The following is a 56,705-nucleotide window of genomic DNA, read 5'->3' on the forward strand; positions in this document are numbered from 1 at the left end:
TAATTGATAACTTGATTCTCATTGCCGGTCATCTCACTGTTCACGCTCGTAAGCTCCGTCTTGCTCTTGGAAGATGCAATGCTTGGATTCAGACCTTCTTAAGACTTTCGGCAGCGTTTTGAGTTTTGCGGAATCAGGATTATATATACGCAGAACCATACCTGCTGATACCAGCCACTCAATAGCCTCTTCAAACTCCCTTGCTCTTGCCCCCTCACGAACACAGCCGTAAACGAATTTTTCATTATCCTTGGCAAGCTGGGTCACAAGGCTGCGGAAAACCATCAGAATACGTCCGCTGTTGACTTTTCCATTGTGCTTGGAGAAGTCATTTTCATATAATTCAATCAATTCCTGCTGAATACGGGAGATCTCGGCAGGGTCTTTGTGTGTGATCCAGGACTGCACACATTCAGGCATACCGCCTATTATCAGATAAAAATTATATGAATCAAGCAGCTTTTGGTGAAAAATTTCCTCGATCTGCTGTCCTTTCTCAATACTGTTATAGTAAGAATACAGTCCCTTGTCCGTTGCGGCAAGAAACTCATCAAAAGTCATTGGGTCAATGTTCAGAAGATTTACTTTGCCCACAGGGTATGATTTAGGTTTTGCAAGCAGAGTACCAAGCAGACTTCCCGCTGAAATTATGTGATATTCATTTGCCTTTTCGCAGAAATATTTAAGAGAGTTCAGAGCCTCGGAGCATTCCTGCACTTCATCAAATATGATCAAATGCTTTCCGGGAATAATCTTTTTGCCCTTGATAAGTCCCAGCAACTCAATAATTCGATGAGGATTTTTGTTCGTTTCAAAGATAGACTTTAATTCGTCTTCTTCATCGAAGTTGAAATAAAATGTATCCTCATAATACAGCCTGCCGAATTCCTCCATAAGCCATGTTTTCCCTACCTGTCTCGCACCTTTAAGCACGAGCGGCTTGCGGTCAGCACTGTTTTTCCAGACTAAAAGCTGTTCTATTGCATTACGCTTCACATAATCACACTCCTTACAAATAGTATTATACCACTTTTTAAGATATATATCAATAGTATTTTACACGTTTTAAAAAGATTTTTCGAGTGAGATTTACACATTTTCTTAAAAACATTGTTGTTTTGCAGATATTATTTTAAATGATAGAACGGAGATTCTCAGATATATGTACTTAAAAATGAAAGCCTGAATTTTGAGTGCAGGCTTTTGGGCGTTTGTTTAGATTAGCAAGACATATAAATCTCTGTCGGTATTTCTTTCAAATACTTCTATACTTTGTATGTTATATTGTTGGGTCATTGACTGCGCCCGAAAGAATTATACCAACTTATTCCATTTGATCTGCAGTTTTTTCTATCAATAAATTACCCTCAAAATCAAGTTCATAATAATTATCATAAAAATCGTACAGCTTGATTCGATCTGAGCATATTTCAAATGGGTTTTTATCGGTGCAGGAACACCATATATCTCTTCCGCTGAATGACCATAATTTATTAAATTTATCATCTAAACAGATAATGTCTATTTCGCCGTGTATTACATATTTTGCTGACACTTTGTAAATTGCAAAGTTTGTGCCTAAAGTAGGTATATGTACTCGTTGTATTATCGAGCCATCTTTTACCCTTAATTGAGTGATATCTTCATTGTGAAGCACGGTTAATATATCTCCTTCAAGGATAGCGCTGTTCGTATCGTCATAATAGTAATCACCTATCAAAAGTATGGTTTGCTCTTTTGCAAATGTATCAATATGAATTTTTAGTGCTTTAAAATAATCCCCGTTTTCATAATTATCGGGGTTATATACAATGTCATAATTTTTTTTGTCAGCCGAATTGAAAGTATATGTTTCGTCCACAGAGATTGTTATAGAACAGACATCATTTTTTATTTTCATTCGTAATCCCCCCGTCTTTATCACATAATTTATATTCAAACATAGCCACTTCTTCAGCTGTCATTTGCTCTGTGGATATGTTTTTATTTTTACAGTATTCTATTGCTCCTCTGAAATCAAACCAAGTTCTTATTTCTTCAATACTATCTTCTGAAATAATATCAAATGCTGCACTCATAAACATAGTTTCTATATTTTCATCATTCTTGATTTTATACCAAGAATTTTTAAATAGGAGAACCTCATATTCCTTCCCATTTGACAATCCATCAGCACTTGCGGATTCCCTTAATTTGACCTTCATATGATCTTACCTCTATTCAAATTTGTTCTGCTTATCAAAAGACTTTCTGCTCCAATAAAACAGGAAAAGATCATTTCTGCTGTTAGTCTTTTTTGTTTTATTTTCCCTTAATTACAATTATACTCACAATCTGTGTAAAAATCAACACAGCAACCGTGATCCAACCGGTATATTATATTTTTTATGCTTGATACACTGCCGTATATCAGTAATCCTTTTATGAAAGAAAGAAAAATATCATATTTAGCAAACGAAATACCACTCTCAAGCGGCAAATAAATATCTGAAACTCAGATTTATAGCGGCTTCACAGCTGTTTTTCAATGTGCTTTTTTTGAAGAAATAAATCCCTTCAAAAAAGCACATCTTTTTTTGAATCGGCTTCGCATACGGAGATGTTCTTCTTTAAGCAATGAAATATAGCGTAGTTAACCTGACAGATCCTTAAAGAATGCGCATTTTGAGAAAACAATTATTTGCGGTATAAAAAGAATTTGAAACTTTTGTTAACACTTTGTTAATCAGTATGCACATTTTAAATTATGAGAAAAACATTCTCTTTTAAATGATGTATGATAGCGAAATTTGAAAAATCGCTAACATACATCATTTTTTATGTCATTTTCTGATGTTTTGAACGATAGCTAAGTCATAAAAATTCACCCCGAAAGAATGCGCATTTTGAGAAACAATTAGTTACTGCGTCAAGCGATTTTATGGTTATTGTTAACAGTTTGTTAATCATTATGCGCATTTTTATAAAATTTCAAAATGTGGTTTTAAAAATTTTTTCTCAATAGCATAATCAGAGAAATAAGCTATTTGGTTGAGTTCATAAAATAAAGTACATTTATTTAAATTAAGTTTACAGAAAAAGGGCGTTTTTATTTGGTAACGGAAAAATTATTTGGTATCATTACGTCACACAAGAAATTAAAAGTACTTTTATTAAAAATCCTGAGCAAAACTCGGGAAATCAATTTTGTGAAAAAACTAAGAAAGGAGAAGCGATCATCTGAATATCAAAACAAAATACAGTCTAAACTAAAATCAGGAGGCGTGATAAAATGACACTTACCATCGTAAAAAGATTCAACGGCATGGGTAAGGAGATAGATGAAACCTATCAGCCTGTTATTCCCGAGCTGGTTGAGCTGCTCTCTGAGGTCTATCACAAGCTGAATGCTGCGAGCAATGCAGAAAAGAGCAGCGATATTTCCGCATAATATCAGTTCAAAGCTTATTATTAAACATTGCGCTATTAAAAATTTCAGAGATATCCTTTTGTTATCTCTGAAACATTTACATATTTTTTAGTCAACAAAAAAATTACCACACCAATGATGTTCCCACATAGTATTGGTACAAATTATATCTTGAAATAATAAGCAAAAAAGATTATAATAGAGATAGCCTTCACGGTTATCTCTATATTATTATAGTGGAGGCGGGATAAATGGAAAATACTTTACTCAAATCATTAAAAGGAAGAAAAGCAGCGTTATATATCCGAGTATCCACCGATGCCCAGTATGAGGAAGGATATTCGGTAGATGCCCAGAAGCTGAAGCTGGAGCAGTACTGTGCATTAAATGACGTCACCGACTATGAATTTTACATAGACGGCGGCTGGTCGGGAAGCAATATTGACCGTCCCGAAATAAAGCGTATGATAGCCGAGATAAAGGACGGCAAGGTGGGAGCGGTGATCGTATATAAGCTTGACAGACTTTCCCGTTCTCAGAAGGACACGATTTTACTGCTGGAAGAGGTGTTCAATCCTAATGACTGCAGCTTTATCAGTCTGAATGAGAATTTTGACACTACCACTCCTTACGGCAAGGCTATGATCGGAATACTTTCTGTTTTTGCACAGCTTGAGCGTGAGAATATAAGGGAGCGTACCCGAATGGGAATGCACGAAAGAGTGAGATCAGGCTGCTGGATGGGCGGCGGCAGAGTTCCTTTTGGTTATGATTATGACGCAAACAAGGACATTCTCGTTCCCAATGAACACGCCGAGGACGTAAGGCAGATATTTGACCTGTATCTCCAAGGTTATTCCACAACTCAGCTTGCCAAAATGTTTGACGTTGCGGGTGACAGGCATATAACTAATATCCTCGACCGAGTGACATATCTTGGAAAAATAAACTTCAACGGCGAAATTATCGACGGACTCCACCAGCCAATCATTGACGAGCAGACGTGGAATGCGGTCCGGGAAGAACGCCGAAAACGTTCCACAAAGGGTATGGTCACATCATCGTATCTGCTGACAGGTTTTGTCTACTGCGGAAAATGCGGTGCAAGAATGAGATATCAGAAGTGGGGAAAAAACGGGCTGAAAATTTACTGCTGTTCACAGCAGCACAGCCGTCCCGAATTTGTGGTCGACCCCGACTGTGATAACTTAAAGCTTGACGCCTGCGATGTGGAAGATGCAGTGATAAAGGACCTTTTCAACTACACAAGGCAGAACAAGCGCATTGATAGGTCGCTAGGTGTCAAGGCTTCGGCTTTGCAGACCCTGAAACAGAAATACGATGTGGTATCGGGACGAATAAAGCGGTTATATAATCTCTATGCCGCAGGCGGGGACGATATCCTGCTTGATACAATAAACGAGAACAAAAACGAGCTTGCCGAGATATCCCGACAGATAGAAAATGAAAAGAAGCTGAGCGCTGTGGTCAATGACCTCAACGAGAAAAACAAAACCATTGCCACCATTGAGGACAGCTGGAACAGTATGAGCATAAAGGACAAACGGAAGGCTATCGGAATTTGTATTGAAAGGATAGAAATTACCGACACAAAGATATCCATTAAGTACGCATTTTAATTTTTTCAACCGCTGTATGTCATTCCAATGATATCCGGTGAGCTAAAGCGTTACCTCCGTGACAACACTCCCATACGCATATCACGAAGCCTGCGTGACCTTGCATATCGGGCGATGCAGGCAAAGGAGGAGCTTACCGCAAGGCTATGCCGAGAACCGGATATAACCGAGATAGCCAAGGAACTGGGCGTTCCCAAAGCTGATGTGGTAACGGCACTCGAGAGCATTTCCGACCCCGTATCTCTTTACGAGCCTGTTTATTCCGACGCAGGGGACACACTTTATGTCCTTGACCAGATAGGTGACGGAAACGACTCGGACGGCTGGATCGACGAGCTTTCATTCAGAGAAGCACTTGTTTCTCTTAACGAGCGTGAGAAAAAGATACTTTATCTGCGCTTTCTCAGAGGACACACACAAATGGAAGTAGCACGTGAGATAGGCATTTCGCAGGCGCAGGTCTCAAGGCTTGAGAAGAACACTCTGGACAAGATAAAGGGAAATTAAATGTAAAAGGCTCTGCCAAAACAAGCGGCAGAGCCTTAAAATATTATTCGTAAAACTTTCCCTTGAAGAAATTTTCATTTCCAAGCTTTTTTGCCTTTAGCCTGAACATCACACAGCCGTCGGGACATACGATATCCTTGCAGTCGGAAGAACTGCCACCGATGTTTTCCAGGTCTCCCCCGCTTCTTACCGCTTCCATTATGGGGTAAAGCATCATCATTGTTTTTGAGCATATGCCCTGCCCCTGTGCATTTACGGGACAGCCGTAGGTGCAGGTGTATTTGTCCCCTATCTCCTCGCCGTTGCGGCAGTAATGCTCGGGCTTGTCTCCTCTCAGATATCCCGTGACTTCTATCTCAAATTCGTATTCCTCGTCAAACCATTTTTTCATTTTTATGACATTCCTTTCGTTTCAGATATAGCGTCATTATTATTGTAGCATATCAAAGAGCCGCCGTACAGACCAAAATGATCTGTACGGCGGAAAATTTATCATCCAAAATTACTTAACAATAAGAGATTTGCCCGTCATCTCGGCAGGCTGGGGGAGACCCATTATCTCAAGAAGGGTAGGAGCGATATCTGCAAGGCAGCCGCCCTCTCTGAGCTTTACGCCGTCCTCATAGTTAACGAGAATAAAGGGAACGGGATTTGTGGTGTGAGCGGTGTGGGGATTGCCTGTCTCGTAGTCTATCATCTTCTCGGCATTGCCGTGGTCGGCACATATAAACATTACGCCGCCTGTTTCCTTAACAGCGTCAACAGCCTTGCCAACAAGCTCGTCTATCCTCTCAACAGCGGCAACAGCGGCGGAGATAACGCCTGTGTGACCTACCATATCGGGGTTTGCAAAGTTGATGATGATAACATCGTACTTGTCGGACTTGATAGCCTCAACAAGATCCATTCCTACCTCGGGAGCGCTCATTTCGGGCTGGAGATCGTAGGTTGCGACCTTGGGGGAATTTACAAGGATACGTGCCTCGTCAACGTTGGGAGTTTCAATACCGCCGTTGAAGAAGAAGGTTACGTGAGCATACTTCTCTGTCTCGGCAAGACGGAGCTGCTTCTTGCCGTTCTTTGCAAGATACTCGCCGAAGGTGTTGGTGATCTCCTCTTTCTTGAAGGCAACAAGCTTGTTGGGGATAGACTCGTCATAATCCTTGAAGCATACATATGTGAGAGGGAGGAAGCCGCCCTTTCTTTCAAAGCCTGTGAACTTGTCGTCGCAGAATGCACGGGTGATCTCTCTTGCTCTGTCGGGACGGAAGTTGAAGAAGATAACGGAGTCGCCGGGCTTTACAAGGGAAAGGGGCTTGCCGTTTTCGGTGATAACGGTGGGAAGAACGAACTCGTCCGTAACGCCGTTTGCATAGGAATCCTCCATTGCCTTGACAGCGCTTTCGGCTGTAACGCCCTCGCCTGTAACGAGAGAATCATATGCTTTCTGAACTCTGTCCCAGTTGTTGTCACGGTCCATTGCGTAGTAGCGTCCGCTGAGAGATGCGATCTTTCCTACGCCGATCTCAGCCATTTTCTCCTCGAGAGCGGCAACGTAATCCTTGCCCGAAGCGGGGGGAGTGTCTCTGCCGTCAAGGAATGCGTGAACATAAACATTGGAAACGCCCTCACGCTTTGCCATTTCAAGGAGACCGTAAAGGTGAGTGTTGTGACTGTGAACACCGCCGTCGGAGAGAAGTCCCCAGAGGTGGAGATCGGAATTATTCTTCTTGCAGTTAGCCATTGCCTCAAGAAGAACCTCATTCTTAAAGAATGTGCCGTCCTCAATGTCCTTTGTAATTCTTGTAAGATCCTGATAAATAATTCTGCCTGCGCCGATGTTCATATGACCGACCTCGGAGTTGCCCATCTGACCGTCGGGAAGACCTACAGCAAGACCCGAAGCGTTGCCCTTAACAAAGGGGCATTCCTTCATCAGCCTGTCCATAACGGGGGTGTTTGCCATTGCAATGGCATTGCCGTCGGTCCTTTCGTTAAGACCGTAGCCGTCGAGTACCATTAAAACAACAGGTTTTCTGCTCATAATTTTTAACTATCCTTTCTATATCCTTTCGGGGTATCACGAAAAGCTGCGGCAGAACTCACATCCTGTCGCAGCAGATAAGCTTTATCAGCCGTTTACAGCAGCCTGAACGATGGTGTTGAAGTCCTCAGCCTTGAGGGAAGCGCCGCCGATAAGTCCGCCGTCAACGTTGGGCTTTGCAAGAAGCTCAGCGCAGTTCTTAGCGTTCATAGAGCCGCCGTACTGAATTGTAACAGCGTCAGCGGTAGCAGCGTCATAAAGCTTTGCAAGAACGCCTCTGATGAAGCCGCAAACTTCCTCAGCCTGATCTGCTGTAGCGGTCTTGCCTGTGCCGATAGCCCATACAGGCTCGTAAGCGATAACGGTCTTCTTAACGTCCTCTGCGGAAACATCGTAAAGATCAAGCTTGATCTGACGTGCGATAACTTCCTCTGTAATGCCGCACTCTCTCTCCCAGAGAAGCTCGCCTACGCATACGATAGGCTTAAGACCTGCAGCAAGAGCAGCCTTTGTTCTCTTGTTAACGGTCTCGTCTGTCTCGCCGAAGTACTGACGTCTCTCGGAGTGACCGATAACAACGTACTCAACGCCAAGCTCTGTGAGCATATCAGCGGAGATCTCTCCTGTGAATGCGCCGCTCTTTTCAAAGTGAACGTTCTCTGCGCCAACCTTTACATTGGAGCCTGCGGTGGTGTTTACGGCAGTCTCAAGGTTTGTGAAAGGAACGCAGGCAATGACCTCGACCTTGCCCTCAGCATTTGCAACGAGGGGCTTGATTGCTTCGAGAAGCTCCTTAGCCTCGGGGCGGGTCTTGTTCATCTTCCAGTTTCCTGCGATGATAGCTTTTCTGAGATTCTTGTTCATAGTGATTAACTCCTTATATTTTATATTAGTATATTAAACAATACCAGACCATTTATTATTGTATCACGATTTGCGGATTTTGTCAATATCGGCGGAAAATATTTGTGGCGGATAAAGTTATTTTCTGAGATTGTCAAGCTCTGCATTCACGCTTGCCGCAACCGCAGGGTCGGGGAGGAACAGGGAATCATATCTGAAAAAGGCATAGCCTGCATTGTAGATGTCCGTCAGATCACGCTGTCTTGCAAGGATATCGGTCGAATTTATCCATTCCGAGCTGCCTGAGCCCGCATATTTGTCCTCGGTGCCCGATTTGTATGCGGCGAGGCCGATAACAAGCTTTACATCGGGGCTTGTGACCAGCTTGTCCCATTTGTCCACCGTTTCCGCATAGGGCAGGGCAGAGTTGTCAAAGCCGAAATATATCTGAGGACAGATGTAGTCGCAGCAGCCCGAGGTGCTGCCCCAGGTGTAAATGTCCGCATAAAGCTCATTGTAATTGTTGTCCGTATTGCCCTGGGGGGATATGCCGAAAAGAGCCTTGGGATTTGCTGAATGAACTGCCTCGTACATCTTTCTGACCATTTTGGTAACGTTGTCCCTGCGCCAGTCCGCAAGGCTCAGAGAGTTGCCGCTGGCTGCATAGGCGGCGCTGTCAAATGAAGCGTCGGTGGTGGGGTAGAAATAATCGTCTATCTGTATTCCGTCCACGTTGTAGGCGGTGACTATCTCGCTTATGCCGTCGCAGATAAGGGAAACGGTTTCGGCATATGCAGGGTTCAAGTACCATCTTCCCGAGGAGTTGACGATGTATTTGCCGTTCTTTGAGGGGTCGTTGTACCACTCACCGATCTTATAGCTTTCGGGATAGCTTTTCATCTGAGTATCGGTCATAAGGCGCATTGGATTTATCCAGGCGTGAATGGAAAGTCCTCTGTCGTGGGCGGATTTTACAGCTATCTCAAGTGGGTCATAATCTCCCGTGAGCCTGTCTCCTTTTGGGAAAAGGGAGGAGTTATAATATGCGTCTCCATAGACACGGACCTGAAAATATACGGTGTTGCAGCCTAAAGCGGCAATGTTGTCAAAGCAGGCGTTAAGAGCCTTTGTAAACTCAGCCTCGTCTGCCCCACGCATAATGCGGTCGTATTCGAGGTAGGACACCCACACAGCCTTCTGACGGTCAAAGTTCAGAGGGTAATATCCGCTTTGAGGATAGTAGCTTTCTGTTACGGGCGAAACGCTTTCTGCCGATGTGCTTTCCGTGCTTTCGGGGAGGGGGGGTATGGTAACTACTGTAATTGAGGGAGCGGTGGCGGCGGGTGCTGCCGATGTGGTCTCGGGGGGGAGCGTGCCGGGAATAAACACCGTTTCCGAAACCGTTTCGGAAGATTTTTTGGTTTCCGTTTCGGTCTCGGTGGGTATTGCTGTGACTGCTTCGGAAACGGGAGCGGCTGTCTCGCTTTCGGCTGATGTTACGGAAAGATCTGAGGTCTCAGCCTTGGATATGACTGTTTCGGAGGTGATAACAGATGGGGTCTCCGAAGCTGTGGTAATGCTTTGCTCCGTAAAAGCAGTTATGGGTAAGCTTTCCGTTTCGGCAATAACGTCCGTTTCATAGTAGCTGTCGGGCAGCTCGTCCGTTACCTGCGAACAGCCGCATATCAGAGCGGCAGTTATCATTACTATTGATATTGGTCTCAGAATTTTTTTCATAACACAAGAGTCCTTTCGGGAATTGCCATTAGATCTGTATAAATTATAACTCATTTTCCATATTCTTGTCAATGGTATTACGGATCGGAAAATAATGTAAATGAGTAATTTATGTCGATATTGGTTTACAAAAAATTTACATTTAGATTTGCATACACCTTTAAATTAGCCTTGACAAAAGGCTTGACGGGTGGTATAATATTATACGTTATCCTCGTCCACACAATGAAAGTGCGGGCGTAATCCAAGAGGAGGTGCTTATAAATGGCAAAAGTAAACGAAACCTATGAAGCAATGGTAGTTTTCAGCCTGAAACAGGGTGAGGACGGCATCAAGGCTCTCACAGAGAAGTTCAAGGGTATGATGGCAGAGGCAGGTACTGTTGAGTCCGTTGACGAGTGGGGCAAGAAGAAGCTTGCTTACGAGATCGACGACCAGACAGAGGGCTACTATGTTCTCTATTCCTTCACATCTGCTCCTGATTTCCCCGCTGAGCTTGACCGTGTGCTCAAGATCACAGAGGGCGTTATGCGTTCACTGATCACTGTTAAGTGATCCAACTAAGGAGGCTGATTTGTTATGTTAGGCGCTTGTTCAATCAATAAAGTAATCCTTATGGGCAGACTTACGTCAGACCCCGAACTCCGTCAGACCCCGAACGGCGTTTCTACCTGTCAGTTTACTGTGGCGATCACAAGAAATTATCAGGGTCAGAACGGCGAACGTCAGTCTGATTTTATTACCGTTGTCGCTTGGCGACAGACGGCTGAATTTGTCTGCCGCTATTTTACCAAGGGCAGGCTTATCCTCGTTGAGGGCGAGTTAAGGACCAGAACCTACGACGACAAGCGTTATCCTGAGGTGCGTCACTATGTTACCGAGGTTTATGCGGATAATGTTTCCTTCGGTGAAACAAAAGCATCAGCCGGCGGACAGGGCGGCGGATATCAGCAGGGCGGCTATAACAATAATTATCAGCAGAACAACTACGGCAGTCAGGGAGGCTATTCACAGCCTGCTCAGGGACAGCCCGCATATCAGCAGTCTGCTCCCGCTCCTTCGGTCTCTGTTGGAGATCTGAGCGATTTTGAGGAGGTAATCAGCGACAGCGATCTGCCGTTCTGATAACCCTGACAGATTACCATTATTCTATAATAAGGAGGTTTCATTATGGAAAAGGATAGAGAAAGAGCTCCCCGCGGCGCAAAGAGAACCCGTAAGAAGGTTTGTATGTTCTGCGCTGACAGAGTGGAGAAGATAGATTACAAGGATACCGCAAAGCTCAAGAAATGTATGACCGAGCGTTCCAAGATTCTTCCCAGAAGAGTTACAGGCACTTGTGCTTACCACCAGAGAGAGCTTACTGTAGCTATCAAGAGAGCAAGACATATCGCTCTTCTTCCTTACGTTTCCGACTGATCAGAAACGTTTTTCAAAGCCCGGCTCATATGACAGGCTGAGATATTTATGTGTTATCAAACCGCTTTTGAAGTATTCAAAAGCGGTTTTTGCTTTTAAAATTCTTAACTTTCCCCAAAATCAACCGCCCAATGTTGAAAAAACCACGCAGGCAAGGGAAAAACAGGCTTAAATATTTTGAAAAAAGGTCAAAAAAATAGTGCAATATCATCTCCGATATGTTATAATGTTAATAACCACAAAAACATCAGCAAAAGGAGTGTATTGCACTATGATTAATTATACCACACTTAACAGCAATTTGAAAAGGGGGATTTTGAATTTTTCAGAAAAAATTTCAAAAAAGTTCAGCCGTCCTGTTATGAAATTTATCTGTAATATGATTTTCGGTATACTTGCTTCAAAAAGCTGTCTGTTATCGAAAATAGGCAGAAATCTCAACGAGAAAATTCCTCTCCAAAAAACAGTTACTCGTCTGTCAAGAAATCTGAATGAATTTGACGGCGGTGAAGAACTATTTCAAGCATATCTGAAATCAATAAAAAATTGTTTCGATGAAAAAAGTGTGCTGATAATTGACGGCTCTGATATTACCAAGCCCGCCAGCAAAGAGCTTGAAGGCTTATGCGAGATAAGGGACGGCAGCACAGGCGAGATAGGCATTGGATATCACACATTAGGAGCAGCAGTATTATCGGACAGGAAGCTGCCTTACGGAGTATACAGCAGAATATATTCATCAACAGAAAAAGGTTTTGTCAGCGAGGATAATGAGGTTTTAAAGTGCTTTGAATATCTTAGCAATCATTTTTCCAAATCCAATATCCGCACTATGGACAGAGGATATGACTGCAACAGGTATTACGAATATTTCATAAATCATAATGAAAAGTTTATCATCAGAGCAAAGAAAAACCGCAATGTTATCTACAAGGGTAAAACAGTAAATATTCTTGAACTCACAAATCGGTTTAAGGGCAAATACAAGCTTGAATAAAAAGATAAAAGCGGAAGGAAAAGCAGTGTAAAGGTCAGCATTATTCCCATAAGACTGTGCGAGTTTAGAAATACCGAGCTTAATCTTGTAATGGTTTATGGTTTCGATAAAATACCGATGATGCTGATTACAAATCTGAAAAGCGATGACAAGCGTATCTGTACAACGATCTGCAAGGTATATCTGATGAGATGGAGGATAGAAGAATATTTCAAATTCAAGAAGCAGAACTTTGATTTTGAAAATATCAGGGTTCAATCCTTGAAATCAATCAGAAATCTTGATCTACTGCTTACGATCGCTATCGGATATATCGCAGAAATATCGGGAAAGCCTGAAAACATCAAACTGCGTGCGGAAATTATTGAGGTTTCCAAGCGCTTATTTGGTGTGCCCAATTTTTTATATTACGCCGTTGCAGACGGCATCTTTGAGATTTTAAAGACTGTTAAATCGGGTATTCATAGGTTCTTTTCCTTGCCGGAAAGCAGCGGACAATTATCATTATTTTCCAGTTATGAGGTGTCAAGACTGAATTTTGGGGAAACTTAAGTTTTAAAATTATGTTGACTTTTTTGACGGTTTATGATATAATTTATTTAGCTGAAGTGACAATAAATTACCATATGGAGATTTGCCAATTATGGTGACCATATATTATTCCGCAGCTCTTGCGCTGTCGGTGATCTTCTTTATGATACTTTGGTCTATCGGGCATAATCAGAACATCTCGTCTCTGCTTATGTCCTTTGTCTGCGTTATCCTGCATAACGGCGGCTGTCTTGCGCTGTCATTCTCCCAAAATGTTGAGGAGGCAATGCTTGCAAACAGGATAATTTATCTTGCCGCCACCTTTCTTCCCTTTTTTCTGCTGCTGAATATCTGTCATCTTCTGAGGGCCCATATAGGCGGACGAACGATGCTGATAATGGCTCTGATAAATTTTGTGGTACTGTGCTTAACGTTTACAGCAGGCTATAACGACTGGTATTATAAAAGCGTTTCTATAGACAGGTCGGGAGGATATACTGTACTTGTTAAGGAATACGGTCCGCTGCACAGTGTTTTTATCATTATGCTGGCAGGATATGTTCTGGCAATGATGGCAATTATGATAGTCGCATTGTTCAGACAGCAGAGATGTTCCTATAAGTATGCTTCTGTGCTGTTGGTTTCGGTGCTTATCACCTTTGCTTCATATTTTGGTCAGAGGCGTATAGGTATAAAAGTGGAGGCTACTGCGTATGTTTACCTCATTGAGGAAGTGGTCATTCTGCTGATCTTCAGGCGTATGGTTATGTACGATGTTTCAAAGGTTGTGTCGGATAATCTGGAGCAGTCGGAAAACAGCGGTTATATCATCTTCAACAGGAAAAAGCAGTTTATGGGCTGCAACAATGCTGCAAAGCGGTTCCTTCCCGAGCTGAGAAGCCTGCTCATTGACCACACCATTCCCGAGGAGAATGCTTATCTTTATGAAAATATCGGCTCAAATCTCAAAGACGAGAGCAGATATGTTTATTATCTGAAGCGTGGGGACAGAGAATTCAAGATACAGATCAGCCCTGCTTACCGTGACAACAAAACCGAATGGACAGGCTATGTTGTGGAGATCACCGATGATACGGGTCAGAGGGATTATATCCATCTGCTTAATAATTATAACGACGAGCTTTCTAAGTCAGTTAAGGAGCAGACTGCTCATATCCGCAAGATGCAGGACAAGCTTATTCTCGGAATGGCGGATATGGTCGAAGGCAGAGACAGCAGCACAGGCGGTCATATCAAGCGTACAAGCGAGGTCATAGGCATTTTTACCGAGGAGCTGCGCAGGGGAGAGAGCGGAATGGAGCTTTCAGACGAGTTCCTTGACAACGTTGTAAAAGCGGCACCTATGCACGATCTGGGTAAAATTGCCATTGATGATGATATTCTCAGAAAACCCGGCAAATTTACTCCGGAGGAATTTGAGATAATGAAAACTCATTCCGCAAAGGGCGCAGAGATCATCAGAAAGATACTCGACGGTGCAGAGTCGGAGTAGTTTGCCGACATTGCGGTTAATATCGCTCATTACCACCACGAAAAATGGAATGGTCAGGGCTATCCCGACCATCTTTCGGGTGAGGATATCCCTGTGGAAGCGAGAATTATGGCGCTGGCAGACGTTTTTGACGCTCTTGTGAGCAAGCGGTGCTACAAGGACGCTATGAGCTACAGCAGGGCTTTCGGGATAATCGAGGAGTCCCTTGGGGAGCATTTCGACCCTGTTCTCGGAAAAGAGTTCCTGAAATGCCGTCCTATGCTGGAGAGCTATTACAACGAGTCCCTTAATATTAGTGAGGAAGTTAAAGCTGGGTAAATAATTTACAATTTATCCATTGACATTCAGGAACGGATGTGCTATAATATAAGAAATAATTAAGGCTGCCGGAAAGTGCTTTCGGCAGCCTTAGTTATCATAACTTCTCTATCTCAAGAACACGTATCAGATTGTTTACATCGTCAAGGGGGAGGTTGTTGATGTAGATACGGTCAGTTTTTAGCTTTACACGCATTACTGCTTCTTTTTCAAAGGTCTCTTCGGGGGGATAGCCAAGCATTCCGAGGGTTTCCTCAAGATTATCGGCTGCAAACCAGAGGGTGCGTCCATCGGTGGAGGCTTTGGGGAATGATGCGGCGTCATCGGGGACGAATGCGGCTTCAAGCTCATCGGTCAGCTCGCTTATGTGAATGGTGAGGGTGCCCTCAAATTCCCTTGGTTCCGAGGAAAAACGGGACTGAAAGGAGCCGCTGTCATTTGAGAACATAAGAAAGCTGTCCATTGTCCAGCCCAGAAATTCGTTTCCCACTTCAAGGCTCACCGCTTCTCCGCTGCCGTCTGCTGCACGGAAGGTAAGCTCCTCGCCGTCTTTAAGGGGCAGCACCTTATTGGCAGTTCCGCCCTCAGAGTTATTCTGCGGCTCATTATGCTCAATGTAATAAGTGGATTTTGCTGAATATTTTATCTCGGGTTCCTCCTCGGGAACGGTGGTCACCGAAGAAGCAGAGGTATCGGGGGAAAGCTGTGCTTCGGTCTCAGTTTCGTCACCGCCTTCATTTTTGGAGCAGCCGCACATCAGAAGCAGGGCAAGGAGCGCCGCTGTGTATTTTATTTTCATATCAAAACCGTCCTTTTATCAGTTATGAAATCTGTAGGTGTAGGCATTGCCTTTTTTGCCCGTTCTCGTTACGACTCCGCCACGGAAAAGGGCTGAGAGGGCAAGCCCGGCGGTCTCACGGGAAATGTTTGCCGAATGTGCCAGATCCTCGGTGGTGTAATCTTCCTCAAAAAGGCAGGGGATAAGCTGTTCCCAGTCACGGGGGGAGTTTATGTATATTTCATCTGTGAGGGCGGTGGGAACTCTGTCTATGACCGAAAGTCTGCCACGCCGCCGCTTTTTTCGTCCCACGCTTTCGGGCGGAGTACGCAGCTCGTCCGCTTCGAGAAGGGTTATTATGAAGCTGAGATTTTCATAAGTAAGATATTCGGCGATGGGGAAAAGGTTCGGGAATATTTCATAAGCCGTTTCTTTCAGGGGAGAGGTCCGGCGGCTTTTTACCTCGCCTGTTTCGCCGTCAAGGGTGATTATCCGCTTCTTGGTGAAAACGGGATAGACCACCGTTACCCTTGAAACGGGGAGAAAGGCTTTCAGCTTTTCCTTGAGAGAGGAAAAATGCCCCGTCTGTATCTCGATTATGCCGTTTTCGCCCACGATATCCGCAATGTAGCCGCCTATTTTCTGCTCCTGTGAGTCGTGGAAAGGTTCATAGTAATTTTTCAGAACTGCGTGGACACTCTTTTCGCCCTTTGTGCCTATTCCCTTAATAAGTCTGCCGCCCGAATAAACGGTGCGGCAGGCTTCGTCAAACTTTATTTTATCGGGCATATCATTCCTCGGTGAAAGGCTCCATAAGAGCGGCGTTGATGTCGGGGTATCTCCATTCAAATGTCCTTCTGTCAAATATGCCGAAGTTTTCTCCGCTGCCAACAAAGGCGTTGTTGTCCCACCAGCAGATGGGTATGCCTGCGTTATATGCGGCGTTTGAATAGTATCTTGCACATTCTGCACGGGCTTCGGTGTTCATTCTGTTTCGTGTGCCCATTTCGCCGATTATCACGGCAATGCCGTTATCGAGATAGCGCTCCTTGAGATTTGCCATAAGCACATCTATATCACGGGTATCTGCGGCTTTGTCGGCGCTCCATTCCTTGGTTGCCTGTGCGTTGTCGGCAAGGGCAAAAGAGAAGGGGAGATATGCGTGTATGGAAACTATTACCTTATCATCGTCGGGAACGACAAAATCGTTCAGAACATTGTCTCCCGAGGAAGCGGCATAGGGAGTCACCATAAGGTGGCGGAGCTTGTTGTTGCCGCCCGAATTTCTGACGGTTTCAACAAAAGCGGCGTTCCAATGGTTGATGACATCTCTCGCCTCGGCGTTTCCGCCGTTCCACTCGGAGGGGTCGCCTTTGAGACGGGGTTCGTTCAGACCCTCGAATATAAGCTTTTCATTGTAATTCTTGAAGTGGTCTGCTATTTGTGTCCAGAGAGCCACAAGAATTTCCTGTGCGGCTGCTTCGTTTTCGTATGTGGGCATATGCCAGTCCTCGTGGTGGAGATTCAGGATAACGAACATATCGTTGTCGATGCCGTAGTCAACTATTTCGTTTACCCTTGCAAGCCAGTCGGGGTCGATAGTATAATCGGGAGCTTCACCGAATTTGCCCTCCCAGGTGACGGGCACTCTCAGGATATTAAACCCCTGTGCGGCAACGTTGTCTATCATTGCCTTGGTGGTGACGGGCTGCCCCCAGGCGGTCTCCCAGTCGGAGGGAAGCTCTGTTCCCTTGGGATTTTCGATAATGGAGTCAAGGGTGTTGCCCAAATTCCAGCCCACTTTCATTTCCTTAACAAGTTCGGTGGAGGGGATATCTCTCATTTCAGCCGCTTCTTCAGAAGCACTCTGCAGCGCAGCGGCGTCGGGATTTTCGGGAGATGTGTTTCCGCAGGCTGACAGAGACATTAGCATTACGGCTGCTGCCATTACGGAGGCTATTCTTTTTGATATCTTCAATTTTTGTTCCGTCCTTTCGGTGTGACATAAGTTTGCCTGATCGGTTTGGTCAGTTCCATATATTGTAAAAGTAAACGTATTCAAAAATGCAGATGATACTGCCCGAAAATATTCGGGCGGCTGAATATCACGCCTGTCCCAGTCTCAGCATTTCGTCAATACATACCTTTGCCTTTACTCTTGTTTCCTCGGGGAGGATTATTTCCTCGCCGTCTGTTCCCTCAAGGCAATGGAGGACGTCGGTGATAGAGGTTATCTTCATATTATGGCAGAAGCAGTCCTTGGAAAGAGCGTAGAACATCTTGTCGGGGCATTCGATGCTCAGGTGCTGTACTATGCTGTTTTCGGTGCCGATGATAAATTCCTTTGCGCTGCTGTTCTTGGCAAAATCCATAATTCCCGTGGTGCTGCCTGCGTAATCAGCCATTGCGGTTACTGCGGGCTGACATTCGGGGTGGAGAAGCACAAGGGCGTTCGGGTGAGCTTCCTTTGCCTTCTGCACCTCTTTAACGGTGATGCGGGCGTGGGTGGGACAGCCGCCGCTTACGAATTTGAACTGCTTTTCGGGTATCTGCTTTGAAACATAGTCGCCTAAGTTGCAGTCGGGAATGAAAAGTATCTTGTCGGCGTCCATTTTTCTGATGATATCCACCGCCGAGGAGGATGTAACGCAGACGTCGCAGAGAGTTTTAAGCTCTGCGGTGGTATTTATGTAGGCAACGGTCTTATATCCCTTGTACATTTCCTGAAGCTGACGGAGCATATCTACGTCAAGCTGTTCCGCCATAGGGCAGCCTGCTTCGGAACGGGGGAGATATACGTGCTTTTCGGGGGAGAGTATCTTGCAGGTCTCCGCCATAAAGCGCACGCCGCACATTATTACCCCGTCGCAGTCGGTTGCTGCCGCTTTGCGGGCAAGACCGAAGGAGTCTCCCGTAAAATCAGCCACCTCGAGAATGTCGTGGGTCTGGTAGCAATGGGCGAGAATGCAGATGTTCTTTTCTTTTTTGAGCTTTATAATTTTTTCCTGGATATCCTTTATCATAATTTCACAACTCCATATCGGGAAACATACTGTAATACATTTTATTATACCATTTATACGGATTTTTTTCAAGCGGATTTGCAGTATTTTATTTTACAGAGAATTTACCTGTTATACCTCAAAAAACGGTAAAAATGTACAAAATTTATCTGTAACGATTTACATATTTTCCTGCGCCGTTTTTATGACAGAAATATGGGTCGGAAAACTATGCAAAATGAATATAGTTTTTTTGAAGTTAATATGTTATAATATTAGGATAAAGTATTACACAGAAAAAAGGGAGAACGAATGGATTACAAAATCAACTGGGACTGCTCCGAGGGAGTTTTTGCCGTTCCCGACGCTGCTGCCGAGGGACTGAAGCTTGCTTCGGGTAAGGCGGTCAAGGTGCTTATATATTTTATGAAATACCGCAGAGCACCCGAAACACCCGAGGATATCGGCGTCAGCACCGAGGACGTGGAGGACGCTCTTTCATACTGGGAGCAGCTTGGAGTGCTGAAAAAGGCTGAGGGCGGTGCTTCGGAACAGAAAAAAGTTTCTGACGTACCGGCAAAGGCTCCGGAGCCTGTCAGAATTATTGCCGAGCCGCCTGCGACGTCTCCTGCTCCGATTTCAGAAAAGCCTGTTATAAAGCCGAGAAAGGCACTTCTTCCTACGGAAATTGCGGAGAGGATAGCGGCTTCGGAGGAGATAGATTTCCTGTTCAAAAGCGCTGAGCAGAGCCTTGGCAGGGTGCTTACATTTGACGACCAGCGGACAATTCTGTGGTTTTACGACCATCTTGGAATGTCTGCGGATATCATTATTATGCTAATTGCCTACTGCTGTTCGGTGGGCAGGGGAAATATGGGCAAGATCGAGAAAATTGCCCTTGACTGGCACGAGAAGAACATCACCACCCACGAACAGGCAGAAAATGAGATACTTGCTTTACAGAAGGCATTTTCCTTTGAGGGAAAGGTGCAGTCGAGACTCAAGCTCCAGAGCAAGCTTACGGCTTCGCAAAAGAAGTACATAGGGGACTGGGCGAATATGGACGTTACCGTTGATATGGTTGAGCTGGCTTATGACAAGACGGTGGACAGCATTGGCAAGGTGTCCTTTAATTATATGGATAAGATACTCCGCAAGTGGCACGAAAACGGCATTTCCAATGCCGAGGACGCTGCGGCGTTTGACGAGCGCACAAAGCCTGTAAGAAAGACGGACAGCAAAAAGTCTGCCGATGTCCCGGCAAAGCCCTCCGCCGCTCCCTCATATGACCTTGACCTGCTTTTCGAGCACGCTCTGAAAAGCACTCCCACGGTGAAAAAAATTAACGAGGAGGCGAACTCATGACCCGTTCGGAAATTCGTCAGAAAGCCAACAGCGAGATGGAAAGGCGGAAGCTGAGAGCCGAGAATGAAGCTGCCGACCGTCAGAGGGAAATTTATGCGAAGATCCCCGAGATCGAAGAAATACGGCGTATGCTTGCTCAGACCGCAACAGAGCTTTCACGGCTCATAATCGGGCGTAAAGGAAACTACAAGGAGAATTTTGAAAGGCTCCGCAAGAATAATCTTGACGGGGCGCATATGATAGCAGAGCTTTTAAAGGCGGGCGGTTATCCCGAGGATTATCTTGAGGTGCATTACCGCTGCAAGAAATGTAATGACACGGGATTTACCGACAGGGGAATGTGCGACTGTATGAGGAGGCTCATAAGCAGGATAGCTTCCGAGGAACTTAACCGCTCCGCAAATCTTCCCGATGCGGATTTTGCCCATTTCAGCCTTGATTATTATCGGGGTATCGTTATTGACGGTATCGACTGCTACAGCCTTATGTCAAAAAATTTAAGCTTCTGCACCGAATATGCAAGTCTTTTTTCCGAAGGCTCGGACAGCCTTTTGATGCTTGGCAAGACGGGAGTGGGAAAGACACATCTGTCGATGGCTATTGCAAAGGAGGTCATAGGCAAGGGGTATAATGTGATATACGGCTCGGTCATAAACATTCTCCGAAGCATTGAAAAGGAGCATTTCGGCAGAGCTGAAGAGGGCAGCGACACTCTTGAAAGCGTTTGTGCCTGTGACCTGCTGATTTTTGACGATCTTGGCTCGGAGCATCACACACCCTTTTACGAGTCCACTCTTTACAACATAATAAACACCCGCATAAACACGGGCAAGCCTATGATTATAAGCACCAATTTATCAAAAGAGGAGCTTGCTTCTACATACAATGAGAGGATAATCTCAAGAATTTTCTGCTGCTGTACTCTGCTTCCTTTTGCGGGACGGGACGTAAGGCAGCTCAAAAGAATAAACGGATAAGGAGATATTGCTATGCTTACAGTTATCAGAGTAAAATTCGAGCGCTTTCTGAAATCACTTGATGCGAATGTCACCGTTAAAAAGCGTGAGCTTGTGCTGGCAATTGCCGCCTGCACATTGCTGGGCATTGTTATCGGTGCCCTTTTCAGCCCCAGAAAGAATACTGTCATTGGCAGCTACAACAGCGCAGACCACTACAATAATGCTGACGATGACTGTGATGACGAGGAAGAATAATTTTTAAACGGCAAGCGGCTTCGGATAAGGTTCCGAAGCCGCCCGTCAATTGTAATAGAGTTCATATAGAAAATCGTATATCAGTTCGAGATTTTCAAGGCTGTATTCCGTTTCCTTTGACCAGAGACAGGCGCTGTCTCCGAGACTTTCTCCCGTTATGCTCATAATAAGCGAGACGGCTTCGGCGGAAAATATGCCAAGAGCGGTTTTTAAGAATATTTCTCCGTCCGAGGCGGATTTCATAAGGTATCTGAAAATATAATAGGACAGGAGATTTTTATAGCCCGTAAGCTGCGTATTTTCGGGTATGATATTTATAGGGGAAAGCTTTTTGCAGAGGTGTTCCCAGCCTTTGTTTATGGGTTCGAGAGAGGTTATGAGGGAGACTGCTTTTTCGGCGTAATCTTTGTCGTGTGGGAATGATATGCGTGTCGGGGAATTGCCCGTAAGCTCTTTTTCCGCTTGTGCGGAGAGACGGAGGAGGCTTTCTGTCATTTCGGTATAGCTTTGGGCTTCGTTTATTATCCGAAACAGCTCCGCTCTTATTTCAAGCAGGCGGCTTTCGGCGGGGGAGAGGGCTTCGCCGCCTTCTTCGGAGCGGAGAATGTGAAGTCCGAATGGCTTATCATTCCCGATAATGATCCTTGCCGCTTCTTCGCAGCATAGACCTATGCCCATTTCGCATCTGTCTCCGAACCACTCTCTGAAACGGGGGTGGAGGGTGCATATCTCGCAGAGCATTTTCTCGCCCCCTGCGATGATGAGCCTGCAAAGGTTGTTTTCATTAAGGAAGGGACAGCGTTCGTTTTCACCGAGAGCAAAGCAGTCGGAGCCGTCCTCTGAGCGGGTGATATTCGCTCTCAGCTCGTCTCCCAAAGCACCCGGGAGGGTCATATATTTGTCGAGAGCTGCCTTGTCAATGTCTATCTCCCAGCCGATACAGCAGTTGTCACGGCAGGCTGAGCCTATACATTGGAAGCTTTCGTAATAGTCGGGAACGTATATATCCATATTGCAATATCCTTTCTTAGTTTTACAAATGTAATTGTATCATTGATGATAATTACTGTCAATAAAAAAATATTGAGTATTTTGGTACAAAAAATCATCAAAAAGCTCTTGATTTTTTGTCCAAATAGTGGTAATATAGGAAATGTATTTGAATAAGTGTTTATTTCTTAACAGAAATGTGTTATAATTTAAGATAAATGATTTTTTGTTTGGAGGATTTTTACTATGAAAGCTGTAATCACCGTTATCGGAAAGGACGCCGTTGGCATTCTCGCAAAGGTAAGCACTATCTGCGCCGAGAACAACGCTAATGTTATCGAGGTAACTCAGAGCGTTCTTCAGGATATGTTCGCTATGATAATGCTGGTGGATATCACCAACATAAGCAACGATTTTGTTGCTCTGCAGGATAAGCTTACTGCCCTCGGAGACAGCCTCGGTCTCAAAATTCACACTATGCACGAGGATATTTTCAACACTATGCACAGAATATGACCCGAGGAGAATTTACTTATGCTTAACGTTTACGATATTCTTGAAACTATCAGAATGATACAGGACGAATGTCTTGATATCAGAACCATTACTATGGGCATTTCCCTTATGGACTGCATTGACAGCGATATTGACAGAGCCTGCGAAAAGGTTTACGAGAAGATAACCCGCTGTGCGGGAAAGCTGGTTAAAACAGGCGAGGAAATCGAAAAGGAATACGGTATCCCCATTATCAACAAGAGAATTTCCGTTACTCCCATTGCTATTGTTTCCGCTGCCTGCAATGCAAGCCCTGTGAAGTTTGCTCTTACTATGGAAAAAGCTGCTAAGGCGTGCGGAGTTAACCTTATCGGCGGATATTCCGCTCTTGTTCAGAAAGGCTTCTCCGCAGGCGATGAGAGACTTATACGCACAATTCCCGAGGCGCTTGCTTCTACCACCTGTGTTTGCTCCTCCGTTAACATCGGCTCTACAAAGACGGGTATCAATATGGACGCTGTGAAGCTTATGGGTCAGATCGTCAGAGAGTCGGCAGAGGCTACTGTTGACAATCAGTGCTTTGGTGCGGCTAAGCTTGTGGTGTTCTGCAATGCGGTGGACGACAATCCCTTTATGGCAGGCGCATTCCACGGTGTGGGCGAGCCTGACTGCATTATAAATGTGGGCGTTTCGGGTCCCGGAGTTGTTCGTTCGGCTCTGGCAAAATATCCCGACGCCGATATTAACGAGCTTGCGGATATCATCAAAAAGACTGCTTATAAGATTACAAGAGTAGGTCAGCTTGTGGGCGTCAGAGCCTCCGAAAAGCTGGGCGTACCCTTTGGTATCGTTGACCTTTCACTTGCTCCCACTCCTGCGGTGGGCGACAGCGTTGCCTATATCCTTGAGGAGATGGGTCTGGAGAAGTGTGGCTGTGCCGGAACTACTGCCTGCCTTGCTATGCTCAACGACGCAGTTAAGAAGGGCGGCGTTATGGCCTGCTCACGTATCGGCGGACTTTCGGGTGCGTTTATCCCCGTTTCCGAGGACGCAGGTATGATAGCTGCGGCTGAAAGCGGCTCTCTGCTTATCGAAAAGCTTGAGGCTATGACGGCTGTATGCTCCGTTGGTCTTGATATGATAGTTATCCCCGGAGATACTACTGCTGAGGTCATTTCGGGTATTATTGCGGACGAGGCTGCTATCGGTATGGTAAACTGCAAGACCACCGCTGTTAGAGTTATCCCTGCTATCGGCTGCAAGGAGGGCGATGTTCTCGACTGGGGCGGACTTTTCGGAAAGGGTCCTGTTATGAAGGTGAACACCTATTCGCCTTCCAAGTTCATAAACAGAGGCGGTCAGATACCTGCACCGCTTCACAGCCTTAAAAACTGATTTTTCATCCGAACAGGAGGACGGCATATGGACGATATTATCAAGTCGATAATCGAGATCGACAGAGGCGCTTCAAAGCGTATCGAGGACGCCGAAAAAGAAAAACTCCGCATTATTGAGGAGGCAAAGGCTGAGGAAGAGCGTATGGTGGAAAAAGCCATCGAAGAAAAGAAGGCTGAACTTGCCAAGATGGAAAAAGCAGAGCTTGACAAGGCTAACGCACGTATTTCAGAGCTTACCCGTGAGAAAAATGAAAAGCTTGAGGCTATGAAGCAGAGCTTTGAGAAAAATTCCGACAAATGGTGCGAGGAGATATTCAAAGCGGTGATCTCCATATGACCTGTGATAAAATGCGCTGCGGAGGGGAGGGGCGGCAGTCGTGAAGGAGAAGAAAACCTCGGGCAGAAGAAATCTTAACGCCACTATGGCGAAAATGCACGCTGTTTACGGCAAAAGGCTGAGACAGGAGGATTATTCCGCACTCCTGAGCTGTACCTCCGTTTCCGACGCTGCAGAATATTTGAAGAGAAGCACCTATTTCAGCCGTGCGCTGGAAGGTGTGGACACCGAGAATATCCACAGAGGAAATCTGGAAAATATCCTGCGCAGAAGCCTTATGGAGAATTATTTCCGTATGATAGGCTTTGAGAAAATCGGCGGCGACGAGTTTTACAACTACATCATCGTCAAGACGGAGATAGACGAGATACTTATCTGCATACTCCATCTTAATGCGGGTACAAGCGATCATATCACCACGCTCCCCATTTATATGAACAAGTACACCTCCTTTAATCTTATGGATCTTGCCAAGGTCGAAAGCTACGGGGAGCTGCTGAGCCTTACGGAAAAAACGCCCTATTACCCTATTCTTAAGGAGCACAGGCCCGAGGAGGAGGGCGGTCATATTGACTATCCTGCTATTGAGCTGCAGCTCAGGACTTATTACTCAAAGCGCATTACCGAGTCCTTAAAACAGTTCGGCGGCGAGACGGAAAAGCGGCTGAGAAGCTACATCGGCACGCAGATAGATATGATAAATATCATCAACAGCTACCGTATGAAGCGGTATTTCAACGCTGACGCCGATGAGATAAAGTCCCGTATGATACCCATTTATATGCGTATCCCCGAGAAGAAAATGGACGAGCTTTACAGCGCAAGAGATGACAAGGAGTTCCTTGACAGGTTTTCAAGGACCTATTACGGCAGAGAGATAGCCGAAAAGGGATTTGATATGAAAAATCCCGAGATGTCACTTGTGCAGTTTCGGTTTTTGCAGACAAAGCGTGCCTTTTCACGTTCTACATCTGCTCCCGAGTGCTTTTACACCTTTAATCAGCTTGCTGAGATAGAGGTAAAGAATATTATCAGGATCATCGAGGGGATAAGGTATTCTCTCCCAACAAAGGAAATATCCGAGCTTATCATTACGTAAGTTTCGGTTTTAAAAGACAGAAAGGACGGTGCGTCTGTAAATGTCATCAATAGAAAAAATGATGTTCGCTGATATTGCGGGTATCGACACAGACCTTGACGCTGTTCTTGATATCATCAGTTCCTGCGGCTGCTTCCATATGGAAAATGCGGCGGCGGTACACGTAAGCGGCGCAAAGACAAATGCCAAAAGGGAAAATCCTTATACGGCTCCTTTGAAAATGCTTGCGGAGATAGGTACGCTGACGGGTATCAAGCTATGTAAGGCGGATTGTTCGGATATCCACGACAGCGACGCAGAAAAGGTCAGGGAGGATATCAGGTCAATAAGAAACCGTGTGCAGAAGCTTAAAGCCGATGTCAAAAGAGCTTCGGATAATCTGAATGCACACACTATGGCTCTCGAGCAGGTGCTGCATCTGAGCGGCGGCGAGGGAGTGGGGTCGCTGAGCGTTGATATTGAGCAGATATTCGCCTGCAAGCACATCAAGGTGCGGTTCGGACGGCTGCCCACAGACAGCTACGAGAAGCTTTCATACTACGAGGACAAGAATTTCTACTTCCTGGCTTACGGCAGGGACAAGGAATATGTTTACGGTTTCTGCTTTGCGCCTTTGTCCGAGGCGGAGGAGATAGACGGCATTTTAGAGTCTCTGTATTTTGACCGCATACGGCTTCCCGATTTCGTTCACGGAAGTGCGGAGGACGCTGCTAAGTCCCTCGAGAAAAACATTGAGGACGATAAGGCGGAGGTAGAAAAGAAGAAAAAGGCGCTTTCGGACTTTATTGAGCAGAAGCGTGAGGCGCTTAACAAGTATTTCACAAAGCTGAAAACTATGCACGATACCTTTGAGCTTCGTGAAAAGGTTATGATGATAAGGGACAAGTTCTACATCGTTGGATTTGTTCCCGAGCGTGACGCTGAGCGGTTCAAAAAGTATTTCGAGGAGCTGAAGTCCGTTTCTCTTGTGATGAAGCCCTGTACGGAAAACGGCGAGATAGAAACTCCCGTCAAGCTCAGAAATAACAAGTTTGCAGAGCCTTTCTCGATGTTCGTTGACCTGTACGGTCTGCCTGCTTACAATGACATTAACCCCACAAATTTCGTTGCCATAACCTACACCCTGCTTTTCGGAATAATGTTCGGAGATCTGGGACAGGGACTTGTTATAAGCCTGCTGGGACTTCTTCTCTGGAAATGGAAAAAAATGACCCTGGGCAGGATAATGGAGAGGCTTGGAGTTTCAAGTATGATATTCGGAACGCTTTACGGCAGCGTTTTCGGGTATGAAGAATTGCTTGACCCGATGTATGAGAGCCTTGGCATAAGCTTTCTGCCCTTCAAGGCGATACACAGCATAAACAATGTTTTGTATTCGGCTATCGGCATAGGAATTTTCATTATCATAATTTCCGTTATCGTTAATATGGTAATGGGTCTGAAAGAGAAAAACTACACAAGGGCGCTGTTTTCAAACAACGGTCTTGCGGGACTGGTTTTCTACTGCTCGCTCCTTATGCTGCTTCTCGGAGGTATGCTTGGACTGAATGTGGGCGGCACGGCTTATGTTTTATGCCTTATCGTTCTGCCCCTTATCATAATGTTCCTGAGAGAGCCGCTGGGTGATCTGGTAAAGGGTAAGGGCTTTCATATTCACGAAAGTCTCGGAGACTTTATTGCGGCTAACTTTTTCGAGTGCTTTGAGTTTCTCCTTGGCTATGCCACTAACACACTTTCCTTCGTGAGAGTGGGCGGATTTGTTCTTTCTCACGCAGGTATGATGTCTGTGGTTCTGGCTCTGGCGGAGATGTCGGGTAATTTCTCACCCATTGTTATGATACTCGGAAATCTCTTTGTTATCGCTCTTGAGGGACTTCTTGTGGGTATTCAGGTACTGAGACTTGAATTTTACGAGATGTTCTCACGCTACTACACAGGCGGCGGAAAGGCGTTCAAGCCTGTCAGCGTAAACTATGATGAAATCATTGAATAATTAAATTTGGAGGATACCGATATGTATATTTTCTTACTTCCCCTGGCTGTTGTTGTTCTTCTCTCGCTTCCCGTTATTTCCAGAATAAAGCACTTTACCGACGGCACAAAGTGCAAGAACGCTATCATCGGAAATCTCTGCACTTTCTTCGGAATTATGCTCCTGGCTGTTATCCTTCCTGTGGGAAATCTGGTTTCCGCTGAGGTGATCGAGGAAACCGCAGGCGTTATCAGCAGCGCAGGTATGGGCTATCTTTCGGCGGCTCTTGCCGTTGGACTCGGCTCCATCGGCTGCGGCATCGCTGTTGCAAATGCTGCTCCTGCTGCTATCGGTGCTGTTGCCGAAGAGCCTTCCTGCTTCGGTAAGGCGATGATCTTCGTTGCTCTCGGCGAGGGCGTTGCGCTCTACGGCTTCCTTATCGCATTCCTTATAATTCAGGCTGTCTGATACCAGAGGATAATAAAATGAAATTCTTTCTTCTCAGCGACAATGTGGATACCGTTACGGGAATGAGACTCGCAGGTATCGAGGGAGTTGTTGTCCACAAGGCGGAGGAGACCGAAAAGGCACTTCTTGAAGCTATGGACAACAAGGATATTGCCGTTATACTTATGACAGAAAAGCTCATTGACCTCATTGAGGACAAGGTGAACGAGCTGAAGCTCACCCGTCCCTCGCCGCTTATTTCGGAAATTCCCGACAGACACGCAACGGTGGACGTTACTGCCTCTATTTCACGATATGTTCAGGAGGCAATTGGTATTAAATTATAATACCGGAATTAAATTATAATTCCGGAATTAAACTTTAATTCCAAAATCAAGCTTTAATACCCGAAAGGAATGATACTTTGGAAAAGGATAAGCTTGACCGATTTATCACAGCGGTAAGCTCCGCTGCGGATAAGCAGGTAAATGAAATTCTCTCCGAAGCGGAGCAGGAAAAGAACAGTATTCTTTCTGCGGCTAAGGAGTCCGCCGAGGAAGCAGGAAACCGCTGCCTCAGCGATAATATAAAAATGACCTCGGGCAAGTGCGTCCGTATGGTCTCTAAGGCTGAGCTTGAGATGAAAAAGGAAATTCTGCTCTGCCGTGAAAAGCTTACTGCAGAGCTTTTTGACAAGGTCCACAGCAAGCTTGCGGAATACAGAAAAACTCCCGAATATGAGGAAAAGCTCTGCGACGCTATTGCGGGGGAAAGCGACCTTGATGGCGCAAGAGTATATCTTTCTCCGGAGGATATGGGTCTGTCCGATGCTATTGCTGCTGCCGCAAGGGACAAGGTGACAGTTGCTGCCGATGATTCCATAAAATACGGCGGACTGCTTATTCTCAGAAGCGCTAAGGGTACTGTTACCGACCGGACTTTCGACTGTGCTCTGAAAGAGCAGCAGAGCCTTTTTGCCTCGGGTAATCTTATGTCGGCACAGGAGGGTGATTGACCGTGAATACCGTATTTTCTGTAAACGGCCCTGTTGTCAAGGTTCGTGACACCTCCGATTTTGCTATGATGGAAATGGTCTATGTGGGTGCAGACCACCTTATGGGCGAGGTCATTGGCGTAAATGCCGAGGAGACCACCATTCAGGTCTACGAGGTCACTACGGGAATGAAGCCCGGTGAGCCTGTTATCGGTACGGGTGCGCCTGTTTCTGCTGTTCTTGGCCCCGGGATCATCTCAAATATATTTGACGGTATCGAGCGCCCTCTCAAGAAGATAGAGGAGCTTTCCGGTGCATATATTTCACCCGGTTCCAATATCGAGAGCCTTGATACAGAGAAAAAATGGGACGTTACCTTAAAGGTATCGGTGGGCGATGAAGTACAGGGGGGAGCAATTTTTGCTGTATGTCCCGAAACTCCCCTTATCGAGCACCGCTGTATGATACCCCCGAATATGAGCGGCGAGGTGGTATTTGCCGCAGAAAACGGGGAATACACCATAAATGATGTTATCTGCCGCATAAAATCGCCCGACGGAACCGAGCACGAGCTTACTATGTGCCAGAAATGGCCTATAAAGCAGTCCCGTCCCTTTGACATGAGACTGCCTGTTGACCGTCCGCTTATTACGGGTCAGCGTGTTATTGATACCATTCTTCCCATTGCAAAGGGCGGTACGGCTGCGGTCCCTGGAGGATTTGGAACGGGCAAGACTATGACTCAGCACCAGCTTGCAAAGTGGTGCGATGCTGATATCATCGTATACATCGGCTGCGGCGAGCGTGGAAACGAAATGACCCAAGTCCTTGAGGAGTTTTCGGGACTTATCGACCCCAAGACAAACCGTCCTCTTACCGACAGAACTGTGCTTATCGCAAACACCTCAAATATGCCCGTTGCGGCTCGTGAGGCGTCCATTTACACGGGTATCACCATTGCGGAGTATTACCGTGATATGGGCTACCACATCGCTATTATGGCGGACTCTACCTCAAGATGGGCGGAGGCTCTTCGTGAGATAAGCGGACGACTGGAAGAAATGCCTGCGGAGGAGGGCTTCCCCGCATATCTGCCCTCAAGGCTTTCCGAGTTCTACGAGCGTGCGGGTTATGTGGAGAATTTAAACGGCACCGAGGGCAGCGTTTCCATTATCGGTGCGGTATCTCCTCAGGGTTCGGACTTCTCCGAGCCTGTTACTCAGAATACAAAGCGTTTTGTGCGCTGCTTCTGGGCGCTTGACAAGGCGCTTGCTTATGCACGTCATTATCCTGCCATTAACTGGAACAACAGCTATTCCGAATATACCGATGATCTGAGTGAGTATTATTACAAGAACGTTGACAAGGATTTTCTGCCCTATCGTCAGAGAATTTCCTCTTTGCTCATTGAGGAAAACAAGCTGATGGAGATAGTTAAGCTTATCGGTGCGGACGTTCTTCCCGACGATCAGAAGCTTGTTATCGAGACGGCGAGAGTTATCCGTGTAGGATTTTTGCAGCAGAATGCGTATCACAAGGACGATACCTATGTGCCTCTTGACAAGCAGTTCAAGATGATGAAGGCTATTCTGAAGCTTTATGACGAGTGCAGAAGTGCTGTTGAGAAAAGCGTTCCTATTAACCGCATTATTTCAACGGGAATTTTTGAAAAGGTCATCAAAATGAAATACGATATTCCCAACGACAAGCCCGAGCTTTTCCGCAGGCTTGAGGTTGAGATAGAGCAGACTGTGAAAAAGGTCGTTAAAGCCTGCACCGAGGAGGGAAGATAATGGCTGTTCAGTATATCGGACTAAAGGAGATAAACGGTCCTCTTATCGCTCTTGACAACGTGACGGGCGTTTCCTATGACGAGGTTGCGGAAATTCGTCTGGACGACGGTTCTGTCAGAACGGGCAGAGTTGTGCAGATAGACGGAAGCCGTGCTATTTTACAGGTTTTTGAGGGCACAAAGGGACTTTCTCTCAAGAACACACGTACAAGATTTACGGGCAAGCCTATGGAAATGCCCCTTTCGGAAGAGCTTCTCGGCAGAGTTTTCAATGGTGCGGGACGTCCCATTGACGGGCTTGGGGAGATATACGCCGAAAAATATGCGGACATCAACGGCAAGCCCCTTAATCCTGTTGCACGTTCCTATCCGAGAAACTACATCAATACGGGCATTTCCTCCATTGACGCTCTTACTACCCTTATCAGAGGTCAGAAGCTGCCTATTTTCTCTGGCTCGGGTCTTTCCCACAACAAGCTTGCTGTTCAGATAGTCCGTCAGGCAAAGATCGCCGAGGAGAGCGGACAGGATTTCGCTGTGGTATTTGCCGCAATGGGTGTTAAGAACGATATTGCCGACTATTTCCGCAAGAGCTTTGAGGAAAGCGGCGTTTTACAGAAGGTCGTAATGTTTCTTAATCTTTCCAATGACCCCATTATCGAGAGAATCCTTACTCCTAAGTGCGCTCTCACTGCCGCAGAGTATCTTGCTTTTGAGAAGAATATGCACATTCTCGTTATCCTTACGGATATGACAAGCTATGCCGAGGCACTTCGTGAGTTCTCCTCCTCAAAGGGAGAAATTCCTGCAAGAAAGGGTTTCCCGGGATATCTTTATTCCGACCTGGCTTCTCTTTACGAGAGAGCGGGCATTGTTGAAGGCTCCGAGGGTTCTGTAACGCAGATACCTATCCTTACGATGCCAAATGACGATATCACCCACCCAATTCCCGACCTTACGGGATACATCACCGAGGGACAGATAGTTCTCGACAGAAGCCTTGACCAGAACGGCATTTATCCCCCTGTGGCTGTACTTCCCAGCCTGTCCCGTCTGATGAAGGACGGTATCGGCGAGGGCTTTACAAGAGCGGATCACTCGGACTGTGCAAATCAGCTTTTTGCGGCGTATGCCAAGGTGCAGGACGCAAGATCCCTTGCTTCGGTTATCGGTGAGGACGAGCTTTCTCCACTTGACAAGTCGTATCTTCGTTTCGGACGGCTTTTCGAGAAGCATTTTATAAATCAGGGCTTTGACGAGAACCGCTCCATTGATGAGACACTTGATCTTGGCTGGGCGCTGCTTTCAACGCTGCCCAGGTCTGCGCTTGACAGAGTGGACGAAAAGCTGCTTGATCAGAAGTATGACCCCGACAAGGCGGCTCAGTTTACGGATTAAAGGAGTGAGGTCAGTTGGCAGATCAGGTTTTTCCCACCAAAGGAAATCTTCTAAATGTAAAAAAATCCCTTACGCTTGCAAAGGTGGGCTACGAGCTGCTTGACCGCAAGAGAAATGTTCTTATCAGAGAGCTTATGATGATGGTCGACGCTGCAAAGGCTCTCCGAGGCTCCATCACCGACACTTACAAGGATGCTTATGCGGCTCTCCAGCGTGCAAATATCACTATGGGACTTATAAGCAGAGTTGCCGAGGGTATGCCTATCGAGCAGAGCGTAAGCGTTACCTACCGCAGCGTAATGGGCTGCGAGCTGCCAAAGGTGAGCCTTGATGTTTCCGCAAATCAGCTTACCTACGGCTTTGAAAATACCGACGGCAACGTGGATATGGCGTACATCTGCTTTAATCGTGTAAAGCAGATGACTGCAATGCTGGCGGAAGTGGACAACAGCGTTTTCCGCCTTGCAAATGCCATTAAGAAAACCCAGACCCGTGCAAATGCGCTGAAAAATATCGTTATTCCGAAATACGAGTCCACCGTTAAATTCATTGAGAACAGCCTTGAGGAAAAGGAAAGAGAAGAATTTTCACGTCAGAAGGTCATTAAGGCTCAGAAGGAGCGGCGTAAGCTTCGTGGAAAGAAGATCCCCACCGAGAAATTTACCGTTCCCGATGTGGAGCAGTTTAAGAAAGGCGGCTGATAAAAATGAGACTTGCAGAAGCGCTCAATCTTCGTGCAGACATTAACAAGCGCATATCACAGCTTGGAGAGCGTCTGAGGGCAAATGCAAAGGTGCAGGAGGGCGATACTCCTGCGGAAGCACCCGAGGAGCTTTTAGCCGAGCTTGACAGGCTGACAGCAGAGCTGGAGGAGCTTATGGGCAGGATAAATCTCACCAACAGCAAGACTGTTTCCGACGGAGTTACTCTTACGGAGATGATTGCCAAAAAGGACGCTCTTACGCTGAAATCGGGAATTATCAGAAAGTTTCTTGCGGAAGCTTCGTCAAAGATCGAACGCTATTCCAACAAGGAAATAAAAATTCTCAGCACCGTAAACGTAGCGGAGCTGAGAACTCAGTCGGACAAGCTTTCTGAGGAGCTGAGGCTATTAAACGTTAAAATTCAGGAGCTTAACTGGACTACAGAGCTTCTGTGAATTTTTTGAGTGCCGTCGGGTGCAGTACAAGTCGGCAGCAGACAAGAGCTGTATCATCTTGAAGACGCTGCGGAGTATGGCGTAATACAAAAGCTTTGCTCAGCATTGTTACAAATGCATTGTTTCACGATACATATTATTTTGCGGAATAACTAATTCGTTTATTTTTACTACCTCGTACTGAACGGCGGCAGGGCGGGATCGGGGATCAATATGAAAAAAAGCGGCTTAAAATGCCGCTTTTTTCGTATAGGTAATATCTTTCTTATTCTTCTTCTGCTGTTTTTTCGGCTTCTTCCGTTATTTCTTCGCTGATGTAAAGGGAAACGTTTGGCATATCCGTCTCGGTCCTGAGCCAGTTAGTGATGATTTCGGTCTCTTCTTCTGTGATATGCTCCTTTGCACGGGCAGCGAGAAGTATGTATTTTTCGTTCTTATCCCACATTATGCCACAGCTGCAGTCTTCAAGCTTTGTGAATATGGCTTCTGTCTTTTCGGCAAGCTTCGGACAGTTGATCTCTCTTTCCTGTCGGGCTTCGTATTCGGCGGCGGTCTGTTCAAGCTCGTTTATCCTTGTCTGCCTGTTATCAAGCTCGGTCTGCATTTCGGCAAGCTTGTTTTCCTGCACGGCAATGGTGATCTTGTCGGTGTTCTCCGAATCTGCGTTGTCGGGGATATAATTCTGTGTGATATGCAGCCTGTATCCGTTCAGACTGTAGTTCTCAAGCTCGTTTTCAAGAATGGATATTGCTTCGTCGGAAATGTGTGCGCCTACCAAGGAAACTGAAATTACCTTGTCCTGCATATCCGTACTGCTCTGCACCACCTGAGTTTCGGGAAAGCGGAATTCATTATTCAGATAGCTTGAAATATTATGCTCGATGAATGAATTGTATACTGTGAGACCGCCGATGAAAATACTGGGAATAATTGCAATGACCGTGATCGCAGTAATGACACGGTTTATTTTTTTCTGCTTTGCCTCGCTGATATTTTTGTGATAGGGAACTCTCAGAGCAAGGGTCACAAAGGCGGTGGACAGGGTGATAAAAAGGGTATTGATAAGGAAAAGGTAAAATGCTCCGAATATGAATTTCGGCTGTAATGAGGCAATGCCGTAGCCTGCGGTGCAAAGCGGAGGCATAAGGGCTGTGGCGATGGCAACGCCCGGGATAACGTTGCCCTTTTTCTGCCTTGTATTGCCTATCATTCCTGCAATTCCGCCGAACAGGGCTATTAGCACGTCCCAGAGTGTGGGGCTCGTTCTCGCTATCATTTCGGAAGTGGGTTCGCTAAGGGGAGTGATGATAAAATAAACCGTTGAGGTCATTAGGCTTATGACCACCTGCGTTCCGAAGCGTGTAAAGGCGTGCTTTAACAGAGTAAGGTCACGTACCGCAAGGGAATAGCCCATTGTCATAATGCCGCTCATAAGCGGTGAGATGAGCATTGCTCCGATTATGACCGCTGTGGAATTTACGTTTAGTCCGATGGAAGCGATTAGTATCGCAAGCATCAGTATCCACATATTCGAGCCGTGAATTACCGTATTCTCCTGCATCATCACGTCGATCTCTTCATAGCTCATCATATCTCCACGAATATCTAAAAGATTGAGCAAGTACCGCTTGAGTCTTTTTGATACAGGGTCTTCCTTTACTGCTTCACCGTTCAATTTAAACACACTCCTGTTTTGACTTTATTATGTTATACCACAAAATCCATATTATGTCAATGTAATATTTTAACAAAAATATTTTGCCGCAGCTTTTATACTAATAACCAATAAAACTGTAGACAAAAAATCTTCGCATAATCCATATACGCAAGATTATGCTCGATTTTTTGTACAGTTTTTAATTGGTTCTTAGTATCAGATCACATCTGTGTAGAAGGTATTGAAAAAATCTCCGCACCGCTCTGCTTTCCGTGCAGAACGGTGCGGAGATCTACTCAGAACATTCAAACTCCTGCCGCAGCATTGAAAAATAGAGCCTTCCCACATATTCTCCGTTCATATAAAAATAATCCCGAAGTGTTCCTTCATATGTAAAGCCGCATTTTTCAATAACACGCTTTGAGGCGCTGTTGATAGTCTTGGTGCATATCTGTACCTTGTGCAGATTTATTCTGTCAAAGCCGTAGGAGATAACAGCCTTTGCGGCTTCCGTTGCATATCCTTTTCGCTGAAATTCGGAACCTATGCAGTATTCTATCTCCGCAAAATGATTTTTGCTGTCCACAAGAAAATAGGCAATCTGACCGATACATTCTTCCGAGCTTTTCAAAGTAACTGCCCAGCGGTAATAGTCCTTGTTTTCATATGAGACGATATATTTTTTCAGCAGCTCATTTACTTCTTCTTTTGTTGTGTAAACAGGCTCGGAGTACATTGACTGTATCTTTTCGTCTGCTATCCAGTTTCTGAGCATTGCTTCGCTGTCGGAATATTCAAATCTGCGAAGTATAAGCCTGTCGGTCTCTATGGTCTGAGTGCCGATGTGTGTAAGCATTTATATCACTTCCGTAAAAAAGTTCAGCAAAGCTTCACAGACTCTTTGGGAGCAAAATTCGTTTCCATCGTCCAGGTAACGGCGGTGCAGTTTTTCATTACGAATATCTGCAAAAGGTCTGTAATGCCGTTTTCTGCCCACGCCTGCAGGAACTTTCTTGAGGGGTGAGCGAATATTTCAGCCTTTAACTTTTCATCGTGTACCTGATCAAGCACTCCTGTTACACGTATCTGAACGCCTTTGCAGGAGAAGCACATTTCCGCTTTGGGATTTTTCATTATCTGAGTATAAACGTCCTTTGTGGAGGCGGTGTGAAAAATAAATCCGTTTTCATCTGCTCTGTAAAGCAGCATTCCACGTACTCTGGGCTGGTCTCCATCGGCGGTGGCAAGATAGAAGGCAGGATTTTCGTTTATCAGCCTGAATATTTCCTGTGGGGTCATAATATCATATCCTTTCATTTTTTTATGATAATTATAACTCAAACTGACAAGCTTCGCTTTTATAATACTGCCCGATTTTTTCAAAATACCGTTAACCGATGTATTTGTCACGATATTCGGTGGGGGAAATTCCCACTCTGTTCTGAAAGCAGGAGGAGAAATGTGCGCTGCTGCCGAAGCCGCATTTCATTGCAATTTCTGTAACGGAGATGTTTTTTCGCTTGAGCATAGTTTTTGCACGTTCAAGACGAATCTCTATAAGATATTCTATGGGCGTGATGCCTGTTTCCTTTTTGAATTTCCTGTTTAAGCAGGAGCTTGAAACATACCCTAAAGCCGCAAGCTTTGAAACGGTTATATTTTCGGAGTAATGCTGCTCCATATAGTGCTGTGCCCTTGCAACGGAATAATCGGAAGAGACGGCTCGCATATCAAAGGTCTCGCCCATAATGCTGCGTATTATCCAATGTGTGATTATCTCAGCCTGTGCATCGAGAGTAATGTCCGAGTTGGGCATAGATTTGCTGTACTCGAATACAAAGGTGTTCAGCGCTTTTAAAATATCGCTGCAGATCTCAAAGGACTGCTCGTTAAATGTGGGGACACTTTCGGCGTACATCAGATACCGCTTTTCAAAATAGCTTTTTTCTATCAGCAGGCAGTAGTAGTTCAGTCCGGCTTTGTCATCGTGAGGAATATGGGGAGAGGCAATTTCCGCAGGGTAATGCCTGTTCGCTGCAGGTTCAAAGGAGATAACTATCATATAGGACGGGTGGGAATGACCCGGCTTTGCTGCATATCCGCATTCGCCTGCGGTGGGAATGAAAATCCCAAGCTGTGGACGGACATAACAGTCAACAAAAGCAAGGTCGGCTTCCGTTAAGCTATTGCCTATCAGATCTTTTATTATTTCAAAGTCTTTCATATTTTCACCCGCCTTTTTTCTTTAATCATAACATATACGGCGGAAAATGTAAAGCGCACGGCAGAAATTTTTGCCGTGCTATAGATACTCCTTAATGCCGCTGCCAATCTGAATATCTGAAATTACACCTTTCTATGCAAAATATAAGAGCCTGTATAATAAAAAATATCCGCCCTGCCTGACAGGACGGATATGCTTTTATATTTTGCTTTAAATCACAGAACAATGCTGCCCTCGGGATTTCCGTTAACAACATAATATGCTCTGAGCTCGCCGTTTTCAGCCTTAACATAAATGTCAATGCTCTTTATCTGCTTGCGACCGTATTTATTTTTAAAATCAGCCTTGCAAAGCTCTGTTACCTTGGCAACGGTATATTCGCCTGAACCCTGAATAAGGAAAATATCCTGCTTAACAGGTTCAGCCTTTTTGGAAGCAGGCTTTTCAGCCTTCTTCTCAGCAACGGGCTTCTCAGCCTTCTTCTCAGCAGCAGGCTTTTCTACCTTCTTCTCGACAACAGGTTTTTCAGCCTTCTTTTCAGCAGCAGGCTTTTCTACCTTCTTTTCAACAGCAGGCTTTTCAACGACAGGCGCAGCCTTTACTTCTTCAACGGGTTTAACATTTTCAACAGCTTTATTGGTCTCGGCAGGCTTTGCAGTTTCTGCGGAAACTGCGGGCTTGGACTGAGTCTTTTTATCTTTTGCCATAACAGTAAACCTCCATATTTAATGTTATTATCAGTATAACATTAAATTTTGGATTTGTCAAATATTGTTTGATATAATTTACTAATTATACTAAAAAAATGGTTTCCGCAGCTGTATTTTTGATTATTTTTACATTGATAGAGCCGGAATTATCAGCTATTGACAGCTTTCTGCGCTCTGCCGTGCTTGAGGATAGGGGAGATGTATTTGTAAATTGCAACGGTTATAACTGTGCTGCACATACCCTTTATGAATGTGAAAGGAAGATTGAACCAGATCAGTGCGTCAAGGAGAGTTTCTACATTGGGATTTAACTTCTGATATGCGTTGATGATCGCTTCCATCGGCATAAATTTCGTGTAGATTGGGTAGATGAAAAAGTAGTTTGAGAAAATACTGAAAACAGCCATAGCTGCGGCACCAACAGTTGCTCCGATAATTGCACGGGTCTTGGTTTTCTTTGACTTGTAAATAAGTCCTGCAGGGACTACAAATGCACAGCCGAGAATGAAATTGGAAAGCTCGCCTACGCCGCCTGTTCCCGAGCCTTGACATAAAATATTCAGCAGATTTTTGAGAAGGCATACGCCTGCTCCCGATAGTGGTCCGATTGCAAAGGATGCGATAAGAGCAGGCAGCTCTGACAGATCAAACTGGATAAATGACGGCATAAACATAGGTACGGGAAAGTTAAAGAACATCAGCACGGCTGCCAATGCTCCCATCATTGCCGTTACGGTGAGCTGTCTTACCTTTGATGTTTCGGTGTTGGGTTTGAAGAGTTCGTTTTTCATACAGATTCCTCCATTAAAATAAAAATATAATAAAAAGCAATCTGTTTGTGAAAATAAAACTGCCCGCAAAGCATAATGCTTCACGGGCAGCAGGTCATACGCAGTTAAACGCTGTGTTTCTTTCATCCGGACTATACCGTCGGTTTCGGAATTTCACCGAATCATGCTAAGCTTTTAAATAAGCTCGGCTCGTGGACTTTACCACCGGTGAGGAATTTCACCTCGCCCTGAAACAAATTGCAGTTTATTCGGTTGTAGGTTTGCCTTATTCCTCGGAGCTTTCGTCCTCGTCGTCTTCCTCAATATCATCAAGGTCAAATTCGAGAAGCTCGTTGCAGTTGGGACAGTTGATGGAGCCGTCCTCGATCATAGCGGCATTGAGGCAGATAGTATCTCCGCAGGTGGGACAGGTTACTTCGTAAAGCTCTTCATCATCGAAAAGCTCCTCGTCATCGTCCTCATCATCGTAGATCTCATCGTAATCCTCGTCATCATCGTCATCGCAGCACTCGTCATCGTCTTCGTCGATCTCATAGAGATCCTTCTCGACCTCTCCCAGATCCTCGTCGATAACGTCAACGACTTCGGAAAGTTCATCAACGTCATTCTTCAGATCTGCGATCTCGGCAGCCATGTCGCTGAGGATATCAGCAATAGCGGCAATAACCTTGTCGTCTGTGTTAAGACCTTCCATAAGTCCTTTGAGATAAGCAGTTTTTTCAGTAAGTGTCATAGGTTACAGCCTCCTTAAATAAACATTTTCTATGGCAGAAGCTTACGCTCTTTCCATATACTCGCCTGTACGTGTGTCGATCCTGATCATATCGCCCTCGTTGATGAAGAGGGGAACCTTGATCTCTGCACCTGTTTCAAGAGTTGCAGGCTTGGTAGCGTTGGTAGCAGTATTTCCTGCAAAGCCGGGGTCGGTCTGAGTTACCTGAAGCTCAACAAAGTTGGGGGGCTCTACAGCGAAAACCTTGCCCTTGTAAGAGCAAACCTTACATACCATATTTTCCTTAACGAACTTGAAGCTGTCGCCCAGTTCGTTTGCGCTTACGGGGAGATCCTCGTAGGTCTCGGGATCCATAAAGTGGTAAAGATCGCCGTCGCTGTAGGTATACTCCATATCCTTTCTTTCAACGTAAGCGGTGGGGAATTTTGCGGAAGGGTTGTAGCTCTTTTCAACTACAGAACCGGTGATAACGTTCTTGATCTTGGTTCTTACGAAAGCAGCGCCTTTACCGGGCTTAACGTGCTGGAATTCAACGATCTGAAGAACGTTGCCGTCCTCCTCGAATGTCATTCCGTTTCTGAAATCGCCTGCTGAAATCATATTTAACCTCCAAAAATTTTAGAAATTGAGAGCGAAAAGCTCCCTGATACGAAATAATCATTATTTAATTTATATCATACCACATTTTCTGAAATAATGCAATACCTTTTTATAATTTTATCAGATTTTTAGGAGCATTTGTCAAATTATAACAAGAATTTTGTTTTATTACTACAAAATCCTCTATGCGTATGCCGAATTTTTTCGGCAGATAAACGCCCGGTTCAATGGTTATGACCATATTTTCCCGAAGCACTGTTTCGTCACGGGTATTTGCACAGGGGGACTCGTGTATCTCCATTCCCACGCTGTGACCAAGTCCGTGACCGAAATAATCCCCGTAGCCGTTTGCTGCGATAAAGTCCCTTGCAACGCAGTCGAGACGCTTTCCCGTTATTCCGCAGACGGCGGCATTTATGGCTCTGTTCTGGGCTTCGAGGACTACCGAATACGCCTTTTCCATTTCCTCGGAAATATCGCCGAGGGCTACAGTTCTGGTCATATCGCTGTGATATCCGTCCACGACTGCGCCGAAGTCCATAAGGATAAATTCCCCCTTTTTTAGCGGTCTGTCCGTGGGGACGCCGTGGGGCATTGAGGTTGTGGTCCCGCAGAGGGCAATGGTCTCAAAGGAGAGAGTCTCTGCGCCGTTTCGGAGCATATATTCGTCCAGACAAAGTGCTATCTCACGTTCGGTAATGCCTTCTTTTATGAAGTTCAGGGCGTTTTCCAATGCCTTTTCCGCAATGCGCTGAGCCTTTTCCATAAGAGCTATCTCGCTGTCGGATTTTATCATTCGCATTTCACCGATGATGCGGCTGAGATCTGAGGAATTATTGAATGTGACCGTTCCCGTAATATTTTCACGGAGGCGCTCAAATTCGGATAAGGTCATTGTGTCGCTTTCCACCCAGACCTTTTCAGCGTGATTTTCTGTGATAAGGTCTGAAAGCTGAGCGTAGAGCCTTTCCTGCTTTATAACATCGCAGTCGGTGACAGTATCTTGTGCCTTTTCGATGTATCTTGAGTCAATTATAAGATATGCGGAATTTTTAAAAACGATAAGTGTTCCCGCCGAGGATTTCATTCCCGTGAAATACCGCCTGTTCACGTCGGAAGTGATAAGAGCGCAGGCATTTTCGGGGAGCTGCCTGCGGAGAGTTTCTATTCTGTTCATACGTTATTCTCCAGAATTGATTTAAGAGCGTAAAGTCCCAAAATATAGCTTTCCTTGCCAAAGCCTGCGATCTGTCCTGCGCAGACGGGGGAGATGACGGAGGTGTGGCGGAATTCCTCACGCTTGTGGATATTGGACATATGCACCTCAATAACGGGTATCTTTACTGCCGCAATGGCGTCTCTGATGGCGTAGCTGTAGTGTGTATATGCGCCTGCATTCAGCACAATTCCCGAGAAATCAAGTCTTGCGGCGTGGATACGGTCGATTATCTCTCCCTCGTGGTTTGACTGGAAGCACTCGCAGCTTTCAAAGCCCAGCTCTGCTGCCTTTTCGATAATTTCGGCGCAGATGCTCTTGTAGCTGTCGCTGCCGTAGGTCCCGGGCTCTCTTTCGCCTAAGAGATTGAGGTTAGGACCGTTTATTATAAGTACGTTCATTTTTATTATCCTTCCTTTCTTGAGAGTTTTGTGCTTTTCGTCAGAAAATTTCGGACAGCAGTCCGAAAAACAAAACTCTGAGGTTTGAAAATCTTTGATTTTCAAACCTATTCCTTTCGGTGATGATTTATATTTTTATTATAATTCCAAATGGTGGGAATGTCAAGGCATAAATATACCGCTGTAACTTTTTGCTACAGCGGTTGTTTTGATATGATTAAGCAAACTGCTTACTCTTGTTCCCATCTGGGAGCGTGGTTTCCTGTAGGACTTGCAGGACATTTTCCAAGTACGTGGGGAGTACTTGTTGGAGCTTTTCCACTTGGTGTTGAAATCTTACCGCCCATTTTTCCGCATAACTGGCATCTTGATACAAAAACAATTGTCATTTTATTCTTTCCTTTCAATTTATATTTGCACCTATATAGGTGCAAATATATTATAAAACAATTTTATAATAATGTCAATATCTTTTTTTAATTTTTTTGAAAGCGGTGAGTTCAATAAACAAAGCAATAGAATCAAAGGTGGGAAATAACATTAGACTGCTGAGAGAACAGCGTCAGATAACACAGGATCAGCTTGCTTCACGCTTACAGATACGGGGCTGTGATATTACCAGAAGCGCAGTAGCTAAAATCGAGGTGGGACAGAGGCATCTTTATCCCGATGAAATAATTCTTATAAAGGAAATTCTTTCCGTTGAATACGAGGATATTTTCAGAATTTAGATCCGAGTTTAGATCCGAGTAATGTTTACTAACAAAAAATTCCGAAACACACTCCGCCCCCTGTCCTAAACGGCAGGAGGCGGATTGTGAAGGTCGGTCATTCAATTCCGAGGACTGTATAATCCTTGTCCTCAACGGCTTTTCTGAGGACTGCATCGTCTGCGGGAGCGGAAAGGGTAACGACTGCCGTTCCCTTTTCGTGGCTCACTTCGGCGGAAACAACGCCGTTTACCGCTTCAAGAGCTTTCTTCACCGCCGCTTCGCAGTGACCGCACATCATACCTTCGATCTTGAGTGTCTTTGTCATAACTTTTTTCTCCTTTTTGTGTTTGGGTTTAATTTTTTTATCCTTATCGGCATTGTGAATGTCGATAAAATTCAGTCTGAGAGCGTTTGTTACAACGCAGAAGCTGGACAGGCTCATCGCCGCTGCGGCGAACATCGGGTTCAGCTGCAATTTAAACAGCGGTATCCACACTCCTGCCGCAAGGGGTATGCCTATGGCGTTATAGATAAATGCCCAGAAAAGGTTTTGCTTTATATTTCTGAGAGAGGCACGGCTGAGACGTATTGCTGCAGGGACATCTGTGAGCCTGCTTTTCATCAGTACCACGTCTGCCGCATCAATTGCCACGTCAGTCCCTGCGCCGATTGCAATTCCCACATCTGCCCGGGTGAGGGCAGGGGCGTCGTTTATGCCGTCGCCCACCATTGCCGTTCTGCCCTCTGCGGACAGCTTTCGGATAACGCTTTCCTTGCCCTCGGGCAGTACTTCTGCAATGACCTCGTCCACTCCCGCAAGCCTTCCTACGGCTTTGGCGGTACGCTTATTATCACCTGTGAGCATTACCGTTCTGATACCCATTCTGCGAAGCTCCGAGACCGCTCGGGGGCTGTCCTCCTTAATAACGTCCGCAACGGCTATCATTCCCATAAGTCTGCCGTTTTCCGAGAAGAAAAGGGGAGTTTTGCCCTCTTCCGAGAGAGACTGTGCCTTTGCCTGTATTTCCTCGGAAATGTCTGCGTGAGTGCTTATGAATTTCAGATTGCCCCCGTATATTTCCCTGCCTCCGCAATGTGCCGAAAGACCGCTGCCTGCATATGCCCTGAAATCTGTGACCTCAAAAGGCGTGATGTTCTGTTCCTCGGCGGCGAGGACGATGGCTTTGGCAAGGGGGTGCTCGCTTTTTTTCTCTGCGGAATATGCGGCTTGCAGAAGCGCTTCGGGGGAAATATCATTTGCAGGGATAATGTCTGTGACCTTTGGCGCACCCTCGGTGATTGTCCCTGTTTTGTCGAGAGCGACTATCTCCACCTCGCCTGCTGCTTCAAGTGAAGCAGCTGTTTTAAACAGTATGCCGTTTTTAGCTCCCACTCCGTTTCCCACCATTACCGCTACGGGAGTGGCAAGTCCCAATGCACAGGGACAGCTTATCACAAGCACCGAGATGCCTCTTGCAAGTGCAAACCCTGCGGTCTGTCCCGCAAGCAGCCATACGACCGTTGTAACGGCGGCTATAGCTATTACCGCAGGGACGAACACTCCCGAAACCTTGTCGGCGGTTTTGGCGATGGGTGCTTTGGTTGCCGCTGCGTCGCTTACCATTTGTATGATGTGAGAAAGGGCGGTATCCTCGCCAACATTGACCGCTTCGCACTTTAAAAATCCCGACTGATTTATGGTTGCGGCGGAAACTCTGTCACCCGCCGTTTTGTCCACGGGAATACTTTCGCCTGTTAGAGCTGATTCGTTTACGGCGCTTTCGCCCTCAATGACTTTTCCGTCCGCAGGAATGCTCTCTCCCGGGCGGACAACGAATATATCTCCCTTATTGACCTCGTCTGCGGGAATGGTCTCCTCCGCTCCGTTCCTTATTATCGTGGCGGTTTTGGGAGCAAGCTTTATGAGACTTTTCAGAGCGTCGGTAGTCTTGCCCTTGGAGCGGGCTTCAAGCATTTTTCCCACGGTTATGAGCGTAAGTATCATCGCTGCGGATTCAAAGTAGAACTCGTGCATCAGGCTCATAACTCCTTCGCTGTCGCCCTTTACCTGTGCATCGGTCATTGCGAAAAGGGCATAAACGCTGTATATGAATGCCGCAGATGAACCTATCGCCACAAGGGAGTCCATATTTGGAGCTTTATTTGCAAGAGCTTTAAAGCCGCTTATGAAAAATTTCTGGTTTATTACCATTATTATAACGGTGAGCAGGAGCTGGACAAGTCCCATTGCAACGTGATTTCCCTCAAGAAAAGCGGGAAGTTCCCAGCCCCACATCATATGACCCATTGAGACATACATCAGCAGGAGAAGAAATCCTACAGACCATATAAGCCTTTTTTTCAGCAGGGGATAGTCCCTGTTTTCAAGCTCCGCCGCCGCTTCGTCTGCGCTTTTGCGGCTCTTTTCGGCGCCCTTTGGGGAGGCTCCGTAGCCTGCCGCTTCCACTGCAGATATTATTTCCTCGGGTGAAGCCGTTCCCTCCACGCCCATTGAATTTGTGAGCAGGCTCACCGAGCAGGAAGTCACGCCCTTGACCGCCGAGACAGCCTTTTCCACACGTGCGCTGCAGGCGGCGCAGCTCATTCCCGTAATATTATACTGTTTCAATATACTTTTCCTTTCATTTCATCAGCCTTTGGAGGGTATCGAGCAGCTCGTCTATGACCTCGTCCTTTCCCTCTCTTATATCATCTGCAACACAGGTGCGGATATGTGTGCCCAGAAGCTCTTTATTAAATGAGTTGACGGCGGCGGTGACGGCGGCTGCCTGCACCATTATATCCGGGCAATAGGCGTCTCTTTCCACCATACCCTTAATGCCCCGAATCTGTCCCTCGATGCGGTTAAGTCTGTTGATAAGGCGCTTCTTTTCGTCGTCGGTTCGCTGCTTTGAGTCGTGGCAGCGGCAGCATTTTGCCATTTTATCAGTCCTTTACGTGCTTTTTATGCTTATATTATATACCCCCGTGGGGTATTTGTCAAGGGCAATATCATAATTTTTTATATACTATAATTAACTATGATTTTAGGATATAACGGAAAATCCGACATCATTATTATCAAAATATGCCCAAATATGCATTACTTGTTTAAATTATAAAAAAGATACTTGATTTTTGACAGAAAATAATGTATAATTGTTTTATGCGATGTCGGAGTCTTTTTTCTGCATCGGCGAAAATTTGAAAGGAGTTTGTAACTAATATGATCTATTCTCATGAGGTTGAAACAATGTGCCCCGTGGCACAGGGCGTTGCACACGGTGCTGCTCCGATCCCCGAAGAAGCAAAGTGGGTAAAGGCTAAGGAAATCAAGGACATTTCCGGCTTCACACACGGCATTGGCTGGTGTGCTCCTCAGCAGGGTACCTGTAAGCTTACCCTCAACGTTAAGGAGGGCGTTATCCAGGAGGCTCTCGTTGAGACTATCGGATGTTCCGGTATGACCCACTCCGCTGCTATGGCTGCTGAGATCCTTCCCGGCAGAACCATTCTCGAGGCTCTTAACACAGACCTGGTTTGCGATGCTATCAACACAGCTATGAGAGAACTTTTCCTCCAGATCGTTTACGGACGTTCACAGTCTGCATTCTCTGAGGATGGTCTTGTTGTAGGCGCAGGACTCGAGGACCTCGGTAAGGGCCTCCGTTCACAGGTTGGTACAATGTACGGTACTCTCGCAAAGGGTCCCCGTTACCTTGAAATGACCGACGGTTATGTTACAGGTATTGCTCTCAACGCTGATAAGGAGATCATCGGCTACCAGTTCGTTAACTTTGGTAAGATGATGGACTTCATCAAGGGCGGAGATGATGCAAACACAGCATTTGAGAAGGCTAAGGGTCAGTATGGCCGTGTAGCTGACGCTGTTGAGATCATCGACCCCAGAAAGCAGTAATCACTGAAATATAATTAAGGAGGTTATAATAATGGCTTTATTTGAATCATATGAAAGAAGAGAAAAGCAGATTCTCGAGGTTCTGGGTAAGTACGGAATCAACTCCATTGAAGAGTGTGCAGATATCTGCAAGGCTAAGGGCTTTGATCCTTACAAGATCACAGAAGGCATTCAGCCTATCTGCTTTGAGAATGCTAAGTGGGCTTACACTGTAGGCTGCGCTATTGCAATCAAGAAGGGCTGCACAAGAGCTGCTGACGCTGCTGCTGCTATCGGAGAGGGCCTCCAGGCTTTCTGTATCCCCGGTTCTGTTGCTGATCAGAGAAAGGTTGGTCTCGGTCACGGAAATCTCGGCAAGATGCTCCTTGAGGAGGAGACAAAGTGCTTCGCATTCCTGGCAGGTCACGAGTCCTTCGCTGCTGCTGAGGGTGCTATCGGTATTGCTGAGAAGGCAAACAAGGTTCGTAAGGAACCTCTTCGTGTTATCCTCAACGGTCTCGGCAAGGACGCTGCTCAGATCATTGCTCGTATCAACGGCTTTACATACGTTGAGACTGAGATGGATTACTACACCGGCGAGGTCAAGGAAGTATTCCGCAAGTCTTACTCCGAAGGCCTCAGAGCTAAGGTTAACTGCTACGGCGCTAACGACGTAACAGAGGGCGTTGCTATTATGTGGAAGGAAGGCGTTGACGTTTCCATCACAGGTAACTCCACCAACCCCACTCGTTTCCAGCACCCCGTTGCAGGCACATACAAGAAGGAATGTGTTGAAAAGGGCAAGAAGTACTTCTCCGTTGCTTCCGGCGGCGGCACAGGACGTACTCTCCACCCCGATAACATGGCTGCAGGTCCTGCTTCCTACGGCATGACCGATACTATGGGCAGAATGCACTCCGACGCTCAGTTTGCTGGTTCTTCTTCCGTTCCCGCTCACGTTGAGATGATGGGTCTTATCGGTATGGGCAACAATCCTATGGTTGGTGCTACTGTTGCTTGTGCTGTTGCTGTTGAAGAGGCTATGAAGGCATAATAGCAACGTATTTACGTGCTTTCACGCTATTTCCGAACTTACTGAAACAGCTGATTTTTACCTTGTAATACACAAGTAATACACAGGTAATACACACTCGTAATACACAAATGCAAGTCTGGGCAGAGAGCTTTTTCTCTGTCAGACTTGCATTTTTGTTACTTGATTTTTTCAATCTCTGTACGAAGATTTTCTATTGTTCTGTGAGTATAAACACGCTCGGTAACATCATTGACGTTGTGACCGATAATGAGCTTCAGGCAATACTCGTTCAGATCTGCTTCCTTTGCCCGTGTAATGAATGTGTGACGTACTTCATGGGGAATGTGATCCATATTCAGGCGTTCCATTATCTCCTTGAATCTGGTATAGTACATTCCATAGTCCATTTCCGAGCCATTCTTACCGTTATCATCGTAAAACAGCTGTATTCTGTCGGGATCGTACCATTTCTCTACCAATGGACGTATTCTGGAATGTATCGGAACGCATCTGTTTTTGCCTGCTTCGGTTTTCATACCGCCTGTCATAGTGCCGCTTTCAAGGTCAATATCAGCGGTTTTCAGCGTAGCAAGCTCCTGTGGACGCCACCCCGAATAGATGCCTATAAGTATCATATCCACAAAGGGAATGTCAATGTTGTCCCAAAGCAGCTGTATTTCTTTTTCAGAAAAAGGCTTTCGGCTGCGTTCAGGCTCTTCCTTTTTTACGCTGTTACAGAGGGCTGCATAATCCTTATCAACGATCTCGTGTTTGAGGGCATATCGGAACATCAGATTATAAAGCGATTTCATTCGGTTCTTCGTGTCTGCTCCTATCTGTGCGTCCTTTATCGTACCTTCCATATGAGAGGGACGAATGTCCTTCATTCGCATATTCCAAAGGGGCTTGCTGTGGTTATATGCAGATTTCCACGTTCTCCGGGCAGAGGGTACAATGGTTTCAAAATGCTCGGCAGACCATTTTTCATAAACCTCGCTGAAAGTAATGGAGTTGGTATTTATATCGTATGGATTTTCGTTGTAGTTGGCAAGAGCAACCAAGGCTTCCTGCTTTGTAGCGTAATATCCGATAGTGAGATATTGTTGTTTTACAGTACCGCTTTGCTCGTCCAAAAGCCACCCCGAAGTCTTGCGTGCTCTCCAAGGCTTTCTGCGCTTGCCCGGCAGCTTATGAACGGAGCCGTAGCTGTTTGGCTGTTTCATTTGTTTTCCTCCCCGAATTTATCTCTCATAGTAATTATTTGTGCGTTCAGGTTCTATGAAATGGCTCATATTTTCTCTGATCTCGCTGTCAATAGCACTTTTGTCGATGGAATCAAACTCGCCGAGCTTTCGGAAAATATTATCCGTAAACAGGCTGATACCTGTTGCAAGTGCCTTGCTTATCCCCGAAAGTCCTCGGTTATATTGATCCGAATATACAAGGGCATTCAGAGCGAGTACCGCCTTAATAAATGACTGCTTTATAAAGGAAAGCTGTTCGGTGAGCTTGTCAATGAGCGACCTGCTTTCGGAAATTTCCCTTTCAGCTTCGGCAATGCGGTTTTTAGTTCTGTCTATGAAAATTTGAACCATTTCAATCGGAGTCTTGTCCTTCATCTGTGACCAAGGCAAGCGAAGTTCGTCACTCACAAGTTGGTCAATAGCGTGATTTTCGTTCTGCAGCTCCCTGATTTTTTCTTCCGCATCGGTTTTATCATCTTTGAACGGAATGCCAAGTGCCTGACGTATATACAGTATCTCCGATGTTTTTGTATCTCGTTCCTCCTTGACTTTACGAACCTCACGCTCCAATTCCGAATACCTCTTATTAAGTTCAAGCTGTTCATTGTATTCATTTTCGGCAGCTTTTAGCTTTTTCTCAGCCTTTGCTTCAAGCTCCTGCAGCTTCATCTTTTCAATTTCAACAGCATTTGCAGCGTCGCTTACACGCCTTTCGGAAGATCTGACTTTTTCCTCACGTTTATCAAGCTCCGAGCTTCGGTCAGCTAAGCGGGACAGGCTTTCCGATTCCTTAACGGATATTTCCACTTCACGCTTATCAAGTTCCTGCTTACGATGCTCAATGCTGTCACTTTTCCGTTTGATTTCGATTGACTGAACAGCTACAGCCTTTTTCTGTGTTTCAAGCTGTTCAAATTCTTCTGGAGATACCGTTATGTTATGTGAAAGAAGCTGTTTCTTTCCGATAACTACTGTTTCTTCTGCAACAAGCTCCATTTCACGAAGCGGTGTTAATTCTTCGTTCAGCCTTTTCTTCTCTTCCTGTATTTCACGATATTCCTCACAAGTAAAGCTGTGACCTCTGCTTTCTTCGGGCGGTGCGATAATAAATCCGTGAGATTCGCATATTTCGGTAAACACCTGGCGTTCGTGTGCTCTCCATTTAATTGCGGCATCCTTTCCCGTGTACCCCATTTCTGCAAGAGCCTGTGCCATTGCATTCCGTGTGTCAATCCCGGTTTTGTAATGACCTATCGGAATGTAGTCAATATGCAAATGCGGTGTAGCCTCGTCCATATGTATTACAGCATTGAACACAAAGAAATTCGGATTGTTTTTCAGATAATGCTCCATATACTCCTGCAAACACTGTTTTGCGATTTCGGCATCGGGTGTTCCGCAGCCTGTGTCGTTCATTGTACCTACCTGAACCAGATCCTCATAGAAGCTTTTCTGCTTGTTATTTCCGATAATAGTATATTCGCAGATTTTGTGATTAAACAAATGCGTGTAATAGTCAGTCTGTATCCTACGGCACTTTCGTGTCTGCTTCTTGTTGTACCGCTCTATTGCTCCGTCAAAAAGTGTTCGGTATGCTTCTTCCAGTGGAATGCTAACCAACACAACATTTTGCGGTGTGCGTGTCGGGTCAATATTCTTTGCACTGAACACTCTGTTATTGTGAGTAAGGCTGCCTTTGCCTACTTCGTGGGATATTCTTTTTCCTTCCATAATTGCGTTCTCCTTTCAAGTAAATTTTGTGGTGTGCGGATAGAGTTCTGTTACTCTTTCCAAGAGTAACCCCGAGGTACTATTGGACATTCCGCACACTCCATATCCAATAGTTCGGGGCTCTCCGAGGGGGATTTCGCTTTCTGCGGAAAGCGATGGAAAGCTGACGCTTTCCCAATAGCGTGACGATGCGTGTCGATGGTGACGGTCTTTTTGACACCGCATCCACTCCTCAAAACATCGTCACGACCGTCACGCATCGACACGGCTGATTTCGCCTTCCAGCCAAAATCGCACAAGCCGTCCGTTATGAGTACGCTTGCTTTCGTAGCGGATACCATATTCATTATATAGCCTTCCCGAATTAACATTCAGTTTCAGCGTAAGCGTGTTTGGCTTAATTTCGATACCAAGCAAAGATACCAATTCGGTAGGAGAACCTTGCCATTCGGGATTATTGCTGTTGATGAATTCCGAGATTTTCTCCAATATCGGTTCGGGCGGATTTTTCCAAAGTTCCGTTTCTGCCTTTTCAAGCTCCCAAGCAAGAGTTTCACGATTTCGGGTAACGTGCAGCTTCTGGTCCTGCTGATCACGTCCCGATATTTCAAGTACAGCTTTATCGGAAGTTCGCTTTTCCTTATACAGAAGAAATGCTCCGTCCGCTGCTCCGAGAAGTCCGTTGGTTCCCGAGATCATATCAAAGTTATCGTCCGATTTCTGTTTACGGGTGTGATGAACAAGCAAAAGACATATCTTATTTGCATCTGAAAATTTTTTCAGCTGAGAGATAATATCATAATCGTTCCCATAGCTGAACGATTCACCCGAGGTTTCACGGACTTTCTGCAATGTATCAATTATAATAAGTGCGGTATCACGGTGCTCAGCAATAAATCCGCTTAACTGCTCGGTCAAGCCTTTTCCAAGCTGATTTGAGGTTACGGAAAAGAATAAATTGTCTGTACTTTCCGTTCCAAACATTCGGTATAAACGGCTTTGCAGGCGGCGGTAATCATCTTCGAGAGCAAGATAAAGAACAGTACCTTTGCGAACGGGATAGTTCCAAAGCGGTGTCCCTGTGCTGACGTGATATGCAAGCTGTGCCATAAAAAAGCTCTTGCCGAGTTTCGGCGCTCCGACAAAAAGATAAGTTCCCGGGTACAGCAATCCGTCAATTATCGGTGGACTGCTGTAAAAGACGCTTTCATACAGTTCTGACATTGAAACGGTTTTTATGTATGACGAATCCAACTCCCGAAGAAAATCCATCTGCATACGGCGAAAATTTTCCTCGCAGATATTGAAGTTCTCGCTCGTATCTGTTATAATAGTATTGGTGTTATTGCCTGACTGCTCCGCATCTGCGCCAACAGATGAGATCGGGGCGGTCATTTTTTCTTCCTGCATCATATAGTTCAGTCACCGTCCGTTCCTGTGGGAGCTGCTTCGGCAAAGTAGCCAAGCTCCTCCCATACCTTTTTATCGGGGCAATAGTAGCTATACTCGCTGGAGCCGTCGTTTTTATAGGCGAACCCGAACTTGAGTATTCCACGCTGCAGCCCGACTCTAAGAAACTGTGCGCTTTTTCCCGTTGCCTGTGCGATTTCCACAAGCGGAACATTCCTGCCCGTGAATTTGGGCGGGGTAATTGTGTAATTCATTAAAATCCTCCTTTATATATTGACATTTGAGATTATTTATGGTAGAATAAAGACACTATAAGTTGCAATTAAGAAACTCAATGTGTACTACCAACAACTACAGTATAGTACACTATAAGTGATTTGTCAATAACTCAAAAGTGATTTTGTAAGTCTATCCAAAATCAGAGGGGGATTTTTGTGTTTTATAACCAATTGATAAAGCTTTGTGAAGAAAATAACGAGAAGCCAACGCCATTACTTCGTTCTCTTGGATTGAGTGCTACTAACTTGAAACGCTGGCAGAACGGTTCTACAGTAAATTCAGAGATCCTTGCGAAGTTGGCAGATCATTTCAACGTTCCCGTTGATTATTTCTTTCAGGAAGATGATAATGAAAATGAAGCGGCAATAACCAATGATGCCAATGCTTTTCAGAAGGTGTACAATATTTTCAGAGCACACCCCGATAATATCGCCAGCTTTTTAAGCGGTGACAAAATACCCGTGTATAACTATGAGCAGATTGTCAAGTATCTGGCTTGCAGTGACGATTACCTGTTCAACAAAAGCAACAGCCCCGTCATCGACAAAAGCATTAAGCCGTGTAACAACCTTAGTGCCAAGGAGTACATTCTTAATATTATGAATAAGCTGCCTGCCAACAGCGATTATCAGGTTATGCAGGTGAAGCTGTCCTATATCGTTATCAATAATCTGAAAAAGGTCGGCAAGGGAAAAGCTGAACTGATCGAGCTAAAACTTGCTCAGAAGAAAATCGACAGGCTTTATGATGATACTATTGAGGACAGTAAGAAGAGAGGGCTTAATCTGTCCGATCTGAATCGTATTGTTGAGGCGTTTGATTTGAGTTATGATTTTTTGTTTACAGGAAAATAATATGAACTGCCACGGAGGGTTAATTATGAAATGTGTAAATTGCGGTAATACGAATAAAAGTACTTTACACGATGAAGGTGACACTTTTTATTGTTCAAATTGTTGTCACAGAACATCAAAAGAAACTGGAATGGACGATCTTGTAGAATGTCCGTATTGTCATCGAATGAGAGATCGCAAAGCAATGTATTGTCATTGGTGTAATGATTCCACATGGCAGCCAAGTTCACCGGGTGAATTCGATGAAATTGATAGGATTTTAAAAGATATGGGTTTTTAATGAATTTTTTATTAACATTTCTTCGTTTGAGTTAACCTAGGAGGTATATTATGTCGTTTATTAATGTATTACTTAATAGCGGATCGGACAACTTTTTAATTATTATTGTAGCTATCTTGGAACTAGCCCTCTTCATTTCTTCTATAATACTTAGTATTTGGATAAGTAAGTATTTTAAAGATGGAAAAGAACGAGATCTTAAGAAATCAATATATTATGCGTTAGATATTGTATACAACGTTTTTGTGACAATAATCTCTATGTTTCCGTTATTGGGTATGCTTGGAACGGTAATATCCTTAATAGGATTAGGAAATGTTTTTCAAATGGATGGTGCTGACATGAACGGAATAAAATCCGAATTTTTTCTTGCTTTAACTTCAACTGCTTGGGGCATTATATTTTCTTTGATATATAAATCTTTTAATGCGGTTGCGCAACCTACTATTGAAAACCAGATTGAAAAAGCAAAAAAAGTGCTCAAAATTTGAGGTGTATAAGATGAAGAAAAGAGAAGCTATTTTAGATTTTACATCATTACTTGATGTAATAATGTTGATACTGTTTTTCTTCGTTATTTTTGCCCAGCTTGATACAAGTGAAGCAATCTCAAATGCCAAAATGGAACAAGAAAAAGCTGAACAACAAATTGCTGATGCGCAAGCGGAATGGGAAGCAGCTAATGAAGCTAAAGATAAAGCTAATGCAGAATTGGAGCAGCTTCAACAAGCCAATGCTCTGGCAGAATCGATAATTATTAATGGAGCAGATGACTTTGATAGGGCGCTACGGCTTAAAATTATGCTTTTTTGTGAGAATGATAGTTGGGTAATTACAGTAAACTGTTCAAAGCAAGAAAACGGTGAGATCAGATACGAAGAAATTGATAGAATTCTTGATGTCAGAAATCGTGATGCATTGAGTTTAGCAAATGATTTTCACAAAATAATAAGTGATTACGGTTATTCTCAAGAAGATGCTTTTTTGTGTGATCTAATGTTTGATTCACTTGCTTCCGGTTCAAATAAAGCAAAAAGAAACACTGACAAAATGTTGAGTATTCTTCAAAATGATCTTGGATATACGCATTTATTCAATTCAACCACAGATTTGGCAGATTTAAAGGAGTAAGAAAATGAAAAAACTAAAGGGTTCTTCTTTATTAACTGTAGTAATTGTTTTAGCTATAGCAGCTGTTGTCGGAGCTGTAATTTATTTTCTGGGAAAAGGTGGATTTGGTCTCGGTGGCGGAAAGGGGGATGGTGAAGGTGATGGAAATGCCGAAGAAGTCCAACAGGTAATGGTAACTGTACAAGAATCGACTACGATAGAAGTCACTACAAAAGAAATAGAGTATGTTGAGGTCACAGTTCATGAAACAACATATCTCTATAATAATAAAGTATATGAGATTGATGAAATCAATTCGCTGATTGATAACATTAAAAATTCTGAAGGAAGAATTAACGTTAGGATTACAGATGATAATGCTGCTTCCAAAGCATATTCACAATTGATTTCTGAATTAGAGGATAATATGATAACATATATTGAGTTATCTGAATAAAGGAGAGAATAATCTTGCACTTTACAAAGCACGTTGTTATCGGAGTTATTAGCATTGCATTAGCCGTTTCTTTAACCGGTTGCGATAATCCAATAGAAAAAATCTTTACAAAAGAAAAGAACGAGGACACTATTGCAGAAACTGTTAATCAAGTTAAAACCGAAATTAATTCTTATTCTACCTCTGTTTCAGTTGTTGATATTCTTGATGAAACATCGGTAGAAAGCACTGTATCAGAGGAATATTGTGAAACTGGCGGTGGTAATGCAGATACATATAAAGAGATTGAAATCACTGTGTCAGATAATCAGTATTTTTACAATAACCACGAAATAACTTTGTCGGAAGTATGTGAAATACTTGATAGCCTTGACTCAAATACCACAATAATACTTTTTGATGAAATGGCGACAGAAAGTGCCTTTTCAAAGATTACAGATTATTTGGATGAACGAAAAATATCGTATGAGATGAAATGATGTCGTAGGTGATGTAATTCAAAATCGGCAGCTGAATGAAATACACAAGTAATACACAATACTCCCCGAACCTTCGTATTTTCGGGGAGTATTGTTGCTGTTGAAGAGGCTATGAAGGCTTGAGTTTAATGGCTTAAATACGTCGTTTGACGGATACTTAAAATCCCTCCCCGATTTTTTTCGGGGAGGGATTTTTTGCTTTTTTTGACACTTTTTCAGCAATTTGTCTCCCATTTGTCTCCCAAAATTTTTTGTGGAGACAATTCGGGTGACAAGTTGGGTGACAAATTTTATCATGTGAGCGTCATACGGATAATAAATTATCTGTTGCCTTTATTCCATTATTAACCAATCTATCAGATTTACCGATTTGATTCCCTCATAAGAATTTTCCATGCCTGTATTCATAGACAGTACGATTTTCTCATAATTGTCGGGGATCTTCTGCAATGGCTTCAGTTCCCGCTGACGCACATCTTCACTCGTCATTGACTCCGTGACCTGAATGTAGAGCTTGGTATCGGGTTTTACTGCTATAAAATCGACCTCCAGATTATCGACCTTACCGATAGAAACATCATACCCTCTGCGCAGCAGTTCAAAGAATACGACGTTCTCCAGGGCATGTCCGATGTCACGATCTCTGAAACCGAGCAGGAAATTCCTAAGCCCTATATCTACGATGTAATACTTTCCGAGTGTACGCAGATATTCCTTGCCTTTGATGTCAAACCTCTTGATTTCATAGAAAAAGTAGGATTCAAGCAGTGCATTTACATACGCCTGGACAGTATGTGCACTTGGTGTTCCTTTGTGTCTTCCGTCCTCCAGCAGTCCTTCATTTACAAGCGTATTTCCGATAGAGGAAACGGAAATATTACTGCCGATATTATCAGCGAGAAACATAACGATTTTTTTGAGCAGAATGGGGTCTGAGATCTGCTTTTGTCCACGCCTGTTTTCCCGCTCCAGAATATCTCTCATTATAACGGTAGAGTAGATACCTTCCAGCAGAACAAGCGATTTCTCCTGATCCAGACCCACATCAGCGATGCCCGGCATACCGCCGAACCGCATATAGGCAATGAACACATCGTTCATTTCGTATATATCGCCGTTTTTATCAAATATCTGTTTGCGTATGCCTCCCAAGGCACTTTTTGACTCCTTGATCTCAAATCCGAAAAAGTACAGGAACTCGGTGAATGACAGGGGAAGTACCTTTATTTCTACACATCTGCCCGACAGATATGTTGCGTATTCTGATGAAAGCATATAGGCGTTGGAGCCTGTAACATAAATGTCACAGTTAAAATCCACACGGAAAGAGTTGACGGCGTTTTCCCATCCGGGAATGCGCTGCACTTCGTCAAAGAAAAGGTACATTCTTTTATTTGGAATGGTGTGCTGCTTGACATAGGCGTAAAACTCGTCGCTGCTCATATTTCTGAAGTCATAGGACTCAAAATTCATTTCGAGGATCTG

The 56,705-nt window shown here is 44.9% G+C and carries 61 protein-coding genes, 2 pseudogenes and 1 riboswitch (1 of these 64 running past the window's edge); of the genes and pseudogenes, 33 read left to right on the forward strand and 30 right to left on the reverse strand.

Annotated elements, in window-relative coordinates:
* Positions 1-33: 33 nt before the first annotated feature.
* From ACR0QN_RS07330 to ACR0QN_RS07340, 3 genes are all read right to left on the reverse strand, one after another.
* Entirely contained in the window at positions 34-996 is a 963-nt protein-coding gene (locus ACR0QN_RS07330) for an ATP-binding protein (protein WP_432650549.1), read from the reverse strand.
* A 328-nt stretch (positions 997-1,324) separates the two neighbouring features.
* A complete protein-coding gene (locus ACR0QN_RS07335) occupies positions 1,325-1,900 on the reverse strand; it encodes a hypothetical protein (protein ID WP_432650550.1) in 576 nt (191 codons plus the stop codon).
* Positions 1,884-2,204, reverse strand: coding sequence for a hypothetical protein (locus ACR0QN_RS07340; RefSeq protein WP_432650551.1), 321 nt, complete (start codon positions 2,202-2,204; stop codon positions 1,884-1,886). Before ACR0QN_RS07340 ends, ACR0QN_RS07335 begins: the two co-directional genes overlap by 17 nt.
* A gap of 1,067 nt (positions 2,205-3,271) precedes the next feature.
* On the opposite strand from ACR0QN_RS07340, the gene ACR0QN_RS07345 reads away from it, so the two are divergent.
* The 3 genes from ACR0QN_RS07345 (at position 3,272) to ACR0QN_RS07355 (ending at position 5,556) form a co-directional block, all read left to right on the forward strand.
* Positions 3,272-3,430: a hypothetical protein gene (locus ACR0QN_RS07345; protein WP_432650552.1), complete on the forward strand. Its 159-nt coding sequence runs from the start codon at positions 3,272-3,274 to the stop codon at positions 3,428-3,430.
* 230 nt (positions 3,431-3,660) lie between these two features.
* A complete protein-coding gene (locus tag ACR0QN_RS07350) occupies positions 3,661-5,049 on the forward strand; it encodes a recombinase family protein (protein ID WP_432650553.1) in 1,389 nt (462 codons plus the stop codon).
* Between the two features lie 27 nt (positions 5,050-5,076).
* Positions 5,077-5,556 (forward strand): sigma-70 family RNA polymerase sigma factor, encoded by a 480-nt coding sequence (locus ACR0QN_RS07355; protein WP_432650554.1) that lies wholly within the window; start codon positions 5,077-5,079, stop codon positions 5,554-5,556.
* Between the two features lie 43 nt (positions 5,557-5,599).
* On the opposite strand, the gene ACR0QN_RS07360 is transcribed toward ACR0QN_RS07355, so the two are convergent.
* From ACR0QN_RS07360 to ACR0QN_RS07375, 4 genes are all read right to left on the reverse strand, one after another.
* A complete protein-coding gene (locus tag ACR0QN_RS07360; protein WP_432650555.1) occupies positions 5,600-5,947 on the reverse strand; it encodes a TIGR04076 family protein in 348 nt (115 codons plus the stop codon).
* Between the two features lie 111 nt (positions 5,948-6,058).
* Positions 6,059-7,600, reverse strand: a complete 1,542-nt coding sequence (gene gpmI, locus ACR0QN_RS07365; RefSeq protein WP_432650556.1) for a 2,3-bisphosphoglycerate-independent phosphoglycerate mutase — start codon at positions 7,598-7,600, stop codon at positions 6,059-6,061.
* Positions 7,601-7,687: 87 nt separating this feature from the next.
* A complete protein-coding gene (gene tpiA, locus ACR0QN_RS07370) occupies positions 7,688-8,464 on the reverse strand; it encodes a triose-phosphate isomerase (RefSeq protein ID WP_432650557.1) in 777 nt (258 codons plus the stop codon).
* Between the two features lie 117 nt (positions 8,465-8,581).
* A complete protein-coding gene (locus ACR0QN_RS07375) occupies positions 8,582-10,180 on the reverse strand; it encodes a glycoside hydrolase family 10 protein (RefSeq protein WP_432650558.1) in 1,599 nt (532 codons plus the stop codon).
* A 264-nt stretch (positions 10,181-10,444) separates the two neighbouring features.
* Here ACR0QN_RS07375 and rpsF point away from each other — a divergent pair, with 264 nt between their 5' ends.
* From rpsF to ACR0QN_RS07410, 7 genes and pseudogenes are all read left to right on the forward strand, one after another.
* Positions 10,445-10,735, forward strand: coding sequence for a 30S ribosomal protein S6 (gene rpsF / locus ACR0QN_RS07380; RefSeq protein ID WP_432650559.1), 291 nt, complete (start codon positions 10,445-10,447; stop codon positions 10,733-10,735).
* 24 nt (positions 10,736-10,759) lie between these two features.
* A complete protein-coding gene (locus tag ACR0QN_RS07385) occupies positions 10,760-11,305 on the forward strand; it encodes a single-stranded DNA-binding protein (RefSeq protein WP_432650560.1) in 546 nt (181 codons plus the stop codon).
* A gap of 45 nt (positions 11,306-11,350) precedes the next feature.
* The gene (rpsR, locus tag ACR0QN_RS07390; RefSeq protein ID WP_432650561.1) at positions 11,351-11,599 is read left to right on the forward strand and encodes a 30S ribosomal protein S18; all 249 of its coding nucleotides are present in this window, start codon (positions 11,351-11,353) and stop codon (positions 11,597-11,599) included.
* A 361-nt stretch (positions 11,600-11,960) separates the two neighbouring features.
* Positions 11,961-12,596 carry a hypothetical protein gene (locus ACR0QN_RS07395; RefSeq protein WP_432650562.1) on the forward strand — a complete coding sequence of 212 codons (636 nt, stop codon included), beginning with the start codon at positions 11,961-11,963 and terminating at the stop codon, positions 12,594-12,596.
* A gap of 117 nt (positions 12,597-12,713) precedes the next feature.
* Entirely contained in the window at positions 12,714-13,148 is a 435-nt protein-coding gene (locus ACR0QN_RS07400) for a hypothetical protein (protein WP_432650563.1), read from the forward strand.
* Positions 13,149-13,239: 91 nt separating this feature from the next.
* Positions 13,240-13,788: pseudogene (locus ACR0QN_RS07405) on the forward strand (histidine kinase N-terminal 7TM domain-containing protein); the annotation flags it as partial.
* Positions 13,789-14,343: 555 nt separating this feature from the next.
* Positions 14,344-14,958, forward strand: a pseudogene (locus ACR0QN_RS07410) (HD-GYP domain-containing protein).
* A gap of 97 nt (positions 14,959-15,055) precedes the next feature.
* Here ACR0QN_RS07410 and ACR0QN_RS07415 read toward each other — a convergent pair.
* The 4 genes from ACR0QN_RS07415 to nadA form a co-directional block, all read right to left on the reverse strand.
* On the reverse strand, positions 15,056-15,757 hold the full coding sequence (locus ACR0QN_RS07415) for a hypothetical protein (protein WP_432650564.1): 702 nt from the start codon (positions 15,755-15,757) through the stop codon (positions 15,056-15,058).
* Between the two features lie 18 nt (positions 15,758-15,775).
* Positions 15,776-16,525 (reverse strand): hypothetical protein, encoded by a 750-nt coding sequence (locus tag ACR0QN_RS07420; protein WP_432650565.1) that lies wholly within the window; start codon positions 16,523-16,525, stop codon positions 15,776-15,778.
* 1 nt (position 16,526) lies between these two features.
* Positions 16,527-17,714, reverse strand: a complete 1,188-nt coding sequence (locus tag ACR0QN_RS07425) for a glycoside hydrolase family 5 protein (protein ID WP_432650566.1) — start codon at positions 17,712-17,714, stop codon at positions 16,527-16,529.
* Between the two features lie 127 nt (positions 17,715-17,841).
* Positions 17,842-18,759 (reverse strand): quinolinate synthase NadA, encoded by a 918-nt coding sequence (gene nadA / locus ACR0QN_RS07430; protein WP_432650567.1) that lies wholly within the window; start codon positions 18,757-18,759, stop codon positions 17,842-17,844.
* Between the two features lie 291 nt (positions 18,760-19,050).
* On the opposite strand from nadA, the gene ACR0QN_RS07435 reads away from it, so the two are divergent.
* The 3 genes from ACR0QN_RS07435 to ACR0QN_RS07445 are packed head-to-tail and all read left to right on the forward strand — an operon-like array spanning position 19,051 to position 21,317.
* On the forward strand, positions 19,051-20,103 hold the full coding sequence (locus tag ACR0QN_RS07435; protein ID WP_432650568.1) for a DnaD domain protein: 1,053 nt from the start codon (positions 19,051-19,053) through the stop codon (positions 20,101-20,103).
* A complete protein-coding gene (locus ACR0QN_RS07440; protein WP_432650569.1) occupies positions 20,100-21,080 on the forward strand; it encodes an ATP-binding protein in 981 nt (326 codons plus the stop codon). The genes ACR0QN_RS07435 and ACR0QN_RS07440 overlap by 4 nt, the downstream gene beginning before the upstream one ends.
* 12 nt (positions 21,081-21,092) lie before the next feature.
* Positions 21,093-21,317 (forward strand): hypothetical protein, encoded by a 225-nt coding sequence (locus ACR0QN_RS07445; protein WP_432650570.1) that lies wholly within the window; start codon positions 21,093-21,095, stop codon positions 21,315-21,317.
* Positions 21,318-21,362: 45 nt separating this feature from the next.
* Here ACR0QN_RS07445 and fliB read toward each other — a convergent pair whose 3' ends face one another.
* Positions 21,363-22,328 carry a flagellin lysine-N-methylase gene (gene fliB / locus ACR0QN_RS07450; RefSeq protein WP_432650571.1) on the reverse strand — a complete coding sequence of 322 codons (966 nt, stop codon included), beginning with the start codon at positions 22,326-22,328 and terminating at the stop codon, positions 21,363-21,365.
* Positions 22,329-22,553: 225 nt separating this feature from the next.
* Between fliB and ACR0QN_RS07455 the strand changes: the two genes are divergently transcribed.
* From ACR0QN_RS07455 to ACR0QN_RS07510, 12 genes are all read left to right on the forward strand, one after another.
* Positions 22,554-22,823, forward strand: a complete 270-nt coding sequence (locus ACR0QN_RS07455) for an ACT domain-containing protein (protein WP_432650572.1) — start codon at positions 22,554-22,556, stop codon at positions 22,821-22,823.
* An 18-nt stretch (positions 22,824-22,841) separates the two neighbouring features.
* The gene (locus tag ACR0QN_RS07460) at positions 22,842-24,197 is read left to right on the forward strand and encodes a PFL family protein (RefSeq protein WP_432650573.1); all 1,356 of its coding nucleotides are present in this window, start codon (positions 22,842-22,844) and stop codon (positions 24,195-24,197) included.
* A gap of 27 nt (positions 24,198-24,224) precedes the next feature.
* Entirely contained in the window at positions 24,225-24,536 is a 312-nt protein-coding gene (locus tag ACR0QN_RS07465) for a hypothetical protein (RefSeq protein WP_432650574.1), read from the forward strand.
* A gap of 40 nt (positions 24,537-24,576) precedes the next feature.
* Positions 24,577-25,635 (forward strand): V0D/AC39 family V-type ATPase subunit, encoded by a 1,059-nt coding sequence (locus ACR0QN_RS07470; protein WP_432650575.1) that lies wholly within the window; start codon positions 24,577-24,579, stop codon positions 25,633-25,635.
* Between the two features lie 40 nt (positions 25,636-25,675).
* A complete protein-coding gene (locus ACR0QN_RS07475; protein ID WP_432650576.1) occupies positions 25,676-27,628 on the forward strand; it encodes a V-type ATP synthase subunit I in 1,953 nt (650 codons plus the stop codon).
* Between the two features lie 21 nt (positions 27,629-27,649).
* Positions 27,650-28,075: an ATP synthase subunit C gene (locus tag ACR0QN_RS07480; RefSeq protein WP_432650577.1), complete on the forward strand. Its 426-nt coding sequence runs from the start codon at positions 27,650-27,652 to the stop codon at positions 28,073-28,075.
* A gap of 17 nt (positions 28,076-28,092) precedes the next feature.
* Complete coding sequence (locus ACR0QN_RS07485) at positions 28,093-28,401, forward strand: V-type ATP synthase subunit F (RefSeq protein WP_432650578.1); 309 nt, start codon at positions 28,093-28,095, stop codon at positions 28,399-28,401.
* A gap of 77 nt (positions 28,402-28,478) precedes the next feature.
* Complete coding sequence (locus ACR0QN_RS07490; protein WP_432650579.1) at positions 28,479-29,069, forward strand: V-type ATP synthase subunit E; 591 nt, start codon at positions 28,479-28,481, stop codon at positions 29,067-29,069.
* Positions 29,066-30,841, forward strand: a complete 1,776-nt coding sequence (locus tag ACR0QN_RS07495; RefSeq protein ID WP_432650580.1) for a V-type ATP synthase subunit A — start codon at positions 29,066-29,068, stop codon at positions 30,839-30,841. Before ACR0QN_RS07490 ends, ACR0QN_RS07495 begins: the two co-directional genes overlap by 4 nt.
* Entirely contained in the window at positions 30,841-32,238 is a 1,398-nt protein-coding gene (locus ACR0QN_RS07500) for a V-type ATP synthase subunit B (protein WP_432650581.1), read from the forward strand. Before ACR0QN_RS07495 ends, ACR0QN_RS07500 begins: the two co-directional genes overlap by 1 nt.
* Before the next feature lie 14 nt (positions 32,239-32,252).
* Positions 32,253-32,939 (forward strand): V-type ATP synthase subunit D, encoded by a 687-nt coding sequence (locus ACR0QN_RS07505; RefSeq protein WP_432650582.1) that lies wholly within the window; start codon positions 32,253-32,255, stop codon positions 32,937-32,939.
* 5 nt (positions 32,940-32,944) lie between these two features.
* A complete protein-coding gene (locus ACR0QN_RS07510) occupies positions 32,945-33,397 on the forward strand; it encodes a DIP1984 family protein (protein ID WP_432650583.1) in 453 nt (150 codons plus the stop codon).
* 265 nt (positions 33,398-33,662) lie between these two features.
* On the opposite strand, the gene ACR0QN_RS07515 is transcribed toward ACR0QN_RS07510, so the two are convergent.
* From ACR0QN_RS07515 to ACR0QN_RS07565, 11 genes are all read right to left on the reverse strand, one after another.
* The gene (locus ACR0QN_RS07515; RefSeq protein WP_432650584.1) at positions 33,663-35,072 is read right to left on the reverse strand and encodes a DUF389 domain-containing protein; all 1,410 of its coding nucleotides are present in this window, start codon (positions 35,070-35,072) and stop codon (positions 33,663-33,665) included.
* Positions 35,073-35,346: 274 nt separating this feature from the next.
* Positions 35,347-35,910 carry a GNAT family N-acetyltransferase gene (locus ACR0QN_RS07520; protein ID WP_432650585.1) on the reverse strand — a complete coding sequence of 188 codons (564 nt, stop codon included), beginning with the start codon at positions 35,908-35,910 and terminating at the stop codon, positions 35,347-35,349.
* Positions 35,911-35,933: 23 nt separating this feature from the next.
* Positions 35,934-36,353 (reverse strand): pyridoxamine 5'-phosphate oxidase family protein, encoded by a 420-nt coding sequence (locus ACR0QN_RS07525; protein ID WP_432650586.1) that lies wholly within the window; start codon positions 36,351-36,353, stop codon positions 35,934-35,936.
* Positions 36,354-36,444: 91 nt separating this feature from the next.
* Positions 36,445-37,278, reverse strand: a complete 834-nt coding sequence (locus ACR0QN_RS07530) for a helix-turn-helix domain-containing protein (RefSeq protein WP_432650587.1) — start codon at positions 37,276-37,278, stop codon at positions 36,445-36,447.
* Positions 37,279-37,493: 215 nt separating this feature from the next.
* Positions 37,494-37,985, reverse strand: a complete 492-nt coding sequence (locus ACR0QN_RS07535) for a DUF6465 family protein (RefSeq protein WP_432650588.1) — start codon at positions 37,983-37,985, stop codon at positions 37,494-37,496.
* A 152-nt stretch (positions 37,986-38,137) separates the two neighbouring features.
* The gene (locus ACR0QN_RS07540) at positions 38,138-38,779 is read right to left on the reverse strand and encodes an ECF transporter S component (RefSeq protein WP_432650589.1); all 642 of its coding nucleotides are present in this window, start codon (positions 38,777-38,779) and stop codon (positions 38,138-38,140) included.
* 110 nt (positions 38,780-38,889) lie between these two features.
* A riboswitch (FMN riboswitch) is annotated at positions 38,890-39,018 on the reverse strand.
* 26 nt (positions 39,019-39,044) lie between these two features.
* Positions 39,045-39,512: a CD1247 N-terminal domain-containing protein gene (locus ACR0QN_RS07545; RefSeq protein WP_432650590.1), complete on the reverse strand. Its 468-nt coding sequence runs from the start codon at positions 39,510-39,512 to the stop codon at positions 39,045-39,047.
* Between the two features lie 42 nt (positions 39,513-39,554).
* Entirely contained in the window at positions 39,555-40,112 is a 558-nt protein-coding gene (gene efp / locus ACR0QN_RS07550) for an elongation factor P (protein WP_432650591.1), read from the reverse strand.
* Positions 40,113-40,221: 109 nt separating this feature from the next.
* Positions 40,222-41,289, reverse strand: a complete 1,068-nt coding sequence (locus tag ACR0QN_RS07555; protein WP_432650592.1) for a M24 family metallopeptidase — start codon at positions 41,287-41,289, stop codon at positions 40,222-40,224.
* A complete protein-coding gene (gene aroQ, locus ACR0QN_RS07560; RefSeq protein ID WP_432650593.1) occupies positions 41,286-41,729 on the reverse strand; it encodes a type II 3-dehydroquinate dehydratase in 444 nt (147 codons plus the stop codon). The genes ACR0QN_RS07555 and aroQ overlap by 4 nt, the downstream gene beginning before the upstream one ends.
* A 230-nt stretch (positions 41,730-41,959) precedes the next feature.
* Complete coding sequence (locus ACR0QN_RS07565) at positions 41,960-42,118, reverse strand: hypothetical protein (protein ID WP_432650594.1); 159 nt, start codon at positions 42,116-42,118, stop codon at positions 41,960-41,962.
* 138 nt (positions 42,119-42,256) lie between these two features.
* On the opposite strand from ACR0QN_RS07565, the gene ACR0QN_RS07570 reads away from it, so the two are divergent.
* Complete coding sequence (locus ACR0QN_RS07570; protein WP_432650595.1) at positions 42,257-42,460, forward strand: helix-turn-helix transcriptional regulator; 204 nt, start codon at positions 42,257-42,259, stop codon at positions 42,458-42,460.
* Positions 42,461-42,557: 97 nt separating this feature from the next.
* On the opposite strand, the gene ACR0QN_RS07575 is transcribed toward ACR0QN_RS07570, so the two are convergent.
* Positions 42,558-45,071 (reverse strand): heavy metal translocating P-type ATPase, encoded by a 2,514-nt coding sequence (locus tag ACR0QN_RS07575; RefSeq protein ID WP_432650596.1) that lies wholly within the window; start codon positions 45,069-45,071, stop codon positions 42,558-42,560.
* Between the two features lie 13 nt (positions 45,072-45,084).
* Positions 45,085-45,384, reverse strand: coding sequence for a metal-sensing transcriptional repressor (locus ACR0QN_RS07580; RefSeq protein WP_432650597.1), 300 nt, complete (start codon positions 45,382-45,384; stop codon positions 45,085-45,087).
* A 284-nt stretch (positions 45,385-45,668) separates the two neighbouring features.
* On the opposite strand from ACR0QN_RS07580, the gene ACR0QN_RS07585 reads away from it, so the two are divergent.
* Both ACR0QN_RS07585 and ACR0QN_RS07590 read left to right on the forward strand, forming a co-directional pair.
* Entirely contained in the window at positions 45,669-46,361 is a 693-nt protein-coding gene (locus ACR0QN_RS07585; protein WP_432650598.1) for an iron-sulfur cluster assembly scaffold protein, read from the forward strand.
* A 31-nt stretch (positions 46,362-46,392) separates the two neighbouring features.
* The gene (locus ACR0QN_RS07590; RefSeq protein WP_432650599.1) at positions 46,393-47,394 is read left to right on the forward strand and encodes a GGGtGRT protein; all 1,002 of its coding nucleotides are present in this window, start codon (positions 46,393-46,395) and stop codon (positions 47,392-47,394) included.
* A 158-nt stretch (positions 47,395-47,552) separates the two neighbouring features.
* Here ACR0QN_RS07590 and ACR0QN_RS07595 read toward each other — a convergent pair whose 3' ends face one another.
* The 4 genes from ACR0QN_RS07595 to ACR0QN_RS07610 form a co-directional block, all read right to left on the reverse strand.
* On the reverse strand, positions 47,553-48,599 hold the full coding sequence (locus ACR0QN_RS07595; RefSeq protein ID WP_432650600.1) for a tyrosine-type recombinase/integrase: 1,047 nt from the start codon (positions 48,597-48,599) through the stop codon (positions 47,553-47,555).
* Positions 48,600-48,617: 18 nt separating this feature from the next.
* Positions 48,618-50,351: a plasmid recombination protein gene (locus ACR0QN_RS07600; RefSeq protein WP_432650601.1), complete on the reverse strand. Its 1,734-nt coding sequence runs from the start codon at positions 50,349-50,351 to the stop codon at positions 48,618-48,620.
* A gap of 252 nt (positions 50,352-50,603) precedes the next feature.
* Complete coding sequence (locus tag ACR0QN_RS07605; RefSeq protein ID WP_432650602.1) at positions 50,604-51,764, reverse strand: helicase RepA family protein; 1,161 nt, start codon at positions 51,762-51,764, stop codon at positions 50,604-50,606.
* A gap of 5 nt (positions 51,765-51,769) precedes the next feature.
* Positions 51,770-52,015, reverse strand: coding sequence for a hypothetical protein (locus ACR0QN_RS07610; protein WP_432650603.1), 246 nt, complete (start codon positions 52,013-52,015; stop codon positions 51,770-51,772).
* A gap of 180 nt (positions 52,016-52,195) precedes the next feature.
* Between ACR0QN_RS07610 and ACR0QN_RS07615 the strand changes: the two genes are divergently transcribed.
* From ACR0QN_RS07615 to ACR0QN_RS07635, 5 genes are all read left to right on the forward strand, one after another.
* A complete protein-coding gene (locus tag ACR0QN_RS07615) occupies positions 52,196-52,894 on the forward strand; it encodes a helix-turn-helix domain-containing protein (protein ID WP_432650604.1) in 699 nt (232 codons plus the stop codon).
* Between the two features lie 330 nt (positions 52,895-53,224).
* Complete coding sequence (locus ACR0QN_RS07620) at positions 53,225-53,665, forward strand: MotA/TolQ/ExbB proton channel family protein (protein ID WP_432650605.1); 441 nt, start codon at positions 53,225-53,227, stop codon at positions 53,663-53,665.
* 10 nt (positions 53,666-53,675) lie between these two features.
* Complete coding sequence (locus ACR0QN_RS07625) at positions 53,676-54,305, forward strand: biopolymer transporter ExbD (RefSeq protein ID WP_432650606.1); 630 nt, start codon at positions 53,676-53,678, stop codon at positions 54,303-54,305.
* A gap of 4 nt (positions 54,306-54,309) precedes the next feature.
* Positions 54,310-54,741, forward strand: a complete 432-nt coding sequence (locus ACR0QN_RS07630; RefSeq protein WP_432650607.1) for a hypothetical protein — start codon at positions 54,310-54,312, stop codon at positions 54,739-54,741.
* A gap of 14 nt (positions 54,742-54,755) precedes the next feature.
* Positions 54,756-55,220: a hypothetical protein gene (locus ACR0QN_RS07635; protein WP_432650608.1), complete on the forward strand. Its 465-nt coding sequence runs from the start codon at positions 54,756-54,758 to the stop codon at positions 55,218-55,220.
* Positions 55,221-55,553: 333 nt separating this feature from the next.
* On the opposite strand, the gene ACR0QN_RS07640 is transcribed toward ACR0QN_RS07635, so the two are convergent.
* Positions 55,554-56,705: the 3' portion of an ATP-binding protein gene (locus ACR0QN_RS07640; RefSeq protein WP_432650609.1), read on the reverse strand. The gene runs 168 nt beyond the window's last position; only the last 1,152 of its 1,320 coding nucleotides appear in the window; its start codon lies off the right edge, out of view; it ends in the stop codon at positions 55,554-55,556.

This window comes from Huintestinicola sp., assembly GCF_050874005.1.
Classification (GTDB): Bacteria; Bacillota; Clostridia; order Oscillospirales; family Ruminococcaceae; genus Huintestinicola.

Coding starts and splice junctions, on each gene's coding strand:
- ACR0QN_RS07335 (WP_432650550.1), bottom strand. CDS start 1,900: ATGAAAATAAAAAATGATGTCTGTTCTATAACAATCTCTGTGGACGAA.
- ACR0QN_RS07340 (WP_432650551.1), bottom strand. CDS start 2,204: ATGAAGGTCAAATTAAGGGAATCCGCAAGTGCTGATGGATTGTCAAAT.
- ACR0QN_RS07345 (WP_432650552.1), top strand. CDS start 3,272: ATGACACTTACCATCGTAAAAAGATTCAACGGCATGGGTAAGGAGATA.
- ACR0QN_RS07350 (WP_432650553.1), top strand. CDS start 3,661: ATGGAAAATACTTTACTCAAATCATTAAAAGGAAGAAAAGCAGCGTTA.
- ACR0QN_RS07355 (WP_432650554.1), top strand. CDS start 5,077: ATGATATCCGGTGAGCTAAAGCGTTACCTCCGTGACAACACTCCCATA.
- ACR0QN_RS07360 (WP_432650555.1), bottom strand. CDS start 5,947: ATGAAAAAATGGTTTGACGAGGAATACGAATTTGAGATAGAAGTCACG.
- gpmI (WP_432650556.1), bottom strand. CDS start 7,600: ATGAGCAGAAAACCTGTTGTTTTAATGGTACTCGACGGCTACGGTCTT.
- tpiA (WP_432650557.1), bottom strand. CDS start 8,464: ATGAACAAGAATCTCAGAAAAGCTATCATCGCAGGAAACTGGAAGATG.
- ACR0QN_RS07375 (WP_432650558.1), bottom strand. CDS start 10,180: ATGAAAAAAATTCTGAGACCAATATCAATAGTAATGATAACTGCCGCT.
- rpsF (WP_432650559.1), top strand. CDS start 10,445: ATGGCAAAAGTAAACGAAACCTATGAAGCAATGGTAGTTTTCAGCCTG.
- ACR0QN_RS07385 (WP_432650560.1), top strand. CDS start 10,760: ATGTTAGGCGCTTGTTCAATCAATAAAGTAATCCTTATGGGCAGACTT.
- rpsR (WP_432650561.1), top strand. CDS start 11,351: ATGGAAAAGGATAGAGAAAGAGCTCCCCGCGGCGCAAAGAGAACCCGT.
- ACR0QN_RS07395 (WP_432650562.1), top strand. CDS start 11,961: ATGAAATTTATCTGTAATATGATTTTCGGTATACTTGCTTCAAAAAGC.
- ACR0QN_RS07400 (WP_432650563.1), top strand. CDS start 12,714: ATGATGCTGATTACAAATCTGAAAAGCGATGACAAGCGTATCTGTACA.
- ACR0QN_RS07415 (WP_432650564.1), bottom strand. CDS start 15,757: ATGAAAATAAAATACACAGCGGCGCTCCTTGCCCTGCTTCTGATGTGC.
- ACR0QN_RS07420 (WP_432650565.1), bottom strand. CDS start 16,525: ATGCCCGATAAAATAAAGTTTGACGAAGCCTGCCGCACCGTTTATTCG.
- nadA (WP_432650567.1), bottom strand. CDS start 18,759: ATGATAAAGGATATCCAGGAAAAAATTATAAAGCTCAAAAAAGAAAAG.
- ACR0QN_RS07435 (WP_432650568.1), top strand. CDS start 19,051: ATGGATTACAAAATCAACTGGGACTGCTCCGAGGGAGTTTTTGCCGTT.
- ACR0QN_RS07440 (WP_432650569.1), top strand. CDS start 20,100: ATGACCCGTTCGGAAATTCGTCAGAAAGCCAACAGCGAGATGGAAAGG.
- ACR0QN_RS07445 (WP_432650570.1), top strand. CDS start 21,093: ATGCTTACAGTTATCAGAGTAAAATTCGAGCGCTTTCTGAAATCACTT.
- fliB (WP_432650571.1), bottom strand. CDS start 22,328: ATGGATATATACGTTCCCGACTATTACGAAAGCTTCCAATGTATAGGC.
- ACR0QN_RS07455 (WP_432650572.1), top strand. CDS start 22,554: ATGAAAGCTGTAATCACCGTTATCGGAAAGGACGCCGTTGGCATTCTC.
- ACR0QN_RS07460 (WP_432650573.1), top strand. CDS start 22,842: ATGCTTAACGTTTACGATATTCTTGAAACTATCAGAATGATACAGGAC.
- ACR0QN_RS07465 (WP_432650574.1), top strand. CDS start 24,225: ATGGACGATATTATCAAGTCGATAATCGAGATCGACAGAGGCGCTTCA.
- ACR0QN_RS07475 (WP_432650576.1), top strand. CDS start 25,676: ATGTCATCAATAGAAAAAATGATGTTCGCTGATATTGCGGGTATCGAC.
- ACR0QN_RS07480 (WP_432650577.1), top strand. CDS start 27,650: ATGTATATTTTCTTACTTCCCCTGGCTGTTGTTGTTCTTCTCTCGCTT.
- ACR0QN_RS07485 (WP_432650578.1), top strand. CDS start 28,093: ATGAAATTCTTTCTTCTCAGCGACAATGTGGATACCGTTACGGGAATG.
- ACR0QN_RS07500 (WP_432650581.1), top strand. CDS start 30,841: ATGGCTGTTCAGTATATCGGACTAAAGGAGATAAACGGTCCTCTTATC.
- ACR0QN_RS07510 (WP_432650583.1), top strand. CDS start 32,945: ATGAGACTTGCAGAAGCGCTCAATCTTCGTGCAGACATTAACAAGCGC.
- ACR0QN_RS07520 (WP_432650585.1), bottom strand. CDS start 35,910: ATGCTTACACACATCGGCACTCAGACCATAGAGACCGACAGGCTTATA.
- ACR0QN_RS07525 (WP_432650586.1), bottom strand. CDS start 36,353: ATGACCCCACAGGAAATATTCAGGCTGATAAACGAAAATCCTGCCTTC.
- ACR0QN_RS07530 (WP_432650587.1), bottom strand. CDS start 37,278: ATGAAAGACTTTGAAATAATAAAAGATCTGATAGGCAATAGCTTAACG.
- ACR0QN_RS07535 (WP_432650588.1), bottom strand. CDS start 37,985: ATGGCAAAAGATAAAAAGACTCAGTCCAAGCCCGCAGTTTCCGCAGAA.
- ACR0QN_RS07540 (WP_432650589.1), bottom strand. CDS start 38,779: ATGAAAAACGAACTCTTCAAACCCAACACCGAAACATCAAAGGTAAGA.
- ACR0QN_RS07545 (WP_432650590.1), bottom strand. CDS start 39,512: ATGACACTTACTGAAAAAACTGCTTATCTCAAAGGACTTATGGAAGGT.
- efp (WP_432650591.1), bottom strand. CDS start 40,112: ATGATTTCAGCAGGCGATTTCAGAAACGGAATGACATTCGAGGAGGAC.
- ACR0QN_RS07555 (WP_432650592.1), bottom strand. CDS start 41,289: ATGAACAGAATAGAAACTCTCCGCAGGCAGCTCCCCGAAAATGCCTGC.
- aroQ (WP_432650593.1), bottom strand. CDS start 41,729: ATGAACGTACTTATAATAAACGGTCCTAACCTCAATCTCTTAGGCGAA.
- ACR0QN_RS07565 (WP_432650594.1), bottom strand. CDS start 42,118: ATGACAATTGTTTTTGTATCAAGATGCCAGTTATGCGGAAAAATGGGC.
- ACR0QN_RS07580 (WP_432650597.1), bottom strand. CDS start 45,384: ATGGCAAAATGCTGCCGCTGCCACGACTCAAAGCAGCGAACCGACGAC.
- ACR0QN_RS07585 (WP_432650598.1), top strand. CDS start 45,669: ATGATCTATTCTCATGAGGTTGAAACAATGTGCCCCGTGGCACAGGGC.
- ACR0QN_RS07590 (WP_432650599.1), top strand. CDS start 46,393: ATGGCTTTATTTGAATCATATGAAAGAAGAGAAAAGCAGATTCTCGAG.
- ACR0QN_RS07595 (WP_432650600.1), bottom strand. CDS start 48,599: ATGAAACAGCCAAACAGCTACGGCTCCGTTCATAAGCTGCCGGGCAAG.
- ACR0QN_RS07600 (WP_432650601.1), bottom strand. CDS start 50,351: ATGGAAGGAAAAAGAATATCCCACGAAGTAGGCAAAGGCAGCCTTACT.
- ACR0QN_RS07605 (WP_432650602.1), bottom strand. CDS start 51,764: ATGATGCAGGAAGAAAAAATGACCGCCCCGATCTCATCTGTTGGCGCA.
- ACR0QN_RS07610 (WP_432650603.1), bottom strand. CDS start 52,015: ATGAATTACACAATTACCCCGCCCAAATTCACGGGCAGGAATGTTCCG.
- ACR0QN_RS07620 (WP_432650605.1), top strand. CDS start 53,225: ATGTCGTTTATTAATGTATTACTTAATAGCGGATCGGACAACTTTTTA.
- ACR0QN_RS07625 (WP_432650606.1), top strand. CDS start 53,676: ATGAAGAAAAGAGAAGCTATTTTAGATTTTACATCATTACTTGATGTA.
- ACR0QN_RS07630 (WP_432650607.1), top strand. CDS start 54,310: ATGAAAAAACTAAAGGGTTCTTCTTTATTAACTGTAGTAATTGTTTTA.